This is a genomic window from Pantoea rwandensis (assembly GCF_002095475.1).
Classification (GTDB): Bacteria; Pseudomonadota; Gammaproteobacteria; order Enterobacterales; family Enterobacteriaceae; genus Pantoea; species Pantoea rwandensis.
Genome location: NZ_MLFR01000014.1, coordinates 56,718 through 113,436 on the forward strand (window position 1 = coordinate 56,718; position 56,719 = coordinate 113,436).

The window sequence follows — 56,719 nt, forward strand, 5'->3', positions numbered from 1 at the left end:
GATTCTGCAATCCATGCAGAGCGCAGGTTGTCTGCGCGCCAAACTGGAAATCATCTGATGACGGATACGCAATCGCTGATGAACGCGGCATACGACAGCCGCTCGCTTAACGACCTGAAACGTGAAGCCGCCGCCGACCCGAAAGGGAAGGCGCTGCAGGTCGCGAAGCAGGTTGAGGGTATGTTCGTGCAGATGATGCTGAAGAGTATGCGTGACACGCTGCCGAAAGATGGCATTTTCAGCAGCGATTCAACACGTATGTATACCTCGATGTACGATCAGCAGATTGCGCAGGAAATTGGCAAGCATGGATTAGGCATGGCAGATCTGATCGTGAAGCAGATGCAGCCGGCACAAGAGCCTGATGAAACTGCGGGCACGGTCCCGATGAAGCTGGATAACAGCTTTATCTATAGCAATCTGCCGTCCAGCCAGCTGGAGCAGATGGTGCGTAAAGCGGTACCGCGCCTGCCGGTTTCACCTTCGAGCTTCCCGGCTGACAGCAATGATTTTATTGCGCAGCTGGCACAGCCCGCCCAGGTCGCCAGCCAACAGAGTGGTATTCCTCATCACCTGATCCTGGCGCAGGCTGCTCTGGAATCAGGGTGGGGCCAGCGACAGATACTGACGCGCGATGGCAAACCGAGCTACAACGTGTTTGGCATTAAGGCGGGGGGAGACTGGAAGGGCGAGACCACCGACATCATGACCACGGAATATGAGGGCGGTGTAGCCAAGAAAGTCCACGCGACCTTCCGTGTGTATGGCTCCTATATGGAAGCGCTCAGCGACTACGTCAAACTGCTTTCCAATAACCCACGCTATGCCGCGGTGGCCAATGCCGAAACGCCGGAGCAGGGCGCACGAGCCCTGCAGGCAGCGGGCTACGCCACCGATCCGAAATATGCGCAGAAATTGGTGGGAATGATTCAGCAATTCAAAAACATGGGTGAAAAAGTGGTGAAGGCTTACAGCCAGGATATCACTGATTTGTTCTGATTTTTTGCCTCAAGTTTCACTTAAGCACGCCGATAACCATCATAAGCTGCGGGCATTCTCGCCCGCACAATCGCACTGATGACTGCCAGCCCGGTTAACGGGAAATAAAGGAACCGAGATGTCCAGCATAATTAACTCAGCGATGAGTGGGCTGAGCGCCGCACAGGCCGCATTAAGCACCACCAGTAATAACATCAGTAATTACACGGTCGCGGGATATTCGCGTCAAACCATTCTGCTGAACGAAGCCAACAGTACCCTATCTGGCAGCAGCTATTACGGTAATGGTGTGAATGTCACGGGCGTGCAGCGTGAATATGATGAGTTCATCACGGCGCAGTTGCGCGGTTCCAGTGCTAATTACAGTGCGGTGAACTCACAGTACTCGCAGATTTCGAACATCGATGATTTGCTTTCCACCTCGACCACCAGTTTGTCGACGTCGATTCAAAGCTTCTTTACTAACGTGTCCAACGTGGTGAGTAACGCGAGCGATCCTTCTGCACGTCAGTCGATGCTGAGTTATGCGCAGGGCCTGGTGAATCAGTTTCAGACCACCTCGCAATATCTCACCAGCATGCAGAACAGCGTGAATACAGATGTGTCGTCCAGCGTGGATCAGATCAATACCTACACCAGCCAGATTGCCAACCTCAATACGCAAATCTCGAAGCTCACCTCTTCAGATGGATCAGCGCCGAATGATCTGCTGGATCAACGTGATCAGCTGGTTAACAGCCTGAATAACGTCGTTGGCGTCACCGTTTCCAAGCAGGATGGCAACTACATCGTTTCCATGGGTAGTACCACGCTGGTCAACGGTAAAAATACCACGCAGTTGGTCGCGATGCCTTCCAGCAGCGATCCTTCACGTACCACCGTGGGTTATGTTGACAAGCTGGCTGGCAACGTTGAAATCCCAGAAAAAACGCTGACGACCGGTTCACTGGGTGGTCTGCTCGCCTTCCGTACGCAGGACCTGGATACCGCGCAGAACCAGTTAGGCCAGTTGGCGGCCGCATTCACCACCAGCTTCAATGCCGTGCAGACGGCGGGTTACGACAGTAATGGCGATCAGGGTACTGATTTCTTTACCATCGGCAGCCCCACGGTGTTAAGCAATACCAAGAATACCGGTACCGCAGAAGTCACTGCAGCCTGGTCGGATAGCAGTGCCTTGAAAGCCTCTAATTACACGGTGAGCTATGACGGCAGCAACTGGTCAGTCACACGTATGTCAGACAACGTGAAGGTGACGGCTACCCCGGGCACTGACAGCGATGGCAATACCACTTTGAGTTTTGATGGTCTGGACCTGACGGTAACGGGTGATGCCAAAGCCAAAGACAGCTTCTTGGTGAAACCGGTGCAAAACGTGATCAGTGGTATGACGGTTGCCATTACTGATGAGTCACAAATTGCGGCTGCTTCAAGCGCCACTAGTGGTGAAAGCGATAATACCAACGCACAAAAGATGTTGGATCTGCAGAACTCGAAGCTGGTTAACGGTAATTCGACACTGGCACAAGCCTACGCGACGATCGTCAGCACTGTGGGTAATAAAACCAGCTCACTGGAGACGGCAAGTACCACTCAAGAAAGCGTGGTGACTCAGTTAACGGATCGTCAACAATCCGTTTCCGGCGTCAACCTTGATGAAGAGTACTCCAACCTGACCAAGTATCAGCAGTTTTACATGGCTAATGCGCAGGTACTTCAGACGGCAAGTACGATTTTTAATGCGCTGATGGATATCCGCGGCTAAGTAAAAAGAGGATAAAAAACATGCGTTTAAGTACTAATATGATTTTTGACCAACAGGTTCGCGGAATCACTGATTCGCAATCTTCTTGGTTAAAAGTCGGGCAGCAGCTTTCAAGCGGTTTACGTGTGAATAATCCATCGGATGATCCGATTGCTGCGGCAAGTTCGGTTGTCCTGGCACAGTCGCAGGCAAAAAGTAGCCAGTATGCAACCGCGCGTACTTTTGCTAACCAAAGCTTGTCTTTTGAGGAAAATACCCTGCAGGGTGTGACGACTGCCATTCAGTCTGCGCAAACCACCATCGTCGCCGCCTCAACGGGGACGTTGAGCGATGATGACCGTGCTTCATACGCCACCCAGTTACAGGGATTGCGCGATCAGCTACTCGGGTTGGCCAATACGAAAGACTCTAATGGCCGTTATATCTTTGCGGGCTATAAAACCGAAAGTGCACCATTTAGCGATACAGGAAGCGGCGTCACTTATGTCGGCGGTACTGATGCTATCAGCCAACAAGTCAGTGACAGTCGCACGATGACGGTAGGCAATACTGGCGATTCGGTGTTTATGTCGCTCAGCAGTAATGCCAAAGCCGAACCAGACGGCAGTCCCAGCGAAACGAATGTCTTTGAGATGCTGGATAGCGCCATTGCGGCACTGAAAGTCCCGCAGGCCGATGCTGATGAAGCGACACAGCAAACCTTCCAGGACGCGATGGATAAAACCAACCGTGGTCTGAGTAACTCCCTTAACAATGTGCTCACTGTACGTTCAGATACCGGCATTAAAATGGATGAAGTTGACACCCTTGATGCGCAAGGTGACACCAATGACACCATTATGGCCACGCAGATGAGTAATCTGGTTGAGGTGGATTACACCCAAGCGATTTCCAGCTACACCATGCAACAAACGGCACTTCAAGCGTCATATAAAACCTTCACTGATATGTCGAAGATGTCGCTGTTCCAGCTGAACTCTTAATTTATCTGACCTGAAAATTTGAGCGTGCTTAAACCGGGCGCGCTTAGTTTCTCCCACTGTCTTTCGAGGCCGTGGGATTTTTTTGCCTGTAGCAAAACCTCTAACCGTTAAGGGAGTGAAGCGCTGGAGAGAGATGTGATCTGGCTGTGCAATATGATGCACATCTGTCACTGGCATCCTTGCTGGGAGGCTGCGCGATGAATAACCGCGTTACCGTTCGGTAGAAACAGGCGATAAAAAACCCCGAACAAGTCGGGGTTTGGATAAGGCTGTTTTACTGCTGAGACTTAAATGCTTTCTGGACGCGTTGCCGGTGCGGTTGCCTGATGGGTAGCGCTGTGGCCGCCTGCAGAACCACGACCGTCAAAGTCGAACACCGGACGTACCCAGTCACTGTGGCGAACCGTTTCAGGCTCCCAAGCAGGGGCTGGTGCTTTCGTCATCGGCGCAGTTGCGTGATGTTTCCAGCGAGTTTCAACATTGCTGATTGCGGTATCACGTGCGGCAACAGGTGCATGCGGTTCAGCCACTGGAGTGACGGGCGCTTCAGCGGCGACAGGTGCACTCAGCACTTCTTCCACCTCAGCTTCAACCGCTGGCGCAACATCTGCCGGTGCCTGCTCGGCTGTCTCTACTGCTTCGCTAACATGCGCGGTGACAGGTTCGGCTACGGCTTCTTCAACCTTAGCAGCAACCGCTTCAACTGGAGCAGTTTCAACCTCAGCAACAGGAACAGCTGCAACTTCAACTTCAACTGCCGATACGGCTTCTGCAGCTGTTACTTGTGCCGTCTGCTCTTGAGCTGCAGAAATAACAGCAGGCTCTTCGTTAACAGGGGCAACAACAGGTGAAAGATCATCGGTATTCACCACTGGCACTTCAGTGTGTGGCTGCGGTTCAACCTGATGAACGATCGCTTGCGCTTCTGGCTGTGCTGCAACGGCTGATGCGGCTTCAACGGCCACCGGCAGTTCTTCTACTGCTGGTGCATCATAGCCGTATTCTGGCATTTCGTTCAGCGCTTCCTGAGAGGTGAAATGCTCGTGAGTCTGGGCAACCGGGTAGGTAATCCAAACTTTGCCTGACGCCATCTCTGGAGAGGCAGCAGCTGATTCCAGCGGCATCGCAGACTGCGTTGGGTAACGTTCGTCACGATAACGACGACGACGTTGACCGCTAACACGCAGGTGACGTGGAGAACGACGTGAACGGCGCGGCATATTAGCGCTGTCACGGCTATCACCTTCGTCCTGATCTTCCTGCGCGACTTCAGCTTGCTCATTGAATTGCACACGCTGTGCCGTTTCAACGGCTGCTTCAGTTGCGACAGGTGTTGGAATCGCGGCCGCGACTTCACCCGTATCACCAACACGCACGCGTTGGGTCAACTGACGTTGTTTGCGACGTGGCATCACCTGCACACGCTCTTCTTCCTGCGCAACGCTTTCATCAACGGTGTCAGTTTGAGTTACGGTCTCAGCGGCTTTTTGATCCTCCTGCTGATTACGTTTCTCTTCCTGGCGACGGCGCTGGCGCTCAGCACGTTGTTCGCGACGCTGTTGCTGCTGCTCATCACGCTGCTGCAGCTGCTCTTCGGTCAGGGCCGGACGCTCACCACGTGGCTCGTTTTGACGCTTGTTGCGGCGATTGTCTTGGTTGTCACGTGGCTCACGGGCTTCGCGCGGTTCACGAGACTCACGTGGTTCGCGTGCTTCACGTGGCTCGCGGCCTTCACGACCCTGAACATTTTCGCCATTACGCGGCGTACGCTCACGACGATTATTGTTGCGACGGTTGTTACGACGGTCACCACGTTGTGAGTTATTCTCACCCTCAGCCGCAGGTTGCTCTTCCGTTTTCACTTCGGCCGGTGCAGCTGCAGGCGCATCGCCAGCAAACAGTTTTTTCAAGCCACCTAACAGACGTGCAATAAAGCCCGGGTTAGCAGCGGCAGCAGGTGCGGCGACTGCTTTAGTCGGTTTAGCTTCTGCTGTTGCAGTCGGCTTAATCTCTTGTTCAATCTCAACTGGCGCAGGTGGTGCATCTGGCATCACGAAAGCGGCCAGTGCTGGCTGCTCAGGACGACGACGCTCGGCACTCTCTTCTTCCGAAGGCAGGGCCATTTCTGCTTCATGCAGTTTCGGCAGGTGATAAGAGAGCGTTTGTGTCTCTTCACCCTTGCGCACGCGCAGGACTGAGTAGTGTGGTGTTTCCATCTGATCGTTTGGCACGATGATGGCACGCACGCCGCCCTGACGTTTCTCAATCGCACTAACTGCATCACGTTTTTCGTTCAGCAGGTAGGAAGCGACAGGGACTGGAACAATCGCATGCACTTCTTTAGTGTTGTCTTTCAGCGCTTCTTCTTCGATTAAGCGGAGAATAGACAGCGACAGCGACTCGTTATCACGGATGGTGCCCGTACCGCTACAGCGTGGGCAGACGTGATGACTGGATTCACCCAGCGATGGGCTGAGACGCTGGCGCGACATTTCCAACAGGCCGAAGCGAGAAATATGGCTGATCTGAATACGCGCGCGATCCTGACGCACCGCTTCGCGCAGACGGTTTTCCACCGCGCGCTGGTGACGAACAGGGGTCATGTCGATGAAGTCGATGACGATCAGGCCACCGAGGTCACGCAGACGCAGTTGGCGCGCGATTTCATCGGCCGCTTCCAGATTGGTATTGAACGCCGTTTCTTCGATATCACCACCGCGTGTTGCACGCGCGGAGTTGATGTCGATAGCGGTTAACGCTTCGGTGCTGTCGATAACAATCGAGCCACCGGAAGGTAAACGCACTTCACGCTGGAAAGCGGATTCAATCTGCGATTCGATTTGGTAGTGGCTGAACAGCGGAATTTCACCGGTGTACAGTTTGATTTTGCTGCTGAAGTCTGGACGGCCGAGGGCAGCAATGTGCTGACGAGCCAGCTCCAGGACTTTTGGGTTATCAATGAGGATTTCACCGATATCCTGGCGCAGGTAGTCGCGGAAGGCGCGCACAATTACGTTACTTTCCTGATGGATCAGGAAAGGTGCAGGGCGGCTATCGGCGGCTTTTTTAATGGCTTCCCAGTGCTTAAGGCGGAAACTGAGGTCCCACTGCAGTGACTCGGCAGATTTGCCGACGCCTGCGGTGCGAACAATCAGACCCATTCCTTCTGGCAATTCCAGCGCGGAGAGGGCTTCTTTCAGCTCGGTACGGTCATCCCCTTCGATACGGCGAGAAATGCCACCGGCGCGAGGGTTGTTAGGCATCAGAACCAGATAGCTACCGGCCAGTGAAATAAAGGTTGTCAGTGCTGCACCTTTATTTCCGCGTTCTTCTTTATCAATTTGGACGATAACTTCCTGACCTTCACGCAACACCTCTTTGATGTTTGGACGGCCATGCGCGTTGTAATTAGCAGGGAAGTATTCGCGAGAAATTTCTTTAAGAGGGAGGAAACCGTGACGTTCAGCACCATAATCGACAAATGCCGCTTCGAGGCTGGGTTCAACACGGGTGATCTTACCTTTGTAGATATTGGCTTTTTTCTGCTCGTGTCCGGGACTTTCGATATCCAGATCGTACAGACGTTGGCCGTCAACAAGGGCAACGCGCAACTCTTCCTGCTGAGATGCGTTAATTAACATTCTTTTCATCGTGACTTACTCGTTATTCTCACATGAGTGATAAAGCTGCGGGCATCGTTACCCATGGACGAGAATCAACCGATGGCCTCGTGTCTTAATGCACTGACGTCAACCTCACGGTTGTCGGCGGCTAAAGAGGCGCAAATCTTGTCGGTGGCCTGTTTTTCATAAGGAAAACCAGCGCCTGAAGGTGGAAATGCTACAGAGTATTCAAAATCCACACATCCCAGTCTGTCGTCCAGGCCGCAACCCGCAGCCCGCTAAGTGCCTGATTAAACATCACGTCTTACGCCATTGCTGCGTGTCCGTTTTATCCGGCAAAATACCTTAATTTCGCTCTTTTTCCTGCCTGACTCTTTCCAGGACAGAAACCCCTGCATTATTCCATTGCTCACTCACATATAGCAAGGCGACTTTTGCCAAGCTGTGAAGTTTGTGCATCCTTAACCTGTTCATTTGCAGGGCTTAACATCGTATCGATGAAAAAGTCATCATTATGACCTTTTACCAATGCGATAAAGAGAGAGTTAAGCACAGAAAAAGGGGTGGCGCTATCCGGGGACACTATTTAGAATCGCCGCCATGAAAACAGAGAATCCCGGCGTACTTTATGTCGCCATTACGGCTGAAAATGCCGAACAACGAATTGATAACTTTTTGCGCACCCAACTCAAGGGTGTGCCGAAAAGTATGATTTATCGCATTTTGCGTAAAGGCGAAGTGCGAGTGAATAAAGGGCGCGTGAAACCCGAATACAAGCTGCAAGCAGGGGATGAAGTGCGTATTCCGCCGGTGCGAGTGGCAGAGCGTGAAGACCAGGCCGTATCACCGAAACTCGACAAGGTTGCCGCGCTGGCGAATGCCATCCTGTATGAAGATGATCATCTGTTAGTCCTCAATAAGCCGTCAGGTACAGCGGTGCATGGTGGCAGCGGGCTGAGTTTTGGTGTGATTGAAGGTCTGCGAGCATTACGCCCGGAAGCGCGGTTCTTGGAATTAGTCCATCGCCTGGATCGTGACACTTCCGGCATTTTACTGGTGGCCAAGAAACGATCTGCATTGCGTTCGCTGCATGAGCAGTTACGCGAAAAAGGGATGCAGAAAGATTATCTGGCACTGGTTCGTGGTGACTGGCCTTCGCATCTGAAAGTGGTGCAGGCACCGCTGCTGAAAAACATTCTCCAAAGCGGTGAACGTGTGGTGCGTGTCAGTGCAGAGGGTAAACCTTCAGAAACGCGTTTCAAAGTGGAAGAGCGTTTTGGTTTTGCGACCTTAGTGAAGGCAAGTCCGGTGACCGGTCGCACGCATCAGATTCGTGTCCACACGCTGCATGGCGGTCATCCTATCGCTTTCGACGATCGTTATGGCGACCGTGAGTTTGATCGCCAACTCGCATCAACAGGTTTGGCTCGGCTGTTCTTGCACGCGGCGGCACTGACTTTTACCCATCCGAACACCGGAGAAGTGTTGCGAATGGAAGCGCCGCTTGATGGCGCGCTTAAGCGCTGCCTGGAAAAGCTACGTAGCAAAAAAGCCTAATGCTCCGGGCATCAACTTAATGCGTTGATGCCCACTTTTAGCAACATTTCATTCAAAGCGATCAGCGGTAAGCCAATCAGCGTATTGGGATCGCGTCCTTCTAACTGTTCAAACAGACAAATCCCCATCCCTTCACTTTTAAAGCTACCCGCGCAGTTTAACGGCTGCTCCTTTTCAACATACTGGCGGATCTCAGCAGCGGTTAATGAGCGAAAGTGCACGTTAAAAGGTTCACAGATGACGCACTGTTGCCCGCTTTGCGGTTGAATCAGTGCCAACCCGGTATAAAAGGTAATGACTTTACCGCTCGCTGCAGCGAGTTGCTGGCAGGCATTTTCGACAGTATGAGGTTTACCCGTGATGGTGCCATTCAGCACACAGACCTGGTCGGAACCGATTATCCAGTGGTCGGGATAGTCGGCGGCTAACGCCTGCGCTTTGCCTAATGCCAGGCGCTGAACCAGATTCTGCGCAGACTCGCCAGCCTGTGGTGTTTCGTCACACTGCGGTGCAACAGAGATAAAAGGCAGGCCAAGTTTACTCAAGATCGCCTGACGGAAAGGGGAGGTGGAAGCCAGAATTAAGGGTGTCATCATTTTTTTTCAGAATAGATAGCGTAAACATGACAGGCATTTTAAACTATGCGCCGCACTGGATGCGACTAACGGGTGAAAGATGCTGTAAACCGGCCTTTTTCTTTGACTCTATGACGTTACAAAGTTAATATGCGCGCCCTATGCAAAAGGTAAAATTACCCCTGACGATCGATGTGGCCCGCGCCGCGCAAAAACGCCTTGATTACCAAGGTGTGTATGCACCTGAATTGGTGGCGCGCTTGGGTGACACGGTCGTGAGTGTGGACAGTGATGTGGAATGCACCATGTCGTTTGCGATTGACAACCAGCGCTTAGCGGTTCTGCAAGGAACAGCTGAAACGCAGGTGACTTTGTCATGTCAACGCTGCAACCAGTCATTTCCGCACCATGTTCACGTAAGCTATTGCTTCAGTCCTGTCTCTTCTGATGAACAGGCCGAGGCACTGCCGGAAGCTTACGAGCCAGTTGATATCAATGATTTCGGCGAAATCGACTTGCTGGCAGTTATCGAAGATGAACTCATCCTCGCGCTGCCTGTAGTTCCGGTGCATGATTCTGAACACTGTGAAGTGTCCGACGCGGACATGGTATTTGGTAAGTTGCCTGAAGAGGCAGAAAAACCAAATCCATTTGCCGTATTAGCCAGTTTAAAGCGTAAGTAATAGGAGTAAGGTCCATGGCCGTACAACAGAATAAACCAACCCGTTCTAAGCGTGGTATGCGTCGTTCACACGATGCGCTGACCACCGCAGCTCTGTCAGTAGATAAAGTTTCTGGTGAAACTCATCTGCGTCACCATATCACTGCGGATGGTTACTACCGCGGTCGCAAGGTTATCACCAAGTAATTCTTTGCAGTTACGCAAGGCGATACCTTGACACGTTTGACCCTGGCAGTTGATGCCATGGGCGGGGACTTCGGTCCCTGCGTGACAGTGCCTGCATCCTTGCAGGCACTGGCCTCTCATACGCATCTGGTTTTACTTCTGGTCGGGGACCCCGACATCATCTCGTCATTTCTTGCCAAAGCGGATTCCTCGTTACTGGGGCGTGTGCAGGTGATCCCTGCCGAATCGGTTATTGCAAGTGATGCCAAACCTTCACAAGCTATTCGAAACAGCCGTGGCAGCTCAATGCGTGTGGCGTTAGAACAGGTGAAAGAGGGGAATGCGCAAGCCTGTGTTAGTGCCGGGAATACCGGTGCTCTCATGGGTTTAGCCAAAATGTTATTGAAACCGCTGGATGGCATTGATCGTCCGGCGTTGATGACCGTATTGCCGCATCAGCAACAGGGCAAAACGGTGGTGCTGGATCTCGGTGCGAACGTGGATTCTGACAGCGAAATGCTGGTGCAGTTTGCGGTCATGGGTGCAGTAATGGCCGAAGAGGTGCTGGAAATCACCAAGCCACGTGTCGCACTGCTCAACATTGGGCAGGAAGAGACCAAAGGGTTGGAAACGATTCGCGCAGCATCTGCGGTTCTACGAGACACACCGCAAATCAACTATATTGGTTACCTTGAGGGGAACGATCTCCTCACCGGCAAGACGGATGTGCTGGTTTGTGATGGCTTCGTGGGAAACGTCACGCTTAAAACCATGGAAGGCGTGGTAAGAATGTTTCTTTCTCTGCTCAAGTCGTCAGAGGATGGGAAAAAACGGGCGTGGTGGTTGAAATGGGTTGGGCGCTGGTTGCAAAAGCGTCTGGCTAAACGTTTCGGTCATCTCAACCCCGACCAGTACAATGGCGCTTGTCTGTTAGGATTGCGCGGGACAGTGATCAAAAGCCACGGTGCGGCGAATCAACGTGCGTTTGCCGTGGCGATAGAGCAGGCAGAGCAGGCGGTGCGAAGGCAAGTCCCAGAGAGGATTGCTGCGCGCCTTGACGCTGTATTAGCCAGGAGTGACAAAGCGTAGATGTTTACCAAAATTATCGGTACGGGCAGCTATTTGCCTGAGCAGGTTCGCTCCAATGCGGATCTGGAAAAAATGGTGGAGACTTCGGACGAGTGGATTGTCACGCGTACCGGTATCCGTGAGCGCCGCATTGCCGCGCCAGATGAAACGGTTGCCACTATGGGCTTTGCAGCTGCACAGCGCGCGCTAGAGATGGCGGGTGTTGCGGCCAGCGATGTAGGCCTGATTATTGTGGCGACCACATCTTCCAGCCATGCTTTCCCAAGTTCAGCGTGCATGATCCAGCAAATGCTGGAGATTAATGACTGTGCTTCTTTCGATCTGGCCGCCGCGTGCGCGGGCTTCACTTATGCGCTTAGCGTAGCCGATCAGTACATCAAAAATGGTGTGGTTAAGCATGCATTGGTGATCGGTGCAGACGTCTTAGCCCGTACTCTCGATCCTAACGATCGTGGCACCATCATCCTGTTTGGTGACGGCGCGGGTGCTGTGGTGCTGGGTCAAAGTGAAGAACCTGGTATCCTGTCAACGCATCTGCATGCTGACGGACGTTATGGCAAGCTACTGACGCTGCCGTATCAAGATCGTGAACATCAGGATGAGCCAGCTTATCTCACCATGGCCGGTAACGAAGTCTTTAAAGTCGCGGTGACCGAACTTGCCCACATTGTGGACGAGACGCTGCAAGCCAATAACCTTGACCGTGAAATGCTCGATTGGCTGGTGCCGCATCAGGCCAACCTGCGCATTATCAGCGCCACCGCCAGAAAGCTCGGCATGGGTATGGAAAAAGTGGTGGTGACACTGGATCGCCACGGCAACACTTCTGCTGCGTCAGTGCCTACTGCACTGGACGAAGCGGTGCGCGATGGTCGTATCAAGCCAGGACATTTGATTCTGCTTGAAGCCTTTGGTGGCGGTTTCACCTGGGGTTCGGCGCTGGTTCGCTTTTGATTGACAGGAACGAATGATGACGCAATTTGCTTTTGTTTTCCCAGGACAGGGTTCGCAGACCGTTGGCATGTTGGCCGAATTGGCTGTCGAAAATCCGCAGGTTGAAGCCACCTTCCGTGAAGCTTCTGATGCACTGGGTTACGACTTATGGCAGCTGGTGCAACAAGGCCCGGCTGAAGAGCTGAATAAAACCTGGCAGACCCAACCTGCATTGCTGGCGGCTTCTGTCGCCATCTATCGCGTCTGGCAGAGCAAAAACGGCCCACAACCTTTGCTGATGGCTGGCCACAGCTTGGGTGAATACTCTGCGCTGGTTTGTGCTGGCGTGCTGAACTTTGCCGATGCCATTAAGCTGGTTGAACTGCGCGGCAAGCTGATGCAGGAAGCTGTACCTGAGGGTACGGGTGCCATGCAAGCCATTATCGGCCTCGATGATGAATCGATCCGTAAAGCCTGTGAAGAGAGTGCGCAAGGCCAAGTGGTGTCTCCTGTTAACTTTAACTCGCCAGGCCAAGTGGTCATTGCGGGTAACAAAGAAGCTGTTGAACGTGCTGGTGCAGCTTGCAAGGCTGCAGGTGCCAAACGTGCTCTGCCGTTGCCTGTGAGCGTGCCATCACACTGTGCGTTGATGAAGCCCGCAGCGGATAAACTTGCTGTGGCGCTCGAAAGCATCACTTTCAACGCACCGACTGTGCCTGTTGTTAACAACGTTGACGTGAAGTGTGAAACTGATGCCGCTGCGATCCGCAGTGCACTGGTTCGCCAGCTATACAGCCCAGTGCGTTGGACCGAAGCGGTTGAATTTGTTGCCACCCAAGGCGTTGGCCAGTTGCTGGAGATCGGCCCAGGCAAAGTCCTGACCGGTCTGACCAAACGCATTGTGGACAGCCTGACCGCAGCTGCAGTGAACGATTCTGCGTCACTGAATGCTGCGCTTACACAGGAATAAGAGGAAAAACATGAGCTTTGAAGGTAAAGTAGCGCTGGTGACTGGCGCAAGCCGCGGCATTGGCCGTGCGATCGCGGAAACGCTGGTTGCGCGCGGTGCGAAAGTGGTGGGAACCGCCACCAGTGAAAGCGGTGCGGAAGCAATCAGTGCTTACCTCGGCGATAACGGTAAAGGTCTGCTGTTGAACGTCACCGATGCCGCCTCCATTGAGAGCGTGCTCGAGAAAGTTCGCGCCGAATTTGGCGAAGTGGACATTTTAGTCAATAATGCAGGCATTACGCGTGACAATCTGTTGATGCGCATGAAGGACGATGAGTGGGCGGATATCCTTGATACCAACCTGACATCTGTCTTCCGTCTTTCCAAGGCGGTATTGCGTGCCATGATGAAAAAACGCGTGGGCCGTATCATTACCATCGGTTCTGTTGTTGGAACCATGGGTAACGCGGGTCAAGCAAACTATGCGGCAGCAAAAGCAGGTTTGATTGGCTTTAGCAAATCACTGGCGCGAGAAATTGCGTCACGTGGCATTACAGTAAACGTCGTGGCTCCGGGCTTTATTGAGACGGACATGACGCGTGCACTGAACGAAGATCAGCGCTCGGGCATTTTGGCAGAAGTGCCGGCAGGTCGTTTAGGCGACCCGCAGGAGATTGCCAATGCTGTTGCATTCTTAGCCTCTGACGAAGCCTCTTACATCACGGGTGAGACGCTCCACGTCAATGGCGGCATGTACATGGTCTGATAATCACGAAAACATTTGCATTATCTGCGGTAAACACCGCAGAATAGCGCAAAATCGTGGTTCGACCAGCCGGGATTTTGTTGCATCTTTTTCAACATTTTATACACTACGAAAACCATCGCGAAAGCGAGTTTTGATAGGAAATTAAATAGTATGAGCGATATCGAACAACGCGTTAAGAAAATCGTAGCTGAGCAGCTGGGTGTTAAAGAAGACGAAGTGATTAACACTGCTTCTTTCGTTGAAGACCTGGGTGCAGATTCTCTTGACACCGTTGAGCTGGTAATGGCTCTGGAAGAAGAGTTTGATACTGAAATTCCAGACGAAGAAGCTGAGAAAATCACTACCGTTCAGGCAGCGATCGATTACATCAATAGCCACCAAGGCTAATGAATATCTTCAGGCGGTCTCCTCGACCGCCTGAGTTTTATGTTTGCCCCACATAGCGTTATTTTTTCCCTCCCTGGAGGACGTACGTGTCTAAGCGTCGTGTAGTTGTGACTGGTCTTGGCATGTTGTCTCCTGTCGGCAATACCGTAGAGTCTACCTGGAGTGCTCTCCTTGCCGGTCAGAGCGGCATCAGCCTGATCGACCATTTTGATACTAGTGCCTACGCAACACGCTTTGCGGGCTTAGTAAGAGATTTTAATTGCGATGAATTCATCTCGCGCAAAGATCAGCGCAAGATGGATGACTTCATCCAATACGGCATTGTTGCTGGTATTCAGGCTATGGCGGACTCCGGTCTGGTCGTAACTGATGAGAATGCCGGTCGCATCGGCGCAGCTATCGGTTCCGGCATTGGCGGACTGGGTTTGATTGAAGACAACCACAGTTCACTGGTCAACGGCGGCCCGCGCAAAATCAGCCCGTTCTTCGTTCCTTCTACCATTGTTAACATGGTGGCCGGTCACCTGACCATCATGTATGGCCTGAAAGGTCCAAGCATCTCCATTGCGACTGCTTGTACTTCTGGCGTGCATAACATTGGCCATGCAGCACGTATCATTGCTTATAACGATGCAGACGTGATGCTGGCAGGTGGTGCAGAGAAAGCCAGTACCCCGCTGGGTGTCGGTGGCTTCGGTGCAGCACGTGCGCTTTCTACCAATAATGACAATCCGCAGGCGGCAAGCCGTCCGTGGGATAAAGATCGTGATGGTTTTGTGTTGGGCGACGGTGCGGGCATTGTAGTGCTGGAAGAGTACGAGCATGCGAAAAAGCGCGGTGCGAAAATTTATGCGGAAATCATTGGTTTCGGCATGAGTAGCGATGCTTACCACATGACGTCTCCACCAGAGGACGGTTCGGGTGCAGCAGCAGCAATGATAAATGCATTGCGTGATGCGCAACTGAATGCCGAACAGATTGGCTACGTCAACGCGCATGGCACCTCAACGCCAGCGGGTGATAAAGCCGAAGCTCAAGCGGTTAAGTCTGTATTTGGTGCATCGGCTCACAGCGTAATGGTGAGTTCTACCAAATCCATGACTGGCCACTTGCTGGGTGCAGCAGGCGCGGTAGAAGCGATTTATTCGATTCTGGCGCTGCGTGATCAAGCGGTTCCACCAACCATCAATCTGGATAATCCAGATGAAGGTTGTGATCTTGACTTCGTGCCGCATACGGCGCGTCAAGTGAGTGGATTGGAGTACACGTTGTGTAACTCCTTCGGATTTGGCGGCACCAACGGCTCGCTGATTTTCCGCAAGGTATAATCCCTACCTAGCCCAAACAGAGGCCCGCAATGCGGGCCTTTTTTTATATTTTGTCACGCAACAGCGTGGATTCTTACCTCCGTCAGTGGTATTCAGACAGCACAGCAGTTAGGGGCAATGGCTATGTGGATTAACGGCATTGAACAGACCGACATTACTGCGCGGGATCGCGCGGTCCAGTTTGGTGACGGCTGTTTCACAACGGCGGCTATACTGGACGGCAAAATCCAGCTGTTGGAAGCCCATTTACAGCGATTGCAAAAAACCTGTGAGCGCTTGCTTATGCCATTACCCAATCTGGCCCAGTTGGCAACGGAGATGCAGCAAGTTGCCGCCCAGCAAAATCAAGCCGTATTGAAAGTGATTTTGACGCCAGGCGCAGGCGGCCGAGGCTATAGCCGCAAGGGTTGCATGGCGCCAACACGCATTCTGTCTCTTTCACCCTGGCCGCAGCATTACGCAACCTTGCAGCAGCAGGGGGCAACCCTCGTGACCAGCCCGATCGCGCTGGCGCGAAATCCATTGCTGGCGGGACTTAAGCATCTTAACCGATTGGAGCAAGTTCTGATTCGCCACCATCTCGATCAAACTGAAGCTGACGAAGCGCTGGTGCTTGACACTGCAGGGACGGTGGTGGAATGCTGTGCGGCCAATTTATTCTGGCGCAAAGGCAATAACATTTTTACGCCGCGCCTTGATCAAGCGGGCGTTGACGGCATTATGCGCCGTTATCTGATGGCACAAATGGCGCGATCAGGCCAAGCTTGTCAGTTGATCGACGGAAGCAGGGATGATGTACTGAACGCCGATGAAGTGGTGATCTGCAATGCCCTGATGCCGGTTTTACCTGTGCGGAAAATTGACGATGTCTCATTTACCGCACGCACGCTGTATCAGCAACTGCAGGCCAGTTGCCAGACGATGGAAGCATCATGACCCGAATGAAAAAATTCTCGCCAGCGCGGTGGCGATTGCAGGCCTCGCGGCTGCATTTAGTTATTGGCAGATCGAACGTTTAGCCGATACACCTTTGACCATCAACCAGGAAACCATTTATACGTTGCCGGCAGGAAGCGGACGCGTGGTGTTGGAAGCGCAGTTGGAGAGCCAGCACATCATTCCTGACAGCATCTGGTTCGGCCCTTTGTTGAAACTTGAGCCAGAGTTGGCCAAATTCAAAGCGGGTACGTATCGGTTGGAAAGCAATATGACGGTGCGCCAACTGCTGGAGTTGCTGGCCAGTGGCAAAGAGGCTCAATTCCCGGTACGTTTTGTTGAAGGCTCGCGTCTTCAAGAGTGGCTGGTTGAACTGCGCAAGGCGCCTTACATCAAACACACGCTGACGGACGATGAGTTTGCCACGGTGGCGGCAGCCCTGAAACTGGATGCCAGCCAGCTCGAGGGGGCTTTCTATCCTGATACCTATCTCTACACCGCCAATACCAGCGATGTGGCGCTGTTAGAGCGTGCTCACGCCCGTATGAATAAGCTGGTCGATGAGATCTGGCAGGGGCGCATGGATAATCTGCCTTATAAAAAAGAGCAGGACTTGGTGACGATGGCGTCGATCATTGAGAAAGAGACCGGTGTGAGTGAAGAGCGCGCGCGCGTAGCGTCAGTGTTTATCAACCGACTGCGTACCGGCATGAAGCTGCAAACTGATCCCACCGTGATTTATGGTATGGGGGATAGCTATACCGGCACCTTGACGCGCAAAGATCTGGAAACGCCTACCGATTACAATACCTATAGCATCAGTGGCTTACCGCCTGGTCCGATCGCCATGCCGGGTCGTGCCTCACTGGAAGCTGCGGCGCATCCAGAGAAAACGAATTACCTCTATTTTGTTGCTGATGGTAAAGGCGGTCATACCTTTACCACCAATCTCGCCAGTCACAATAAAGCTGTGCAGGTTTACCGACTGGCTATGAAGGAAAAAAATGAAAAGTAAGTTTATCGTCATTGAGGGCCTGGAGGGCGCAGGCAAGACCACGGCGCGTGACGCAGTGGTCGCGGTTCTGCATGAGCAAGGTATTCATGATGTCGTTTTCACCCGTGAACCTGGCGGCACGCCGCTGGCTGAACAGCTAAGGGTGCTGGTGAAGCAGGGGATTGATGGCGAGCAGGTAACTGACAAAGCCGAGCTGCTGATGCTGTACGCCGCAAGAGTACAGCTGGTTGAAAACGTGATTAGACCTGCGCTGGCGCGTGGTGCGTGGGTGATTGGCGATCGTCATGATTTATCCTCACAAGCCTATCAGGGAGGCGGTCGTGGTTTAGATACGCAGTTGATGACCACGCTGCGCGATGCCGTGCTCGGAGATTTTCGTCCCGACCTCACGCTTTATCTGGACGTGACGCCAGAAATTGGTTTGCAACGTGCGCGTGCACGCGGAGAGCTGGATCGTATCGAACAGGAATCGCTGCGCTTTTTTGAGCGCACGCGTGAACGTTATCTGGCATTGGCGGAGTCCGACCCCTCGATTATCACCATCGATGCGACACAAAATATCACTGGCGTGACATCATCGCTTCAGCTGGCATTGCGAAACTGGCTAGCAGGCCAGATGGCATGAACTGGTATCCGTGGCTGAACCAGCCTTATCGGCAGATTATCACTCGTCATCAGGCTGGTCAGGCGCATCACGCCTTACTGATTCAAGCTATTGACGGTATGGGAGATGATGCGCTGGTGTGGGGTGTCAGCCGATGGTTGATGTGCCAACAGCCCGAGGGGTTAAAGAGCTGCGGCCATTGCCATGGCTGTCAGTTGATGCAGGCGCATACGCACCCTGACTGGTATCGACTGGAAGCTGAAAAGGGCAAATCTTCATTGGGCATCGACGCGGTCAGAGATGTCACTGAAAAGCTCTATCATTTTGCCCAGCAGGGAGGCGCCAAGATTGTCTGGCTACCGGATGCTGCCCAGCTGACTGAAGCCGCGGCCAACGCCCTGTTGAAAACGCTGGAAGAGCCGCCCGCGAATTGCTGGTTCTTTCTCAGCGTGAGTGAACCCTCGCGGTTACTGGCCACGTTACGCAGTCGCTGTATGACGTGGCATCTGTCTCCGCCGGAAGAGATTCAGAGTTTACCTTGGCTGCAAAAGCAGCAACCGCAATCGGAACCAGTATTGCGTGCCGCCTTACGGTTGAGCAATGGGGCACCTGCCGCAGCCTTAGCACTGCTGCAGCCTGAACGCTGGCAGGCACGTGAAAAGTTGTGTGCAATCTTACTCACTGCATTGCACGGTGATGTGCTGCAACTTTTGCCTGCGTTAAACAGTGACGATGTGGCAGAGCGTTTGAGTTGGCTGATTTCGCTGCTGGTTGATGCAATGAAAGTGCAGCAAGGTGCCAGCAATTGGCTCAGCAATGGCGATCGTCCTGATGTGGTCATACAGCTGGCTCAGCAACTCAACAGCAGCGCCTTGAATGCCAGTGCGCAGCAGTGGATGCAGTGCCGTGAGCAACTGTTACATGTCGCTGCACTGAATCGTGAACTGATTTTGACCGACCGACTGTTAGCTTGGGGACAGTTGATTACGCCCGCGACCGTTGGTTAAGTGAACTAAGAGAAAAGTATGTTTATTGTTGATTCGCATTGCCATCTTGATGGCCTTGATTATGAAAAGCAGCACCGCGACCTCGATGATGTGATCGCGAAAGCCGCAGCGCGTGACGTAAAATTTATGCTGGCGATTGCCACTACGCTGCCGGATTACTACAAAATCAAACAGCTGGTGGCTGGGCGTGAGAACATCGCACTGGCGTGCGGCGTGCATCCGCTCAACCAGGAAGCGCCTTACGATGTGGAAGAATTTCGTCGTTTGGCTGCAGAAGAGCAGGTTATCGCGCTGGGTGAAACGGGTCTGGATTATTTTTATCAGCAGGAAACCAAAGCGCAGCAGCAAGCCTCATTTCGCGAACACATTCGCACCGGCATTGCATTGAATAAGCCTATCATCGTGCATACGCGTGATGCGCGCGAAGATACGCTCGCCATTCTGCGTGAGGAGCAAGTTGAAAAGTGTGGAGGTGTGCTGCACTGCTTTACTGAAGACCAAGCCACCGCAGCAAAATTGTTGGATATGGGGTTCTATATTTCGTTCTCTGGCATTCTGACCTTCCGTAATGCCGAGCAAATTCGTGATGCGGCGCGTTACGTGCCGCTGGATCGCATGCTGGTGGAAACCGATTCGCCATACCTCGCCCCTGTGCCGCACCGTGGCAAGGAGAATCAGCCCGCCTTTACCCGTGATGTAGCTGATTATATGGCCGTACTCAAAGGGGTGGATATCGAAACGCTGGCGGCGGCAACCACTGAAAACTTCTCTCGCCTATTCCATGTTCCGATGAGTCGTCTCGGCGGCTGATTCGTTTTATTTCATACTCTGAATTAATTTGATAGCACGAACCTGAGCTGCCGATAAGGCGGCTCGGGCAGTGTTTTATTGCTGTTTATTAAGGCAAGTCAGTAAGAAATCACTGAAAGCAAGTGATGATCATGAGCGAAACGTGATAGCCGTCAAAGTACCAAATCTCTATTTATTTTACCCTTCGTAATAAATCAAAAGACGCTCAGCGTCACCCCCGGTGAAGGATCCTCCCCCTTTGCCATGCGCACTGCGCAAAAAAATGCACTCATACTCAGGAGCTTCTATGTTCAAGAACGCATTTGCGAACCTGCAAAAAGTAGGTAAATCGCTGATGTTGCCGGTATCGGTTCTGCCGATTGCCGGTATTTTGCTAGGTGTTGGTTCAGCAAACTTCAGCTGGTTACCTGCTGTTGTTTCCCATGTAATGGCAGAGGCGGGGGGTTCCGTATTTGCTAATATGCCGTTGATCTTCGCGATTGGTGTCGCCTTAGGTTTCACGAATAATGACGGTGTTTCGGCACTGGCTGCAGTGGTGGCATACGGCATCATGGTGAAAACCATGGCGGTGGTTGCACCTTTGGTGTTGCATTTACCCGCTGCGGAAATTGATGCAAAGCATCTGGCTGATACAGGGGTATTGGGCGGTATTATTGCCGGCTCCATTGCCGCGTATATGTTCAACCGCTTCTATCGCATTAAACTGCCTGAGTACCTCGGCTTTTTTGCCGGCAAACGCTTCGTACCGATCATTTCGGGTCTGACCGCGATTTTCACCGGCATTGTGCTGTCCTTTATCTGGCCACCGATTGGTAGCGCGATTCAGGACTTCTCACAGTGGGCGGCTTATCAAAACCCGGTTGTTGCATTCGGGATTTATGGTGTGGTTGAGCGTTCACTGGTGCCGTTTGGTCTGCATCATATCTGGAACGTTCCTTTCCAGATGCAGATTGGCGAGTTCACCAACGCTGCAGGTCAGGTGTTCCACGGTGATATCCCTCGTTACATGGCGGGTGATCCGACTGCGGGTAAACTCTCTGGTGGCTTCCTGTTCAAAATGTATGGCCTGCCAGCCGCTGCCATTGCTATCTGGCACTCAGCTAAACCGGAAAACCGCGCCAAAGTAGGCGGTATCATGATCTCCGCCGCGCTGACCTCATTCCTGACCGGTATCACCGAGCCGATTGAATTTTCATTCATGTTCGTGGCACCGATTCTGTACGTGATCCATGCGATTTTGGCTGGTCTGGCATTCCCTATCTGTATTCTGTTGGGTATGCGCGATGGCACCAGTTTCTCACACGGTTTGATCGATTTCGTGGTGCTGAGCGGTAACAGCAGCAAGATTTGGCTGTTCCCGATTGTTGGTATCATTTACGGCCTGATCTATTACACCGTCTTCCGTGTGCTGATCGTGAAGCTGAATCTGAAAACACCTGGACGTGAGGACACGGCAATGGAACAGAGCAGTGCAACTGGCAGTGAAATGGCGGGTAAACTGATTACCGCATTTGGTGGCAAAGAGAACATCACTAACCTCGATGCATGTATTACCCGTCTGCGTGTCAGCGTGGCGGATGTCGCTAAGGTTAATCAAGCTGAGCTGAAAAACCTTGGCGCACGTGGTGTCGTGGTGGCAGGTTCCGGTGTGCAGGCGATTTTCGGCACCAAGTCCGATAACCTGAAAACCGAAATGGATGATTACATTCGTAATATGTAAAGGCTGGGGCTTGGATTGAGGCTGAGTTTAAGGTCAAGGTCAAGGTCAAGGTCGAAGTCAGGGCAGAGGTCGAGCCTGTGCGATGAAGCGGCGGCAGATCGTAAAGACGCCATAAACCATCCCTGGGGCTCGGCCCGCGACATCCTTGTCGCGGGACGCTTTACTCTTCTGCCGCCGCTCCCTCGCACCTCAACTGGGGTGCGGCTTTTTGTAAACCTTTAAAAACTTTGTCAGGCATAGTCGCCTCACTGACGGGGATAGGGCATTGAAGTCAAAGTTATAAGGCGATAATGACCCATATTGTTGCCCACCTTTCCCGGCATGGGTTGCGTTAAACGAATTCCTCCCGTTTCTCTACGGTTATAAATACACCCGCAAGTATTCCGTCAAACACAGCAGCGCCATTGCCTGGCCATAAGGCATCGACGTCAGCGGTACTTGACGGTAATAGTCCAGATCGCTTCCCATCGCGGTGCCAAATGACACCTGTTTCAACTCTCCGTCCTCGTCAATATTGGCGATCACCCCGCGCAATGCCTTCTCCGCCATCGGGCGATATTCCTCGGACAAATAGCGCTTACGCACCGCTTTGAGAATGCCATAGGCGAATCCCGCAGTGGCTGAGGCTTCCGGATAACTTTGCGGATCGTCGAGCAGGGTATGCCATAAGCCGCTGCTGTGCTGGCAGGCTGCCAAAGCTTTAACCTGGCTTGCCAGCACCTGCTGCAGAAAACGGCGTGTCGCGTGCTGTTCCGGCCAGTTCATCATTTCGAGGAAATCCGGAATGACGATGGTCAGCCAACTGTTACCGCGTGCCCAGCGAGCATTGGCGAAATTGTGGCGACCGTCGAACGTCCAGCCGTGGAACCACAAGCCGGTCTGGCGATCCATCAGATATTGGGTATGAATCAGGAACTGATAGCTGGCTTCTTCGACAAATTCTGGCCGATCCAACAACTGACCAATCTTCGCCAGTGCCATGACACTCATCATCAGCGTGTCATCCCACAGCTGCTGCGTATTTTCGTTGTTATAAACGATATGCTGCATACCCCCTTGCTCGGTGCGCGGCATCTCATACATCACCCACTCTGCCCAGCGCTCCAACACCGGGCGCCATGCCGCATTGCCTGTCTCCTCGTAACGGTAGGCCAGCGTCAAAAAAGGGCATACGGTGTTCACATTTTTCGTCGGTGTGCCCTCTGCCAGTCGGGCACTGAACCAGTCATCGATGATTTTCAGCGTTTCCTGATCGCCGGTCTGCTGTGTGTAATGCAACATGCCGTACAGACCGATGCCGTGCGTCCACTCCCAACCGGCCCAGCCTTTGGTATCAATCACTCGGCCATCATCCAGTCGTAGCAAAAATTCGCCGCTGTGGTCGGTGATGTTCACCAGATTGTTGGTCAGTTTATGGATTAGCTGCACTAACTCACTGCGCGGCAAAAGATACTCAGGCTGGCGCAACAGTGCGCTGTGCTTTACAGGAAATACAGTCATGGTTCATTCCTATCATTAATCAGGGTAGGGAGAGGGTGCAGTGTGCCGCGCTGTGTAGGCAGTGGAGCTGCAGCAGGCTTATGGCGGTTGAGGTAACCGACGTTGTTATTGCCCCAGAGATTCTCATAGGGCATCCCCGCCAGGGATTCAACGATGGCGCGCGCTTGCGGCGTAATGCGTTCGGGCACCACGCACCCGGCCTCGCGCATTTTCAGTGTCTCTTCACGTAACACGGTATGAGTATGCAGATTCAGTTTGAAGCGCAGTGAAACGATAAAGCCACAAATTAAGACGCAGACGGTGCCCACGCTGAGGATCAGCAGAATAGTGTGGCCAACCGCAGGGACCTGTTCCGCTTTGCCGGAGGTAAAACCGGCTAACTGCAGCACAATGCCGACAATCATCACGGCTCCGGCTTGAGAGGCTTTACGGGTGAGCGTCATGATCCCAGCAAAAATGCCTTCGCGGCGCTGTCCGGTGATCACTTCATCCACATCGGCAATATAGGTATAGGTATTCCAGGGCACATAGTTAATGCCGCCACGGCCCAAACCGGCTAATGCGGAGATCAGTACGAGTAGAGCGAAGTTATCGTTCATGCCGGTGTACCAGAGCGCGGCGTAGGAGAGGGCGCTCAGACCAAACAGCACCACGACCAAGCGATAAGCCGGTGCAGGCCCAATGCGGATACAGAGTGGGATCATGGCCATCACCGCAATAAATTGCAGTACTGCCATCGTCCCCATCAGGTTCGAGGCAATCTGTGCACTTTGCATCAGGACAAACACCACGTACCAGGTGAAGACCGCATTAAAGACATCTTGCGCGATATAGCCACCCAGATACATGCCGAGATGCTGGCGGAAGATACGCACACGCAGCGTTGAGGCCAGTTCGACATACAGGCGCTTGAGACTTTGCAACAGCGATAGTTGTGCTTTATCTGCTTCCGCGCGTCGCGATTCAGCGGAAAAATCGTCGGGCTCACGTTCCCAGGTGAAGCGCCATACCAGCGTCAGCACCAGCGCGCAGATTACGGCGAACACCAGGCTGGCATAGAAGAAGGAGACGGGGTTTTCTTTACCAAACCAGCCAATCAGAATGCCCGGCAGGAAGGCGGCCAAAATGGATGACAACTGGGCCAGTGCGATACGCGCACCGGAAAATCGGGTTTTCTGTTTGAAGTCGTCGGTCATCTCCGGAACCAGCGTTTCGTAAGGCACCAGAATCATGGTGTAGACCATATCGAACAGCAGATAGGTCAGCAGATACCACCAGAAACTCATGTCACTCAGCCACATCAGGCTATAGCTGAAGACACAGGGGATCCCGAGCAGGATAAAGAATTTGCGACGGCCGAAGCGTTTGCCGAGCCAGGTTGAGCCAAAATTATCCGTCAGGAAGCCCATTAACGGGCTTACGACGGCATCCAGCACGCGAGCGGCAGCAAAAATAAACGTGGCTTCAATGGGCGAAAGCCCGCAGAAGGTGGTGTAAAAATAGAGCAGCCAAGCGGCGGTGAGCGCCGTGGTGCCTGCACCGAGGAAATCCCCGGAACCGTAAGCCAGATAATGGCCCAGACCAATCTTACGAGACTGCATGGCAGGTTCTCCTTGAAATCGACGGATTGCACATCCCTCTTTACTCCGTACTGCTTGCCCGGATTGGTTAGAAAGTAGAGCGCCGCGCCCCTGCAAACCTTCGCAATTTGGCAAGGGCTGGCTAGCAAGTGGCAAAAACACAAAGATATTGACGCGATATCTCTAATTTATAAAACAGCGTTTCATTTTTGTGTTTATCCAAAGATTGAAAATGCGAGGTGACTCACACCGGCGTTGCCACAGAAAAATGGCGTAAAGGCAGCCAATTAGTGCAAGAAAAGTGGTACTGAGGTTGAAAGAAATAGAATTCCTCACGCATACTGCCTGACTGAACTCCAGGCTTAAGGAAATGCACCATGGCTGAAGAAACGATATTCAGTAAAATCATCCGTCGCGAAATCCCCGCCGACGTGGTTTATCAGGACGAACTGGTCACCGCCTTCCGCGATATCGCGCCCAAAGCACCGACGCATATTCTGATCATCCCGAATGTATTGATTCCCACGGCCAACGATGTGCAAGCGGCACACGAACAGGCGCTGGGTCGTATGATTACTGTGGCGGCGAAAATTGCACGTGATGAAGGGATTGCCGAGGATGGCTATCGCCTGATCATGAATTGCAATCGTCATGGCGGTCAGGAGGTTTACCACATTCACATGCACCTGGTTGGCGGACAGCCGCTGGGCCCGATGCTGGCTATTTAACCTCAGGCGAACTTTGTGATGCGTCTATGTCTGTGTGGCCTGTTGTTGTTGACCCTGGCGGGTTGTAGCAGCAACAAACCGATGATCAACACCTCGCAGTCACTGGTGATGGAATCCTCAGTGCTTTCTGCCGGTATCATTACCGATGAGCCCACGCTGGCGAGTCGTGATGGACAGCAGCGTGCATCCAGCGTGCTCTATAATCAGCGTGAAACACCGGTGACAGTGCACTATCGTTTCTATTGGTATGACGATAAAGGCTTGGAGATTACGCCTGAAGAACCGGCGCAAACTCAAACCGTTCCAGCGCATGGCAGCACAGAAGTTGTCTCGCAAATCGGCAATTTGACCGCCAGCAAGGTGCGTCTCTATCTTTTTCTCTGAGGAGTAAGCTGTGATTCGCAGTGTAAAACGTTCCAGCGCACTTTTATTTGCGCTGATGCTCACCGGTTGTGTGGTGAAGCAACAAACTCCGGCACCGGTCGAACCGACTCAGCCAACCACGCCAACACAACCGGAACAGCCGCCAACGCAGCCGGTGCCACCGCCGCAAACCGTGCCGCAACCGCCTAAGCTGAAAACCATTAACTGGAGTGCCAGCGTACAGCCACTAGTGGCGAACATGGTGCAGTCGGCCGGGGTAAACCCAGGCAGCGTATTGCTGGTGGACCGGATTAAAAACAGTACCAACGGCGCGTTGCAAAGCGATAAAGCCACCGATGCGATTCAAAGCGCTTTGGCGAACAACGGGAAATTTACGCTAGTTACCCCGGATCAGTTAGCGCAAGCGAAGCAAGCGTTAGGGTTATCCGCGGATGACAGCCTGAATTCGCGCAGTAAGGCCATTGGCCTGGCGCGTAACGTCAATGCGCAGTATGTGCTCTACAGTAACGCGCAAGGTGATGTGAAATCTCCCACACTGCAAATGCAGCTGATGCTGGTGCAGACCGGTGAAATCATCTGGTCAGGCAATGGTATTGCACAACCCTGATCCGCTGCTACAACACCTGATTGAGCAACAATGGCCGACAGCGCAAGCTGGCGGTCATTTTTTCGCGCTACCGGGATTAAGCGGCAACAGCATCCACGTGCAAACCGTGCAGGGTGAGCTGCTGGCAAGGCGTGCGCCTTTGCAACCCATCCCGTTTGTCGATCGACAGCGCGAATTTCGTGTGTTGCACAAAATGCGCCATGCACCACTCGGCCCTGCTCCTGTCCGCTGGCATGAACCGTGGCTATTACAGGATTGGCTAGCAGGTACAGTGCTGACACCCGAGCAATTCAATCAACAGCAAGTTGCGGTGCTGGCGTTATTGCAGCGTCTACATCAGCAGCCGCTAACAGGCTATCGTCTTCGGCTTACGCCACTGTTAGAGCGCTATTGGCAGCTGTGTCAGCAACGCCACTGGCGCTGGCAGCACCATTTGCGGCGCTTACTCAAGCAAGGTGAACCTCAGCCCCTGCGTCTCGCACCGGTGCATATGGACATCCACGCGGGTAATGTGATCGCCACGCCAAATGGATTACGCCTGATCGACTGGGAATACGCGGCCGACGGTGATGTGGCGCTGGAACTCGCGGCACTGTGCGCGGTCGATGGGAAACACGAATTGGACTGGATCGCCGGGTATGCGCAACAAAACCAGCTCGATGAAAAAGTGCTAACGCGTCAGATGCGCCGCTGGCAGCCCTGGCTCCAACTGCTGATGGCATGCTGGTATCAGCTGCGCGCCGAGCAGAGCCATGACCCTACATTGCAGCAGCTGGCCCGATCCAGCTGGCAGGATCTTTAACTCAGGATTGTAAACATGACCATGAATACCCCCGGCCCACTGATGTTGGATGTGGAAAGCTATGAACTCGACGCCGAAGAGCGAGAGATTCTGCAGCATCCTCTGGTAGGTGGGTTGATTTTGTTTGCCCGCAACTTTCACGACGTAGAGCAATTAGCAGAGCTGGTACGTCAGATTCGTGCCGCCTCACGTAATCGTCTGGTGGTGGCCGTGGATCAGGAAGGAGGACGCGTGCAGCGCTTCCGCGATGGCTTCACCAAGCTGCCTGCCATGCAATCTTTTGCCGCTCTGCACGATATCAATACCGCTGGCGAGGTTGCACAGCAGGCGGGTTGGCAAATGGCGGCAGAGATGATCGCCATGGATATCGATATCAGCTTTGCGCCCGTGCTGGATATCGGTCACATCAGTGCGGCAATTGGCGACCGTTCATTCCACGAAGATCCGGCGATTGCATTGCAAATGGCGCGTCGCTTCATTAATGGCATGCACGAAGCAGGGATGAAAACCACCGGCAAACACTTCCCTGGCCATGGTGCGGTGAGTGCAGATTCGCACAAAGAGACGCCGCGCGATCCACGCGATGCCGCGACGCTGCGCCAGCACGATATGGCGATCTTCAAGCAGTTGATTGATGAGCAACTGCTGGATGCCGTGATGCCCGCCCATGTTATCTATACTGAGATCGATCCTTTACCCGCCAGCGGTTCGCCCTATTGGTTGCAAACGGTGTTGCGTAAAGAACTCGGTTTTAATGGCGTGATTTTCTCCGACGATCTGTCAATGGAGGGTGCAGCGGTGATGGGCAGCTATGCCGAGCGCGCACAGCAGTCACTGAATGCCGGATGCGACATGATCCTGGTGTGTAATCAGCGCGAAGGCGCGGTTAGTGTGTTGGATAACTTGACGCCGATCCAGGCGGAGCGTGTCACGCAGTTATACCATCAAGGTCGTTTCACGCGTCAGACTCTGCAGTCCAGCGAACGCTGGAAGCAGAATCATCACCAGCTCAGCGCGTTACAAGATCGCTGGCTGGAGCACAAAGCTTCGGGCAGATAAGCACCGCTGCCCGGATTTCATTCCACGCTGAGGATAATCATGATCATCTATCTGCACGGTTTTGATTCCAACAGTCCGGGCAACCATGAAAAAGTGCTGCAACTGCAGTTTATTGACCCGGATGTCAGGCTTGTCAGTTACAGCACGCTTCACCCTAAACATGACATGCAGTTCTTGCTGAAAGAGAGCGACAAGCTATTACAGCAAGGGGGGGACGCGCACCCGCTGATCTGTGGTGTCGGCTTGGGCGGCTACTGGGCCGAGCGTATTGGTTTCCTGTGCGGTATGCGGCAAGTGATCTTCAATCCAAATCTGTTCCCGTTTGAGAACATGGAAGGTAAGATTGATCGCCCGGAAGAGTACCTCGATATCGCCACCAAATGTGTCAGCGATTTCCGCGAGAAGAATCGCGATCGCTGCCTGGCGATTCTGTCGCGCCATGACGAAGCGCTCGACAACCAACGCAGTGCTGCGCAGTTACATCCTTTCTATGAAATTGTGTGGGACGAAGAAGCCAGCCATAAATTCAAAAACATCTCACCGCATCTGCAACGTATTAAAGCGTTTAAGACCCTTGCCTAAGCCGCTTAGCGCCGCGTGATGCGGCGCACAAAATGTGTAACATTCTGATAATGCTGTTGAAAGATTGATGTACATCAATTTTCTTATGATCTGTCGATAACGCCGTGATATTCTGCCCTCAGCTCGCGATTTAAACGTCGCCAACCCTATGTTTATTAAGGTTTTTAGTAACCATTAATTAACTATTGGTTTACAACTTTGAGGGGGTCTTTTTGACTACATCTATGGAAAAAATCGTCATTATTGGCGGTGGTGCTGGCGGCTTAGAGCTGGCAACGCAACTTGGCCATAAGCTTGGCCGCAGCAAGAAAGCCGAGATCATTCTCGTCGATCGCAACCACAGTCACCTGTGGAAGCCGCTGCTGCATGAAGTCGCAACCGGTTCAATGGACGAAGGTATTGATGCGTTGAGTTATCTGGCGCATGCGCGTAACCATGGCTTCCAGTTCCAGCTGGGATCGCTGACGCAAATTAATCGTGAAAACAAAACCCTGCATCTGGCCGAGATTCGTGACAGTAACGGTGAATTGTTGGTACCTGAACGTGAAATGGCCTACGACCGTTTAGTGGTTGCACTGGGCAGTACGTCAAATGATTTCGGTACCCCGGGCGTTAAAGATCACTGTATCTTCCTGGATAACCCGCATCAGGCGCGTCGTTTCCATAATGAAATGCTCAACCTGTTCCTGCGCTTCTCCGCCAGCGAAGGTAGCTTGGAAAAAGTGAATATTGCGATTGTCGGCGGCGGCGCAACCGGCGTTGAACTGTCGGCAGAGCTGTATAACGCGGTCAAGCAACTGCATAGCTATGGCTACAAAGGCCTTGATAGCTCATCACTGAACGTGACGCTGGTGGAAGCCGGTGAACGTATTCTGCCTGCCTTACCTCCGCGCATTTCTGCGGCGGCGCATCAAGAACTGACCAAGCTGGGTGTGCGTGTTTTGACGCAAACCATGGTCACCAGCGCAACAGAAGAGGGGCTGAACACCAAAGGCGGCGAATTTATCAATGCTGATCTGATGGTGTGGGCTGCGGGTATTAAAGCGCCAGACTTTATGAAAGAGATCGGTGGGCTGGAAACTAACCGTATCAATCAGCTGGTGGTCAAAGACACGCTGCAAACCACGCTGGATGATGACATCTACGCGATTGGTGACTGTGCCTCCTGCGCACTGCCGAGTGGCGGTTTTGTGCCACCGCGTGCGCAGTCTGCGCATCAGATGGCCTCACGCGCGCTGGAGAACATTCTGGCGCAGCGTAAAGGCAAGCCGCTCAAAGCTTACGTCTATAAAGATCATGGTTCACTGGTATCACTGTCGCGCTTCACCACTGTCGGTAGCCTGATGGGGAATCTGATGCGTGGATCGATGATGGTCGAAGGGCGCATTGCGCGATTTGTCTACATCTCTCTATATCGTATGCACCAGATTGCGCTCCACGGATATTTCAAAACTGGCCTGATGATGCTAGTGGGTAGCCTGAACCGCGTGCTGCGTCCGCGCCTCAAGCTGCACTGATGATTGACGGGCGGTAACAGGCCGCCCGATGCCCCTTTATCTGCCGTAATCCCCTGAAAAACGACAATTCAGCTTAAGGTTACGGCGGTATTTCAGCTCCTCTCAGAACTCTCTGAAAAACTGGCCCTGACGGCTTTCCGCTGCGTTTCCTCCATTAATCTGATGTTGCAATTACGGACCATCTGTAAAACTTATATCCACAAACACGGCGCGGCGCGCACGCCGGTTATGCCTCGGCTACTCAGGATCTGGTAGCGGCAGGAATGCGCGGTAACAACATTCAGGAGGACATTCCTGTGAATAAATCAATGTTAGCGGGTATCGGTATCGGCGTGGCAGCAGCATTAGGTGTGGCCGCCGTCGCCAGCATGGATGTCTTTGATCGCGGCCCGCAGTATGCACAGGTTCTCTCGGCGACGCCGATTAAAGAGAGCATCAAACAACCGCGACAGGAGTGTCGCAACGTGACGTTAACGCACCGTCGTCCCGTACAGGATGAGAACCGCATCGCCGGTTCAGTGTTGGGTGCAGTGGCGGGCGGCGTGCTCGGTCACCAATTTGGTGGCGGTCGTGGGCGCGATGTCGCAACGGTAGCCGGTGCGCTGGCGGGCGGCTACGGTGGTAATCAGGTGCAGGGTGCATTGCAGGATCGTGATACCTACACCACCAACGAGCAGCGTTGCAAAACCGTCTATGACAAACAGGAAAAAATGCTGGGTTATGATGTGACCTATAAAATAGGCGACCAGCAGGGCAAAATCCGTATGGAGAATGACCCTGGCACCCGCATTCAACTTGACCGTAATGGTCAGCTGATCCTGAATTCGAATCAGGCCTAATTGGGCAAAGACACGTCACAGTAGCAGTAAAGGAAAAAGCGCCGCAAGGCGCTTTTTTTATGGTGTAAACCGGTTCGGGGAGATTTATCTCGCGCCCCGACAGCGACAATGTTGCGTTCAGACGCGCAATGCATTGCTGCGCTACGCTTGATGCGGCAGAGAGGACGCTAAACCCGATTCTTCGCCAGTTCGCTGATAAAACCCTGCACCCACTCCATCCGCGCTTTACGTTCTTCCAGATCGCGGGTGAACCTCAGGCGGGTTGGGCCATCCAACTTCCACTGTTTGGGATCTTTTTGCAGCAGGCCAATCAACCAGCCGGGATCGACATGGTTCTGCGGCGCAAACTCGAAGAATCCGCCTTTCTCACTGGCTTCAATTTTACGCACGCCCAGCTCCCGCGCCACCAGACGTAAACCTGCCACATCCAGAAGATTTCGCGCTGCGTCCGGCAACTTGCCAAATCGGTCGATCATTTCAACTTTCAGTTCCGCCAGTTCTTGCTCGTCACTGGCTGAAGCAACGCGTTTGTAGAGTGACAAACGCGTATTCACATCGGGGATAAAGTCATCCGGCAGCAGCGCAGGCATACGCAGTTCGATTTCGGTCTGATTGCTAGTGAGATCTTCCAGTGAGGGTTCGCGTCCGGCTTTCAGTGCATCGACGGCGTTTTCCAGTAATTCCATATACAGCGTAAAGCCAATGGTCTCCATTTGGCCGCTCTGATCTTCACCTAACAGTTCACCGGCACCACGGATCTCCAGATCGTGAGTTGCCAGCGCAAACCCTGCGCCTAAATCTTCCAGCGAGGCGATGGCTTCCAGACGTTTCTGGGCATCGGTTGTCATGGCTTTGGGATGCGGTGTCAGCAGCCAGGCATAGGCTTGGTGATGCGAACGACCGACACGACCGCGCAATTGGTGCAACTGTGCCAGGCCGAAGTGATCGGCGCGTTCAATGATGATGGTGTTGGCGCTCGGCACATCAATACCGGTTTCGATAATAGTGGTACACACCAGCACGTTAAAGCGTTGGTGGTGGAAATCATTCATCACCCGTTCCAGATCGCGCTCGCGCATTTGGCCGTGACCAATGGCGATACGGGCTTCAGGCACCAGTTCCGCTAAACGTTGTGACGCTTTTTCGATATTCTCGACATCGTTATACAGGTAGTAGACCTGACCACCACGCAAGATTTCACGCAGTATCGCCTCGCGCACCACTAAGCTATCGTACTCACGCACAAAAGTTTTCACCGCCAGGCGTCGGGCTGGCGGCGTGGCAATGATCGACAGATCACGCATGCCGCTCATCGCCATATTCAAGGTGCGTGGAATCGGTGTGGCGGTGAGTGTGAGGATATCGACATCGGCGCGCATCGCTTTGATGCGTTCTTTATGACGCACACCGAAGCGGTGTTCTTCATCAACAATCAGCAGCCCGAGATCGTGCCACTTCAGGTCGTTTGACAGCAACTTATGAGTACCGATCAGGATATCCACTTTGCCTTCTTGCGCCTGTTCCAGCACCTGGCTTTGCTCTTTAGCGCTGCGAAAGCGTGAAAGCATCTCAATGCGCACAGGCCAGTTGGCAAAGCGGTCACGGAAGTTGTCGTAATGCTGCTGAGCCAGCAGGGTAGTGGGCACCAATACCGCAACCTGTTTGGCATTCTCAACGGCGAGGAAAGCGGCGCGCATCGCCACTTCGGTTTTACCAAAGCCCACGTCGCCACATACCAGGCGGTCCATTGCCAGCGGCTGGCACATATCGCTCAGCACAGCGTTAATCGCCTGGCCCTGATCCGGCGTGGTTTCAAACGGGAAGCCTTCGCAGAACAGTTGATATTGATCCCGATCGTGCTTAAAGGCGAAGCCGGTTTTAGCCGCGCGTTGGGCATAGATATCCAACAGTTCAGCGGCGACATCGCGCACTTTCTCTGCTGCTTTTTGCCGCGCGCGCGACCAGGCATCACTGCCTAATTTGTGCAGCGGGGCATTCTCGTCTGCGCCACCCGCGTAGCGACTGATCAGGTGTAGTGATGAGACAGGGACGTAAAGCTTGGCGTCACCGGCATAAGACAACATCAGGTATTCAGCCACAATACCGCCCGCTTCCAGGGTGGTCAGGCCAATGTAGCGACCCACGCCATGCTCCAGATGCACCACCGGCTGGCCAGGGTGTAACTCGGCCAGGTTGCGGATCAACACATCGGGATTGATGGTGCGGCGATTATCCTGGCGACGACGACTAACACGCTCACCCAGCAGGTCGCTTTCACAAATCAACGCACGATGACCTGCGCTATCAATAAAGCCACGCTCGCTGGCACCGATCATCAAACTGTGGGGCTGTTTGGCGGCTTCTTCAAAGCGCTCAATGGGTTGCGGGCGCAGTTTGATGCGCGCCAGCAGCTCCTGCAAGCTTTCACGACGGCCTTCACTTTCCACCGAGAAAATGATCTGCCCTTCGAACTGTTCCATGAACTGGCGCAGCAGATCGAGTGGCGCTTTGGCCTGTGCCTGCACCGTCAGTTCAGGCAGCGGTTGATAGCCGAGATTGGTATTGGCGGCTTTATTGGGCAGGGTTTCGCTGCTCAACTGCATGCGCGGCCAGGCTTTTAACTCACCCAACAACGCATCAGGACGCAACCACAAGGTGGCCGGTTCCAGCAGTGGGCGCATGGGGTCGATGCGGCGGTTCTCATAGCGTGCATTGGCGTCCTGCCAGAAACGATCCGCACTGCTGTGGAGATCGCCGTTGTTCAGTACCAGCGTGTTGGCGGGCAGATAGCTGAACAGCGTCGGTAGCTCTTGTTCAAAGAACAGTGGCTGCCAATATTCGATACCTGCGGGTAACGTGCCTTTGCTCACCTGCTGATAGACGTGTTCCGGCTCGCGGCGCACATCAAAAATTTCGCGCCAGCGAGTACGAAAAAGCTCTATCGCGGCTTTATCGGTGGGGAACTCGTGTGCAGGCAGGAGATTGATGGCTTCAACGGCTTCCAGTGTGCGCTGGCTGTCGACATCAAACAGACGCAGGCTATCAATTTCGTCATCGAAGAAGTCGATGCGATAAGGCTGATCGCTGCCCATCGGGAAGAGGTCAAGCAACGCACCGCGCGTGGCATATTCACCGTGTTCCATCACTTGATCAACGTGGCGATAACCGGCTTGCTCCAACTGGTCACGCAGCGCATCACGCGAAAGTTTTTGTCCCTGTTTCATCACCAGCGCATGGCCGTGCAGGAAACTGTGTGGGCAAACGCGTTGCATCAGCGTGTTGACCGGCATAATCAGCATGCCACGCGTTAGGTTGGGCAGTTGATACAACGTAGAGAGACGTGCGGAAATGATGTCCTGATGCGGTGAGAAACTGTCGTAGGGCAGTGTCTCCCAGTCGGCGAGATTAGTGACTGGCAGATCGGTAAACTGACGAATCTCCTCCTGCAGACGCAGGGCAGATTGCATATCCGGTGTAATCATCAACACTGGGCCAGGGTGGCGTTCAGTAATACTCGCGCACTCAACCGCCTGCGCGGCGCCAATCAGTTCGCCAAGCTGACGATGATCGCCTGCTTTAGCAGGCAGGGTATAACGACTCTGTTCCGACATAAGGACTCGACATTCTCTCCTTGGATTCCAGGGCGTCATCATTCCATAATCTGCCTTGAGGATCATCTGTCACGGTGCTATTTCTCATCGCCCTTCATACTTCGCACTGTGGCCGCGTTGGCTGCGCCTGCGAACCCCAGTCACTGACTTCAGTAAGCTCCAGGGGATTCACAGGCTTGGCGCCTTGCCACAGCACGAATTATTTTGGGCTTACTTCAGTAAGTGACTGGAGTTTCATTTCCTTGCCGCGTGATTTAATTTGCGGCTTTAACCTGTGGAACAGCGCCTTGAATTATTGGGGAACAGTCACTTACTGGATTGCTGTGTATAGTGCATACGCGGACGATCGACGTTAGCCCATGACAGCTCTTTCTCCAGATGGTAGCTGTGATTGCCGTCGTCCCACTTCACGTAATAGCCGGTTGGCGCATCTCCCTGTTCAAAGACGTTCACGATCTCGCCTCTGATTTCTCCCGATTTGTGTTTTACAATACTGCCCTTCGGAAATCTGAACATGGATGTACTCCTTTTCGCCCTTCATACTTCGCGCTGTGGCGGCGTTGGCTGCGCCTGCGAATCCCAGTCACTTACTTCAGTAAGCTCCTGGGGATTCACAGGCTTGCCGCCTTGCCACAGCGTGAATTATTTTGGGCTGACTGCGGTGCCTATTAAAAAGGCTTAATGCGTTGCCGGGTTAAAATATGTGCTGCATAAGAAAGTCTACCGCAGGGCATGCTTAATAAACGCACAATTAGTATCATTATTTTGTCGCAATTTTATGCATTGCCGCAGATTGCGACGTATTTGGATGCAACTTTGCCGCAGACTCAGAGGGTTAGAGGTTTCATAAAGCACACGGCTCCTTTATCATCCCACTACTTATTTTCAGGCAACTGCCAAGACGGATCTCATGTATCAACCAGTCGCGTTATTCATCGGTTTGCGCTACATGCGTGGACGTGCCTCAGACCGCTTTGGTCGCTTCGTCTCCTGGCTTTCAACCATTGGTATCACGCTCGGCGTGCTGGCATTGGTGACCGTGCTGTCAGTGATGAACGGCTTTGAGCGCGAGTTGGAAGGCAATATCCTCGGCCTGATGCCGCAAGCGCTGGTCACAAGTGACAAAGGCAGCATCAATCCGCAACAAATGCCCGCGCAGGACCTCAAATTGCAAGGCGTGACGCGCATGGCACCCCTGACTACCGCCGATGTGGTGCTGCAAAGTGCGCGCAACGTTTCGGTCGGCGTGATGCTGGGCATTAATCCTGACGAGCAAGATCCGCTGACACCGTATCTGGTGAACACTCAGCAGAGCGTGCTGCAACCGGGTCAATACAATGTGATCCTCGGTGAGCAACTGGCCTCGCAGTTGGGTGTTAAACGCGGCGATCAGCTGCGCCTGATGGTGCCTACAGTGAGCCAGTTTACGCCGGTGGGCCGTTTGCCAAGCCAGCGTATCTTTACCGTGGCGGGCACTTACGCTGCCAACAGTGAAGTCGATGGTTACCAGATTCTGGTGAATCAGCAGGACGCATCACGCGTGATGCGCTATCCGCTGGGTAACATCACTGGCTGGCGCCTCTGGCTTGAAAAGCCGCTCAATGTGGATGCCTTCAGCGAACAGAAACTGCCTGATGGCTTGACGCTAAAAGACTGGCGCGAACGCAAGGGCGATCTGTTCCAGGCGGTGCGCATGGAGAAAAACATGATGGGGCTGCTGCTCAGTCTGATCATCGCCGTGGCAGCGTTCAACATTATTACGTCTCTTGGCCTGCTGATCATGGAAAAGCAGGGCGAAGTGGCGATTCTGCAAACCCTGGGCTTAACGCGTCGCCAGATTGTCGCGGTGTTTATGGTACAGGGCGCCAGTGCTGGCATTATCGGCACACTACTCGGCACATTGCTCGGTGTGCTGCTGGCGAGCCAGCTTAACAATTTAATGCCGGTGATCGGCCTGTTCCTTGATGGCGCGGCCCTGCCAGTAGACATCAATGCCTGGCAGGTGATCACCATTGCGCTGGTCTCAATGATCGTTGCGCTGTTGTCTACCCTATATCCGTCATGGCGCGCTGCCGCCGTACAACCCGCTGAGGCTCTACGTTATGAGTAATACCCCCTTGTTGCAGTGTCGTGACCTGTGCAAACGCTATCAGGAAGGCAGCGTGCAGACCGATGTGCTGCGCAATGTGGCTTTCACCTTGCAGCCGGGCGAGCTAACGGCCATCGTTGGTAGCTCCGGTTCGGGTAAAAGTACTTTGCTGCATCTGCTGGGTGGCCTCGATGCACCGACCTCGGGAGACGTGGTGTTTGACGGCAAATCACTCAATGCGATGTCGTCCTCGGCAAAAGCCGAGCTGCGTAATCGTGAACTGGGCTTTATTTATCAGTTTCATCACCTGCTGCCGGACTTTAGCGCGCTGGAAAACGTGGCGATGCCACTGCTGATCGGAAAAACCGCGAAAGCCGAAGCGGCCTCACGCGCCCGTGAAATGCTGGCAGCTGTGGGACTGGAAAAACGTGCTGCCCATCGTCCTTCTGAGCTATCCGGTGGAGAACGTCAACGTGTCGCCATCGCCCGTGCATTGGTGAATCGTCCACGCTTAGTGATGGCCGATGAACCCACGGGTAACCTCGATGCGCGCAATGCTGATGCGATTTTTGAACTGCTCGGCGAACTCAACGTTCAGCAGGGCACTGCCTTTCTGGTGGTGACGCACGATCTCAACCTGGCCAAGCGTCTTAGCCGCCAGATGGAGATGCGAGACGGGCAACTGAACGACCAGCTGACGTTGGGAGCGATCTAATGGGCTCATCTTTATCCCTGCTGCTGGGTCTACGGTTTAGCCGTGGTCGGCGGCGTGGTGGTATGGTCTCGCTGATCTCCATCATTTCCACCATTGGTATTGCCCTCGGTGTGGCGGTTCTGATTATTGGCTTGAGTGCGATGAACGGTTTCGAGCGCGAACTGAACAAGCGCATTCTGGCGGTGGTGCCGCACGGTGAAATCGAGCCGGTCAACCAGCCGTTCCGCAACTGGCAGCCGATGATTGCGCCAATCGAAAAAGTGCCGGGCATTGCTGCCGCGGCACCTTACGTCAACTTTACCGGCTTGATCGAGAGTGGCGCCAAAATGCAGGCGCTACAGGTGAAAGGCGTCGATCCGCAGCAAGAGTCACGCCTCAGTGCACTGCCGAGCTTTGTTGATGGTGATGCCTGGCAGCAGTTTGCTGCAGACAAACAGCAGATCATTCTCGGCGGGGGGATCGCGAAGTCGCTCAACGTGAAGCAGGGCGACTGGATCACCATCATGATCCCTAATAATGACGGCGAAAATAAGCTGCTTCAGCCGAAGCGGATTCGTCTGCAGGTCTCAGGCATTCTGCAACTGAGCGGGATGTTGGATCACAGCCTGGCGCTGGTGCCACTGGCAGATGCGCAGAAGTATTTGGATATGGGCGACAGCGTCAGCGGTATTGCGCTGAAGATGAACGATCCGTTCCAGGCGCAAAAGCTGGTGCGTGATGCCGGTGAAGTGACGCACTCTTACGTCTACATCAAAAGCTGGATTGGCACTTACGGTTACATGTACCGCGACATCCAGATGATCCGCGCCATTATGTATCTGGCGATGGTGCTGGTGATTGGTGTGGCCTGTTTCAACATCGTCTCAACCTTGGTGATGGCGGTGAAAGATAAGAGCAGCGATATCGCAGTGCTGCGAACGTTGGGCGCGAAAGACGGTTTGATCCGTGCCATTTTCATCTGGTATGGCTTATTGGCTGGATTGCTCGGCAGCCTCAGTGGTGTCGTCGTCGGGGTGTTGGTGGCATTGAACCTTACCCCGATGATTCGCGGGCTGGAGCACCTGACGGGTCATCAGCTCCTCGCGGGCGATATTTACTTTATCGACTTCCTGCCGTCAGAATTGCACTGGATTGATGTGATTTCGGTACTGGTGACGGCGATTGTACTCAGTCTGATTGCCAGCTGGTATCCGGCACGCCGAGCCAGCCGTATCGATCCCGCTCGCGTACTGAGTGGTCAGTGATGATAAAAACGCAGCTGCCTTCGCGGCTGCGCACATTTTGAGCGACTGTAGCATGCAGCCGTCATGCGTAGCCGCTATTATCGGGAACCATTAACCCGTACAAAACACCCGACGTGCGGCCATAACCGCCGCAGATTAAGGAGCCTTTATGCGCATACCGCGCCGCCGCCTACGACTCGCCCGCGACAAGAAAAACCGCCGCAAAGTGCATCAGCGCTTTCGCCAGCGCATCTTTGAACGCGATCGCAAAGCTGAACTGGCTGCGCATCCGCAACCGCGCGTAGTGGTGCTGACCGGCGCTGGAATCTCCGCCGAGTCAGGTATTCGTACCTTCCGCGCAGCCGATGGATTATGGGAAGAACATCGGGTTGAAGATGTGGCCACGCCCGAAGGTTTCCAGCGGGATCCTGCATTGGTGCAAGCGTTTTACAATGCGCGTCGTCGCCAGCTGCAACAGGCGGACATCCAACCTAACGCGGCGCACAAAGCGCTGGCGGAGATGGAGCAGGTATTAGGCGATAACTTCCTGTTGGTAACACAAAATATCGACAACCTGCACGAGCGTGCAGGCAGTCAACGTGTGCTGCATATGCACGGTGAACTGCTGAAAGTGCGTTGTGAAAGCAGTGGCCAAGTACTGGATTGGACAGAAGATGTCACGGAGAACGATCGCTGCACCTGCTGTCAATTCCCAGCCAGGCTGCGCCCGCATGTGGTGTGGTTCGGTGAAATGCCGCTAGGCATGGAAGAGATTTATCAGGCAATTGAACAGGCTAATCTGTTTATTGCGATTGGCACCTCAGGCCACGTTTATCCGGCTGCTGGCTTTGTTCATGAAGCCAAACTGCATGGTGCACACACCGTTGAGCTGAATCTGGAGCCGAGCCAGGTGGGTAACGAGTTCGCGGAAAGTCAGTACGGCTTAGCCAGCGAAGTGGTGCCGGAGTTTGTCCATACGTTTTTGCAGGGGCTGTATAAGTAAGCTTGTCTCTGGTTAAGCAATTCGCGCTGAGAACGCTAACCTGAAGGATAATGATTTGACGCAACATGGCGCTCGCCAAGCGCCATGATAATAACGCAGGTTCTTAAGAGGGATGACAAATGGATCAATTACTTGAGCGTTTTCTCAGTTATGTGGCAGTAGAAACTCAGTCAAAACCGCAGGCGCGACAGGTGCCAAGCAGTGAAGGGCAGTGGGCGCTGGCGCGTCAGTTACAGGAAGAGCTGATCGCACTGGGGTTTGTGGATGTCTCCCTCAGCGATCATTGCTGCGTGATGGGTACCTTACCTGCCAACGTTGATTGGCCGACCCCGGTGGTTGGCTTTATTTCGCACATGGATACCTCCCCAGACTTCACTGCCAAGAACGTTAACCCGCAAATTATTGAAAATTATCGTGGTGGCGACATTGCGCTGGGCAACGGTGATGAAATCCTCTCGCCGGTGATGTTCCCGATCCTGCACAAGTTGATTGGCCATACGCTGATCACCACCGATGGCAAAACCTTGCTCGGTGCAGATGATAAAGCCGGTATTGCTGAAATCATGACAGCGATGGCGCGACTGGCAAAAGACGATATTCCACACGGTGCGATTCGTGTGGCTTTCACGCCAGATGAAGAGATTGGTCGCGGAGCCTCACATTTCGATGTTGAAGGGTTTGCGGCAGATTGGGCCTATACCGTAGACGGCAGCGATCTTGGCGAATTTGAGTTCGAAAACTTCAATGCAGCGACGGCGATGGTCAAAATCACCGGCAACAATGTCCATCCAGGTAGTGCGAAAAACGTCATGGTCAATGCACTGGATCTGGCGATGCGCTTCCATGCTGAATTGCCGGCGAAAGAAAAACCGCAGTTTACCGACGGCTATGAAGGCTTTTTCCATCTGCACACCATTAAAGGTACGGTCGAACACGCTGAGTTGATGTATCTGATTCGGGATTTTGACGCCGACAGTTACGAGCAGCGTAAAAAAATGCTCGAAGAGATTGGCCAGCGCATCAGCAAAGGGTTGCACAACGACTGTTCAGTGAAAGTGGAAATCAGCGACAGCTACCGCAACATGCGTGAAAAAGTTGAACCGCACCCACAAATTATTGAGCTAGCACTGCAAGCGATTCGCGATTGCGGCATTGAGCCAGTAGTGAAACCGATTCGTGGTGGCACCGATGGTTCTGCACTGTCCTGGAAAGGATTGCCGTGCCCGAACCTGTTTACCGGAGGTTACAACTATCACGGTAAACACGAGTTCGCGTCACTGAATGTGATGTCGCAGGCGGTGGACGTGATTGTGCGCTTATCGGCGCTGGTGGCCGAGAAGAAATAGCATTAAAAAAGGCCTGCTCAGCAGGCCTTTTGATTAGGCTATCTCGTAGATGCGCAATGTATTGCGCAAAGGTCAGCATTTGTTTGCTGCAGACTCGCGCGATAAATCGCGCCGCTACGAGACGTGATTTCTACTCACCAAAGAACCAATAACCGCTGTTCACCAAGGCGGCAAGCTGCGCCAGCAGTGAAGGGTCATCCAGTGCATCGCCAAAATCTTCTAGCGTCAGAACCTGACTGCGCGCCAGTGCTGCCAGCACTTCTGGATGGCTGCATGCGACACGTTCACCATTCACAAACACTGCATCACCAAGTTTCAGCACGCGCAGCCCGCCAAGGCGTGTCAACGCATCACCCTGTTGCAATGCATCGTAAATCTCATCGGGTTGGTATGGCGGTTCCGGCGGTGCGATATCCAGCTCATGGCGAGACTGTGAAATAAACTCACCAAACCATTGATTGAACTGCTCTGGCTGATTGATGACATCCAACATCACCTGGCGAATCCCTTCCACTTCAGAAGGTAGGATCTGCGAGGGACAATCACGAGAAGGGACATCCGGATCGCTGAAGCGATAGCTGCCCAGCTCGTGTGCCAGCATATAGTCAGCAAAGCCGCTGATCAGCTCTCGGCCATTTGGCGCGCGGAAGCCCACCGAATAGTTGATGGCATTCTCCAGCGAGTAACCTTCATGCGGGAATCCAGGCGGAATATAGAGGATATCGCCGGGCTCCATCTCTTCATCAATGATGGCGTCGAAAGGCTCAACCTGCAGCAGATCAGGGTGCGGACAGTGCTGTTTCATCGGCACTTTTTCGCCGACGCGCCAGCGACGACGGCCGGTGCCCTGAATGATAAACACATCATATTGATCGAAATGAGGACCCACGCCACCGCCCGGCACCGCGAAGGAGATCATCAGATCATCCATACGCCAGTCTGGCAGAAAACGGAAAGGGCGCATCAGCGCGGCGGAAGGTTCGTGCCAGTGGTTAACAGCCTGAACCAGCAGCGACCAGTTGCTTTCGCCGAGATGATCGTAGCTTTCGAACGGGCCGTGGCTGACCTGCCATTTACCATTGTTATGACTGACAAGGCGACTATCCACCTCGTTTTCCATTGCCAGACCAGCAAGCTCGTCAGGAGAAATAGGATCAATGAAGTTTTTAAAACCACGCTTGAGCACCACCGGGCGTTTTTGCCAATAGCGCTGAATAAAGTCGGGCCAGTTGATATCGAGCTGATAGTCCATACGAGGTGTTCCGGTTAGGGCCATGAATGCAGGCAAGTATAACAGCCCGCAGCCCTTTCTACTCGCGGTGATGTTCAACTTCCTGACGCTGGAAAATCACTTCCATGCGTGCACCGCCGAGTGGGCTGGTGGTCGCAATCACCTGGCCGGCGTATTGTTCGAGGATGTCACGTACCACGGCTAAACCCAACCCTTGACCCGGACGCAACGTATCGGCGCGCTGGCCGCGCACGAAGATCAGGTCGCGTTTGCTTTCGGGAATGCCTGGGCCATCATCGTCGATAAACAGATGTAGCGCTTTGTCGGTTTGCCGTGCGCTGACCTCAATAAATTCGAGGCAGTATTTGCAGGCGTTATCCAGTACGTTACCCAGTACTTCCATAAAGTCATTTTGATCGCCGATAAAGGTCAGTTCTGGCGAAATATCCAGCGTGATCTCCACCCCTTTACGTTGATACACCTTGTTGAGTGCGGAGCAGAGGCTGTCGAGCAATGCCGAGACGGAATGAAGATCGCGCTGTAATGGATTGTGATCCGCCTGCATGCTGGCGCGGTGCAGGTAGTAGCCAATTTGCTGCGAAATACGGCTGATCTGCTCCAGCATGACCGGTTCAGCTTGCTCAATAGTGAACTCTTTACCGCCACGCAGTGAGCGCAAAGTACTTTGCAGCACCGCCAGTGGCGTTTTCAGACTGTGTGTTAAATCTGATAACGTGGTGCGGTAACGGGTGTAACGCTGGCGCTCATTGGTGAGCAGCAGGTTGAGGTTACGCACTAAGCTGCGTAACTCCTGAGGTGGATTGTCGTCAAGGTTCTCGCGATGACCGGTTTCAAGCTCGCGCACCTGTGAAGTTAGATGGCCGATAGGACGCAAACTCCAGTGTGTGGCTAACCACAGCAGCGGAATAACCAGCAGCAAGTTGGCAGCCAGCACGTAGCTGAACCATGACCACACCACATCGGAGTGTTGCAACTCCTGCGGAATAGAATCGACCACCACAATCGTCAACGCCGGTAAATTGGTGGTGGCATCGTAGCGGTTAACGGCAACGGAGTGAGTAAAAGTGTCATTGTTGTCGCTATCCAGTTTATGCAGCCGCTCTTTGACTTCGGAATTATTACCGATGGCGGCCAGACTGGTGCGGTTGGTGGTGTCGATCTCATAGAAATCAGGCTTCAGCAGCCATTCGCGCCGGATATTCTTGCGGATGTCGGGGACATCACGCTGCTGCCACAACAATTTGCCGTGTTCGTCATAGATAAACACCAGCGTGGGGAAATTCAACGTCATTCGCTCTGGCTGAGCGATGGTGAGCTTGTTGTTTTGCCACTGGGCGAGCGTAAAGAACAGGTTGCTCTCGCCGCGCATCACGCGGTAGGTGTTCTTATCGAAACTCACCACATAACCGACAACCGCCACCATGCCGTAGGAAAGGGATAAAAACAGCACAATGGCGGAGGTCGCCAGCAGAAAGCGGGCGCGTAAAGAGAAAGGGCGTTGACGGCGTAACCAGTTCATTAATTAGAGATCAAAACGATAGCCCTGGCCGCGTACAGTGTTAATCACTTCCGTCGGATGCAGCGCGAGAATTTTTTTACGCAGGCGACCCATCAAGACATCAATGGTGTGGCTTTCGCGCAGTTCAGCATCGGGATAGAGTTGCAGCATCAACGAATCTTTGCTGACGACTTTTCCGGCGTTGCGGATCAGGGTTTCCACGATGGTGTATTCAAAAGCAGTGAGTTTAACCGGCGCGTCATTCACCGTCACCTCACGGCGTGACAGATCAACCTGGAACGGGGGCATGGAAATAATTTGTGAAGCGTGTCCGCTGTTGCGACGCATCAGCGCCTGTAAGCGAGCCGCCACTTCTTCGATATGAAAAGGTTTAGTGACGTAGTCATCGGCACCGGCTTCCAGCGCTTCAACTTTAGCCTGCCAGCCCTCGCGAGCGGTAAGGACCAGAATCGGCTGACGAATGGCGTCACTGCGCCAGCGGCGGATCAATGACATGCCATCTTCATCGGGCAAGCCTAAATCAACCAAGGCAATGTCCGGAATGTGCTCCTGAAGGAAGTAATCGGCTTCTTTCGCATCTTCGGCGGCATCAACCTGATGGCCCATCTCACGCAACTGCACGGCGAGGTGGTGACGCAGCAGGGCATTATCTTCCACAACCAGAACACGCATAGTATTTCCTTACCTTCAAACTCAGTGATGATGGCAAAAGTATATGCGAAGCGAGCTAAACAACATAACAACACAGGCGCGGGGTGCGCGCCTGTGTAAGGGAAATTACTTCAGGTCGTCAACCATTTGAATGGCACGACCGAGGTAATTTGCTGGCGTCATCAGTTTCAGACGCGCTTTTTCCTCTTCTGGCATTTCCAGGCTGTCGATAAACGCCTGCATGCCGGCGGCATCAACACGCTTACCACGCGTCAACTCTTTCAGTTTCTCGTACGGCTTCTCAATACCGTAACGACGCATCACCGTCTGGATCGGCTCTGCCAGCACTTCCCAGTTGTGATCCAGTTCGTCCAGTAGACGATCGCGGTTCACCTCCAGTTTAGAAATACCTTTCAGCGTTGCCTGGTAAGCGATCACGGCATAGCCCACGCCCACACCGAGATTACGCAGCACGGTGGAGTCGGTCAGATCACGCTGCCAGCGTGAAACCGGCAGCTTGCTCGCCAGATGCTGCATCATCGCGTTCGCCAGACCGAGGTTACCTTCGGAGTTCTCGAAGTCGATCGGGTTGACTTTATGCGGCATGGTAGACGAACCAATTTCGCCGGCGATGGTTTTCTGTTTGAAGTGATTCAGGGCAACGTAGCCCCAGATATCGCGGTCAAAGTCGATCAGGATGGTGTTGAAACGCGCGATGCAATCGAACAGCTCAGCGATGTAGTCGTGCGGCTCAATCTGGGTGGTATACGGGTTCCAGGTGATGCCCAGCGAGGTCACGAACTGCTCACTCAATTGGTGCCAATCCACTTCCGGGTAAGCGGCAATGTGCGCGTTATAGTTACCGACCGCGCCATTGATTTTGCCGAGCACTTCAATCTTGCTCAGCTGACGCAGTTGGCGTTCCATGCGGTAAGCGACGTTAGCCATCTCTTTACCCATGGTGGATGGGGTCGCTGGCTGACCATGCGTGCGCGACAACAGGGGAATATCACGGTATTCCTGTGCCAGGCCTTTCACGGCATCGATGATTTTGTTCCAGAACGGCACGATGACATCGCGGCGTGCAGTGTCCAGCATCAGCGCATGTGACAGGTTATTAATATCTTCGGAGGTACAAGCGAAGTGGATAAACTCAGAGACGGCATGCAGTGCGGCAACATCTGCCACTTTTTCTTTCAGGAAATACTCAACCGCCTTTACATCGTGGTTGGTGGTGCGCTCGATAGTTTTGATGCGCGCCGCATCTTCTTCACTGAAATTGGCGACAATGGCATCAAGGAAAGCGTTTGCGTCAGCATCAAATGCAGGAACTTCCTTGATCTCTGCGGTCGCGGCCAATTTCTGTAACCAGCGAACTTCAACTTCAACGCGGAATTTCAGCAAACCGTATTCGCTGAAAATCGCACGCAGCGGGCTGACTTTATCGCCGTAACGGCCATCGACAGGTGAGACGGCGGTCAGAGAGGATAATTCCATCAGTGCAACTCCTGAATCGTTAACAAATTAGGGCAGGGCGGCGTTTAATACGCCGGGCCCAGCCGGGATAAAATGGTTTTGGCTTCACGCAGCAGACGCTGGCGTGAGAACATCAACTGCAGGCGGCCACCGCCAACCTGCTGCCATAACACAGCAGCGCGAATACCGGCCAGTAAGGTGGCGCGTACTTTGCTCTGCACTTGAGTATTCTGTAACACCTGCGGTGAACCGGTCACTTGAATACGCGGGCCAAGTGGGCTGATCACATCCACATAAATACCCGCCATGGCGCTGGTAATGGTTTCTGATTCCAGTTCATAGTGCGCCAATTGACGATCGAGCTGGCTAATGCGCTGCGCCAAAGTATTTAACGCGGCCTTGTTACCGTTCAGCTTGCGTTCCAGCACCATCATGCTCAGGGTGTAGCGTGTCAGTTCCGCGCCCGCGCCCTGGCGGCTTCCGGTATTCAGTACTGCCATCAGCGTCTCTAACCCCAAGTGGAGATTGGCTTCATCGTTGCCAAACACCGCCAGCGTAGAGCCGGGATTCAGGTCCAGTAAGCTGCGAAGTGACACATTCAACGCAGCGCTATTGCAGTTGCCCTGATGCGCTAGCTGCTGTACCAAATGGGCGGCCTGGCAAACGCCCGCGAGCGCGAGCGTAATTTCATAATAGTTCTTAGCCACGCTTAACTCCTGTCATCGCGCCAGCAGTGCCGAATTAAGCTTCTGCCAGCGGCAAGCGCTGTTCAATAATGCCGCCACCGAGGCAAACATCACCCAGATAAAACACGGCCGACTGGCCTGGCGTGACGGCCGCAACCGGCTCGTCAAAACGCACTTCAATACGTTGGTCATCAAGGGGAACGATTTCACACGGAATATCGGTCTGACGATAACGGGTTTTCACCGTGCAACGTAGTGGCGCAGTGATGGGTTGGCGATCGACCCAATCAAGTTGCTGCGCGATCAGTCCAACGGACATCAAGCGCGGATGATCGCCGCCTTGCGCCACAATCAGACGATTACGTGCCACGTCTTTATCCACCACATACCAAGGATCGTCATTGCTCTCTTTACGACCGCCGATGCCCAATCCTTTGCGCTGGCCGAGTGTGTGATACATCAAGCCCTGATGTTCACCCACAATTTCACCGTCAACGGTTTCAATTTCGCCCGGCTGAGCAGGAAGATAACGGCCAAGAAAGTCGCGGAATTTACGCTCGCCGATAAAACAGATACCGGTGGAATCTTTTTTCTTCGCGGTGATGAGATCGAGCTCTTCGGCAATACGGCGAACTTCCGGTTTCTCCAGTTCGCCCACCGGGAACAGACTTTGTGCAATCTGCTCATGGCTCAGGGTGTAGAGGAAATAGCTCTGGTCTTTATTGCCGTCAAGGCCGCGCAGCAAATGGCTGGTGCCATCAACATCCGCACGGCGGACATAGTGTCCCGTGGCGATAAAGTCTGCACCGAGATCTTCTGCCGCGAACTCGAGGAAGGCTTTGAACTTGATCTCTTTGTTGCACAGAATATCGGGATTCGGTGTACGGCCCGCTTTGTACTCCTCCAGGAAGTGTTCAAAGACGTTATCCCAGTACTCCGCCGCGAAGTTGATTTTGTGGAGTTTGATGCCGAGTTTGTCGCATACGGCTTGTGCGTCAGCCAGATCATCTGCAGCGGTGCAATATTCCTCGCCGTCGTCTTCCTCCCAGTTCTTCATGAACAGGCCTTCAACCTGATAGCCCTGCTGTTGCAGTAACCAGGCGGATACGGAAGAATCGACGCCGCCGGACATTCCGACGATCACTTTTTTCTGGCTGTTGTCAGACATGACGCACTCTTGATTACGATAAAAACAGGCGGCGCATTCTATCATGCCGAAGCCGGGCGCGCACCCTCGTGAAAAGGCCATTGGAACGGCGCAACCAGCTCCAGCGGATAACGCGCGCCTTGTTGCCACAAACGCACGCTTTCGGCCACCAGGGGTGAACGCAGCCGATTGGCTGTCAGAATCTGCTCTGGCGGCAACCACCAGCAGCAATCGATGTCGCGATCGTGCGGCGAAGTGTCACATTTTTCGGCCAGGTCAAGGCCAAACAGGAAACGCACAAAAGGTGTATCGTCGGGTGCGATCCACTGCTGAACGCCGAGAAAATACTCTGGTTTGGCGTCGATGCCGGTCTCTTCAAATAACTCGCGTTGAGCCGCTTCTAAAATCGTTTCATCCGCTTCTAAATGTCCCGCAGGCTGATTCCAGGTAATACGGCCATGAACACGCTCCTCTACCACCAGTAATTCACCCTGCGCCTGTACAATGCAGGCCACTGTTACATGAGGTTTAAACATCCTTCCTCCGAAATTGTTAACTAAAAGTTATTAAATATTTTAGACCTCGGTGCTGATATCGCGCCATGTGCCAGGGGCGAGATCGTTCAGCTGATACTCGCCCATCGCAAAGCGAATCAGGCGTAACGTCGGGAATCCAATATGCGCAGTCATGCGTCGTACCTGGCGATTACGCCCCTCATACAAGGTGATTTTCAACCAGGTGGTGGGGATGGCTTTACGTTCACGGATCGGCGGCTGGCGCGGCCAAAGCCATACGGGTTCATCCACGCATTCCACCCCGGCGGGCAATGTGGGGCCATCATTGAGGGTCACACCGTTACGTAATGGGGATAAATCTGAATCCTGCGGTGCGCCTTCGACCTGCACATAGTAGATTTTTCCGGTGCGTTTTCCCGGCTGAGTCAGTTGCGCCTGCAGCGCGCCATCGTTGGTCAGTATCATCAAACCTTCGCTGTCGCGGTCGAGTCGGCCAGCCGCGTAAACATCGGCAACGGGCACGAAATCTTTCAGCGTGCGGCGTCCCGCCTCGTCGCTGAATTGCGGCAGTACATCGAAAGGTTTGTTAAAGAGTATGATGCGTTGCGGCCCTTTCGGGCGCGTGTCACGGCGCACGGGCTTGCGTGCTGCGGCGTTTGGACGTTTATTCTGGTGAATTCGTTGAGAAGTTTTTCGCATGGTCTTTGCAGTCGGAAACAATCGGCGCATTATAGCGCGAAACTACGGTGATTGGCGTAGCGTAAATATTCAAGTAGTATTGACCCGCATCTTACAAATCATTAACAAAAAATCGCTCGAAGGAGAGGTTGATGGAAAGCAAAGTAGTTGTTCCGGCGGAAGGTCAAAAAATCACCCTGGTTCAGGGCAAACTCACTGTTCCGAATAACCCAGTCATTCCTTATATCGAAGGTGATGGCATCGGCGTTGACGTTTCCCCTGTTATGCTGAAAGTGGTTGATGCCGCTGTGAAGAAAGCCTACAACGGCGAGCGTAAAATTTCCTGGATGGAAATTTATACTGGTGAAAAATCAGTAGAACTCTACGGCCAGGACGTCTGGCTGCCGCAAGAAACCCTCGATTTAATCAAAGAATACCGCGTTGCCATCAAAGGCCCGCTGACTACCCCAGTCGGTGGCGGTATCCGTTCTCTGAACGTTGCGCTGCGCCAAGAGTTGGATCTGTACGTTTGTTTGCGTCCGGTTCGCTACTACACCGGCACGCCAAGCCCAGTTAAACGTCCAGAAGATACCGATATGGTGATCTTCCGTGAGAACTCAGAAGATATCTATGCGGGTATCGAGTGGAAAGCGGGCTCTGCTGAAGCAGACAAAGTGATCAAGTTCCTGCGTGAAGAGATGGGCGTGAAGAAGATTCGCTTCCCTGAACAGTGTGGTATCGGCGTGAAGCCGTGCTCTGAAGAGGGCACTAAACGTCTGGTCCGCGCCGCGGTTGAGTACACCATCACCAACGATCGTGATTCTCTGACCTTGGTTCACAAAGGCAACATCATGAAGTTCACCGAAGGCTCATTCAAAGACTGGGGCTACCAGTTGGTGAAAGAAGAGTTCGGCGGCGAGCTGATCGATGGCGGCCCATGGATGAAGTTCAAGAACCCGAACACCGGCAAAGAGATCATCGTTAAAGACGTGATCGCTGACGCCTTCCTGCAGCAGATCCTGTTGCGTCCAGCTGAATACGACGTTATCGCTTGTATGAACCTGAACGGTGACTACATCTCTGATGCCCTGGCGGCACAGGTTGGTGGTATCGGTATCGCACCAGGCGCAAACATCGGTGACGAGTGCGCACTGTTCGAAGCAACCCACGGTACGGCGCCTAAGTATGCTGGCCAGGATAAAGTGAACCCAGGTTCCGTAATTCTGTCCGCTGAAATGATGCTGCGTCACCTGGAGTGGTTCGAAGCCGCAGACCTGATTGTTAAAGGCGTGGAAGGCGCAATTGCTGCCAAGACCGTGACCTATGACTTCGAACGTCTGATGGATGGCGCTAAGCTGCTGAAATGCTCAGAGTTTGGTGACGCGATTATCGCGAACATGTAATTTGCCCTAAGGCAGAAAGCATAACGGGAGCCGATGGCTCCCGTTTTTTTTATTGGTAAAACACTACATCACTGAAAAGTAATTCTGTGATGATAAATATAGAAGGTCATATCCGCGTAAGTCTGGACTTCGTCCGGGTCACCAAGTTGCTGACGTATGGCGGCTAACCGCTGATTGGCTTCACTGTTTTTATCCGCTGTTGCAATCGCAGGAATCGAGACGAACTGGCGTTCAGGGGATTGCGCAATAAACGCATCACTCAACCAGGAGCGCAGTGTCTGGCCACGTGAACTGTCGGACATAATTTGATAATTGTCTTTCCAGAGCACTGGCGTAATATGAATATGCCCCTCAGCCATCCAATTGACGTTATTGGAGAGCTTCCAGAAATCCCCGTAACCAAACTTCAAGTCGTTTTTATCCAGGAAATCGATATAAGCCTGGGTTTGCTTTTCATTATCAGCAAAGGGGGAGGTGTGTTGATAGTAAGAATAGCCTGACGAGGATAAAAACAGGACTAATACGCAGCCGATAAACATATCCCTTTTAAAAGAGAGTCGCAGAACAACCACCATCATCACAAAACAATAGGCATTAACAAAGAAGCGTGCGCTCCCTTCATAAGGCATGTCGTAGCCAATAATAAACGAAGTAATAATTGCTGCGATGCTTAAAAAGGCAAACAGGGCGATAAAACGCGCTTTCTCGCTTTGCTGCCAACAGATGACTACGGCATGCAGGAACAGTGCCACCCAGATGATCAATGAAGCAACATAGGTAATGCTGTTGTCCACAAAGAACAAGTTCAGGCCACGGCCTAAAATATGAACTGTCCATTCTGCATTGATCAGCCACTGCTCTACGGGATCGAGCGTGAATCGTTGAACAGGAATGTGCAACCATCGCGGCACTGCATGAATCATGGTGAAAATAAACGCAATCAGAAAAATAACTGTCGCTTTTTTACTGATAGTTTTATTCCATGAGAAATAAAAATGCACCAGCAGAAGTGGCAAGAAGAAGGTAGCGGCAAACCAGGGGTCTGATACCGCCGACAATATCGAGATGAAACTATACAATACGACTCGGACTATCGATTGTTTATGCAAATTAAAGAAGCTGATGGCAAGCACCAGTACCCCAAAGAACTGAGTGGAGTAATGCGAGAACGGGTGCGCGATAAACCCGCTGATGTAGCAGTAAGCGGGTAGGCACACAATTAATAACGGCGCTAAGATAAATGTATTACTTCTATTTGCATTATTATTGATGGCAGCAATGATCAGCGGTGTGAGAAAGACAAAGAATACAGTGGATAACGTGAGTGCAAAGCGCCCATCACTCGACAGCAGCGTGAAAAAAATAAAATTGATGGGGTAAACGGTAAAGTACCAATTGTCAGGTGTTGGCAACCAGTCGCGGAACACGCTAAAACCTTCACTGAGAAAAGCACGCCACACAATCGGGCTATTTGCCACATCGGGCTCAAAAGGAAAATAGCGGAACGTGAGAAAACAGGAGGCCGCAAGCGTAAAGAGGATTATACCTATCCACGTGAGTTTTTGCGATTGTGGCGAGCTTAGCATTGCTTATTCCCTTTGGTCTTTTTAATTAAATAACGAGGTCTTTTCTTACTCTCAATGTAAGTTCTGTCATTGCTTTAAGTTCTCAACCTTTTCACGGCAAAGTAGCCTGAAATCACTCACGTTCTCTTCAATTTTTAATCCTGAATACGATGAAATGGCAGACGTAAATCATGACGTTAATTGGCGTAAATCTTAACAGAAGAGTGAGAGGGAAAAAACTGCAGCCGCTTATCTGATTGGTAGGGGAAACAGGAGCGAGCGCTCCTGTCTTTCATGATTAACTGTTGTTGCTTTCGTTAGGGGTTGCCGCCTGTTGCCGTTGCTGCGACAGCCGCCAAAAATCATTGCCGGTGGGGTGCTGGTAAGTACGCAGCGAGAACTGGGCGAGAATCGCGTAGATATATTCAAAAATTGCCGACTGTGAGTCCTCATAATCAACCCATAACACCGAAGAGGTGAAGCAGTACACTTCTACCGGTAAGCCTTCTGGAGAGGGTTTCATTGCGCGTACCACGATGTACATGTCTTTCTTAATATCATCCCGTTGTGACAGCCATGCCGTTAGGTATTTACGGAATACGGTCAGATTGGTAATGCCGTTCTCGGCAAACCAGCGATCGCCTACTACGCTGCTATCACGCCCGTCCATCAGTGCTGAAAGCTGTTCATTGACCCCTCGCACCTGGCTCATCTGCTGCACCAGATCCTGATCGATGAAACGGATCGACGTCTGGTCGAGATGGAAACTGCGCATAATGCGGCGCGCGCCGGAGGTGAACATCGCCTGCCAGTTGGTGTAGGTTTCTGTCAGGAAGTTCTTGGTGGGAATGCGTGACAGCGTGTTATCCCAGTTGCGAATGGTGATGGTGTGCAGCGCAATATCAATGACCTCGCCGCTCAGGCCGTTATCCGGCATTTCAATCCAGTCACCCAGTTGCAAAACGTCATTTGAGGAGACCTGAATATTCGCCACTAAGGATAATAACGTGTGCTGAAACACCAACATCAATACGGCAGCCACCGCACCCAAACTGGAGATAATAATCACTGGCGACTTATTCGACATAATGGCCAGGATCATAATGGCTGAGATAATGTGCACCAGGATTTTGCCGACCTGAATATAACCTTTGATCGAGTGGTTTTTACGTTTTGATTTGCGCGAGTAGGAGTTATTAACGATCTCCAGCACTTCGGTAAAAAACAAAGACAGATAGACAAAAAACAAGATGCCGCAGATGGTTTTGATCGCAATCAGCAGGTGCTCCGGTAAGTCCGGCATAAACTGCAGCAGGAAATAAACCGCGATCACTGGGATAAAGTTGGAGAGCTTCTCAGAAAGTCGCACATCCTTATCCAATGGCACCTGATTTTTATGCGTGCTGAAAAACACCTTACGCACCACTTTCACGACAAAAAACTTGCAGATCAGGTGAGTCACCATACCGGCAATCACCAACAGCAGCAGGCTAAAAGTCGTGGATAACAGTGGACTGCCTTCAATAAACTTTTGGATATTACTTAGATAATTCATCTCAACCACATACCTGACAACGTTGGCGGGGATTCAAGCACAATCTTGCTTCATGCTATATGCGACAAGTGCGCAATTTTGTTTGCGTGATGGGCTTCGCACAACACATTTCGCAAAACTTTGAAACAGATAACATCCCGCTGCTATCCGCCGTGTCTTTTCGGCAGGAAACCGTTATCTTCAGTGCTTCTGATATGGGAGGTGGTATGCAGGGTGTATTGAAATTCGTGAAAGGCTGGCTGCTGTTTTCGCTGCTGTGGGGCGTTTTTCATGTGGTTTATGTCATGGCAGTCGCAGGGCGAAGCGCTCAGTATGGTGGTGGTGAAAAGCCTGTATGCCGGCTTGATTTATCAGGCATTGATGACCATGGTCGCTCGTTACAAAGCACGCCGTGCTCAAGCCTGATTGCTCACATCTGCCCACACAGCTTTGCTTCACGCTGACGCTAATTTGCATTACCTCAGGCAATCTGAGCCCACTCGAATTAGCGTGTGGATGGAAGCAATGGGAAAGAAGTCGATAGCGGCGTGGTTTTTCCTGCTGGTCTCTTTAGGGAGTTGTGCGCAGTTACCTAATCAGCCACTCAATTTGTCGATGCATCAGGGGCGTCATCTTGACGTTAACAACAGTACGGCAGATGTGGCGGAAACGCCGGATGAGCATATTCAGGAACGATTGGATGATGCTGGACATCAGCAATAGGCATTGAGGGCCGCGAAGGCCCCCTGTGAGGCTTATTTTCTACCCAGTAAAAAACCAACAATGATGCCAATACTGGCAGCAACCGCTAAACCCGTGGCTGGGTTATCACGTACTGATTTCACCACACAGTCTGCCGCATCTTGCACGGCATAACTGGCCTGCGCCGGATAACGACGCGCCGCACCTTTAGCCTGATGTTTGCGAGAGCCAGTCCATTCGCCGATTTTTTCCTCTACTGCACCTGCTGCTTCATTCAATTTTGCTTCCGCTTTATCAGTCATGATGACTCCCTGCTTGTTGTGAATATTACGTTTGAGCGTAGTCAGAGATTGGCATGCCAGCAACCCATGAGGCTCGCAGAATGTAACAACGGTTTGCAGGATTCGGGAAACCTGTCCAGGCTTATGAGTGGTTAGCTGCATTTCGCATCGCTGTTGTGCAGGCCGAACAACATCGGGAGGATCAATGAAACGTGATGTGCTAAGTGAAGATGATTACGATGAAGTGTGCCGGGTCATTGGCGATGCCGTGATTGTACTTTCTGAATGCGGCCATGAGACCAAACGGGAAGAGATCACCACGCTATTACAACGAACTCGTCATCATCGCGCTCATGACGAACGTGATGAGCAGCGAATGCTGGAGCATGCCATTCGTTTAGTCAGGCCGTAAATCCCACTGGGCGTCGTGCTGACGCCCCTATTGATTACCGCGATAGGCAGGATACCAGGTCACTAAAAAGTGGCGCAGATGATCAAAACACCACTCGGCATCCTCAGCCTGTTGGCAATAATAGCGAACCGTCACTTTCTCATAGCGCATGTGACGTTGATGTAACGGCGACCAACCCCAGTCCAGCACGGCACGCGCGTAGTTAATCAGCGTACCGCTCTGCATGTCATGCTGCTTCTCCTGACGACCTAAGTAGAGTTCAAATGCCTGATCCAGACTCTGCGTCTCCTCGCTACTGCCGCTGGACAGCGTTGGACGCAAGGCGATATCAATAAAACCGCATACACCGTCTTCGCGCTGCTGCCAGTCGCAAGCCAGCGTCATGAACACGCCCTCCTGCAAATTCACCTCTTCCAGCAAACGTCGCAAATTTTCGGAATGCTGACCCGCAGTGATCTCATCAATACGTTCCGTCTCTAACGTGAGATCGAACCCGCAAGGATTGACCGAGCCATCGGGGTTGGTGCTGGCAGGGAAGGGGAACTCGATATAGCCGTTATTATCCAGACTCTTTTCCATGTTGCAGATCCAAAGCGTGAGGAAGTCTGACAATAAACCATCTTGCATCGCGAAGCACCTTTAAGGGCACGTCCAGGTAATCATGGTGTTCTGATAAGGATTAATCAGACGGAATTGCTTGTCTGACAGACGCTGTGCCGTAAAGCCCTCTGGAGTTACGGCAGAGGGCACATATTGAAAGCGATCATTGGAGTGCAAGGTGCCGCTTTTAACCGCCACACCCTCACGCGTTACGGTGAAAGCATTCACTAAATCAAAAATGCGCGCCTGTGTTTGACCCATCGGTTGTCCATAAATGGTCGACACTTCGCCGGGGCAATCGACGCCTTTCGGCGTTGAGCTACAGCCAGCCAGTAACAATAAGAGGGTGAATAGCGCTGTGATTCGCAACATGATCCTGTCCTGGTTCGTTCCCTTGTTTGCAGTGGTCCGCAACTGCGCACGGATATGCTGATCATAGCAGGTCTGGCGCCGCTTCCCATTTGCCATTTGCTTAATCGTTAAGCGGTGAGAATGTAAAGGGGTGACTTTGGTAGCAGATAAACGTTATTCTTGCCAGCGTTGCGCATCAGGTAAGCAAAACAAGGGCAAATCTATGAGAGAAGAAGAAGCCAGTTTAATGATTCTTCAACACGCGATTGATAAATTAGAAGCCGACAAGAAAAAGCAGGTAATGAACTGCGTAGCGGCCTTGCAAGACGTTATGCAACGTTTCGATCCGGAAGATGCGGGTCTGGCGTTGATGCTGGTGGCCGCGCAGGTCGCAGCAGAGTAGTTCGTTCCAATCCCCTTTAACCACCCGTTTGCGGTGAAAAATCCATGCAATCCCGCTGCTGCT

Annotated in this window: 55 protein-coding genes and 1 pseudogene (1 of these 56 running past the window's edge); 37 read left to right on the plus strand and 19 right to left on the minus strand. The window is 52.8% G+C overall.

Annotated features, from left to right (window positions below; translation table 11 throughout):
• From HA51_RS14450 to flgL, 4 genes are all read left to right on the plus strand, one after another.
• Positions 1-58: the 3' portion of a flagellar basal body P-ring protein FlgI gene (locus HA51_RS14450; RefSeq protein WP_084935297.1), read on the plus strand. Its footprint begins 1,049 nt before the window's first position; 58 of the gene's 1,107 nt are visible here — the last part of the coding sequence; its start codon lies beyond the left edge, outside the window; it ends in the stop codon at positions 56-58.
• Positions 58-999 (plus strand): flagellar assembly peptidoglycan hydrolase FlgJ, encoded by a 942-nt coding sequence (flgJ, locus tag HA51_RS14455; RefSeq protein ID WP_084935298.1) that lies wholly within the window; start codon positions 58-60, stop codon positions 997-999. The genes HA51_RS14450 and flgJ overlap by 1 nt, the downstream gene beginning before the upstream one ends.
• 118 nt (positions 1,000-1,117) lie before the next feature.
• Positions 1,118-2,764, plus strand: coding sequence for a flagellar hook-associated protein FlgK (gene flgK, locus HA51_RS14460; protein WP_084935299.1), 1,647 nt, complete (start codon positions 1,118-1,120; stop codon positions 2,762-2,764).
• A 20-nt stretch (positions 2,765-2,784) separates the two neighbouring features.
• Complete coding sequence (gene flgL / locus HA51_RS14465) at positions 2,785-3,747, plus strand: flagellar hook-associated protein FlgL (RefSeq protein WP_084935300.1); 963 nt, start codon at positions 2,785-2,787, stop codon at positions 3,745-3,747.
• Positions 3,748-4,034: 287 nt separating this feature from the next.
• Here flgL and rne read toward each other — a convergent pair whose 3' ends face one another.
• The gene (gene rne, locus HA51_RS14470; RefSeq protein WP_084935301.1) at positions 4,035-7,397 is read right to left on the minus strand and encodes a ribonuclease E; all 3,363 of its coding nucleotides are present in this window, start codon (positions 7,395-7,397) and stop codon (positions 4,035-4,037) included.
• A gap of 573 nt (positions 7,398-7,970) precedes the next feature.
• Here rne and rluC point away from each other — a divergent pair.
• Entirely contained in the window at positions 7,971-8,927 is a 957-nt protein-coding gene (gene rluC / locus HA51_RS14475; protein ID WP_084935302.1) for a 23S rRNA pseudouridine(955/2504/2580) synthase RluC, read from the plus strand.
• A gap of 11 nt (positions 8,928-8,938) precedes the next feature.
• Here the strand turns inward: rluC and HA51_RS14480 are convergent, their stop codons facing one another.
• Positions 8,939-9,520 (minus strand): Maf family protein, encoded by a 582-nt coding sequence (locus HA51_RS14480; RefSeq protein ID WP_211282949.1) that lies wholly within the window; start codon positions 9,518-9,520, stop codon positions 8,939-8,941.
• A gap of 143 nt (positions 9,521-9,663) precedes the next feature.
• Between HA51_RS14480 and yceD the strand changes: the two genes are divergently transcribed.
• The 14 genes from yceD (at position 9,664) to ptsG (ending at position 21,896) form a co-directional block, all read left to right on the plus strand.
• Positions 9,664-10,185 (plus strand): 23S rRNA accumulation protein YceD, encoded by a 522-nt coding sequence (gene yceD, locus HA51_RS14485; RefSeq protein WP_084935304.1) that lies wholly within the window; start codon positions 9,664-9,666, stop codon positions 10,183-10,185.
• A 14-nt stretch (positions 10,186-10,199) separates the two neighbouring features.
• Positions 10,200-10,370 (plus strand): 50S ribosomal protein L32, encoded by a 171-nt coding sequence (gene rpmF, locus HA51_RS14490; RefSeq protein WP_007885783.1) that lies wholly within the window; start codon positions 10,200-10,202, stop codon positions 10,368-10,370.
• Positions 10,371-10,397: 27 nt separating this feature from the next.
• The gene (plsX, locus tag HA51_RS14495) at positions 10,398-11,438 is read left to right on the plus strand and encodes a phosphate acyltransferase PlsX (protein ID WP_084935305.1); all 1,041 of its coding nucleotides are present in this window, start codon (positions 10,398-10,400) and stop codon (positions 11,436-11,438) included.
• Entirely contained in the window at positions 11,439-12,392 is a 954-nt protein-coding gene (locus tag HA51_RS14500) for a beta-ketoacyl-ACP synthase III (RefSeq protein ID WP_084935306.1), read from the plus strand.
• 16 nt (positions 12,393-12,408) lie between these two features.
• The gene (gene fabD / locus HA51_RS14505) at positions 12,409-13,341 is read left to right on the plus strand and encodes an ACP S-malonyltransferase (protein WP_084935307.1); all 933 of its coding nucleotides are present in this window, start codon (positions 12,409-12,411) and stop codon (positions 13,339-13,341) included.
• Positions 13,342-13,351: 10 nt separating this feature from the next.
• Positions 13,352-14,086, plus strand: coding sequence for a 3-oxoacyl-ACP reductase FabG (fabG, locus tag HA51_RS14510; RefSeq protein ID WP_084935308.1), 735 nt, complete (start codon positions 13,352-13,354; stop codon positions 14,084-14,086).
• 153 nt (positions 14,087-14,239) lie between these two features.
• Positions 14,240-14,476: an acyl carrier protein gene (gene acpP, locus HA51_RS14515; RefSeq protein ID WP_007885774.1), complete on the plus strand. Its 237-nt coding sequence runs from the start codon at positions 14,240-14,242 to the stop codon at positions 14,474-14,476.
• Positions 14,477-14,562: 86 nt separating this feature from the next.
• Positions 14,563-15,804: a beta-ketoacyl-ACP synthase II gene (fabF, locus tag HA51_RS14520; RefSeq protein ID WP_084935309.1), complete on the plus strand. Its 1,242-nt coding sequence runs from the start codon at positions 14,563-14,565 to the stop codon at positions 15,802-15,804.
• 123 nt (positions 15,805-15,927) lie between these two features.
• Complete coding sequence (pabC, locus tag HA51_RS14525) at positions 15,928-16,740, plus strand: aminodeoxychorismate lyase (protein ID WP_084935392.1); 813 nt, start codon at positions 15,928-15,930, stop codon at positions 16,738-16,740.
• Positions 16,670-17,755, plus strand: coding sequence for an endolytic transglycosylase MltG (mltG, locus tag HA51_RS14530; protein WP_245840221.1), 1,086 nt, complete (start codon positions 16,670-16,672; stop codon positions 17,753-17,755). Before pabC ends, mltG begins: the two co-directional genes overlap by 71 nt.
• Positions 17,745-18,380, plus strand: coding sequence for a dTMP kinase (gene tmk / locus HA51_RS14535; protein WP_084935310.1), 636 nt, complete (start codon positions 17,745-17,747; stop codon positions 18,378-18,380). Before mltG ends, tmk begins: the two co-directional genes overlap by 11 nt.
• Positions 18,377-19,366, plus strand: coding sequence for a DNA polymerase III subunit delta' (holB, locus tag HA51_RS14540; RefSeq protein ID WP_084935311.1), 990 nt, complete (start codon positions 18,377-18,379; stop codon positions 19,364-19,366). The genes tmk and holB overlap by 4 nt, the downstream gene beginning before the upstream one ends.
• A gap of 18 nt (positions 19,367-19,384) precedes the next feature.
• The gene (locus HA51_RS14545) at positions 19,385-20,176 is read left to right on the plus strand and encodes a metal-dependent hydrolase (protein WP_084935312.1); all 792 of its coding nucleotides are present in this window, start codon (positions 19,385-19,387) and stop codon (positions 20,174-20,176) included.
• A 286-nt stretch (positions 20,177-20,462) separates the two neighbouring features.
• Entirely contained in the window at positions 20,463-21,896 is a 1,434-nt protein-coding gene (gene ptsG / locus HA51_RS14550; RefSeq protein WP_084935313.1) for a PTS glucose transporter subunit IIBC, read from the plus strand.
• Between the two features lie 360 nt (positions 21,897-22,256).
• Here ptsG and bglB read toward each other — a convergent pair whose 3' ends face one another.
• Positions 22,257-23,396 (minus strand): beta-galactosidase BglB, encoded by a 1,140-nt coding sequence (bglB, locus tag HA51_RS14555; RefSeq protein WP_084935314.1) that lies wholly within the window; start codon positions 23,394-23,396, stop codon positions 22,257-22,259.
• Positions 23,393-24,997: an MFS transporter gene (locus HA51_RS14560; protein ID WP_084935315.1), complete on the minus strand. Its 1,605-nt coding sequence runs from the start codon at positions 24,995-24,997 to the stop codon at positions 23,393-23,395. Before HA51_RS14560 ends, bglB begins: the two co-directional genes overlap by 4 nt.
• Positions 24,998-25,353: 356 nt before the next feature.
• Here HA51_RS14560 and hinT point away from each other — a divergent pair, with 356 nt between their 5' ends.
• The 8 genes from hinT to HA51_RS14600 all read left to right on the plus strand — a co-directional run bounded on the left by hinT (position 25,354) and on the right by HA51_RS14600 (position 31,494).
• Entirely contained in the window at positions 25,354-25,704 is a 351-nt protein-coding gene (hinT, locus tag HA51_RS14565; protein WP_084935316.1) for a purine nucleoside phosphoramidase, read from the plus strand.
• Positions 25,705-25,722: 18 nt separating this feature from the next.
• Entirely contained in the window at positions 25,723-26,088 is a 366-nt protein-coding gene (locus HA51_RS14570; protein WP_084935317.1) for a YcfL family putative periplasmic lipoprotein, read from the plus strand.
• 10 nt (positions 26,089-26,098) lie between these two features.
• Positions 26,099-26,695 carry a penicillin-binding protein activator LpoB gene (lpoB, locus tag HA51_RS14575; protein ID WP_084935318.1) on the plus strand — a complete coding sequence of 199 codons (597 nt, stop codon included), beginning with the start codon at positions 26,099-26,101 and terminating at the stop codon, positions 26,693-26,695.
• The gene (gene thiK / locus HA51_RS14580; RefSeq protein ID WP_084935319.1) at positions 26,682-27,497 is read left to right on the plus strand and encodes a thiamine kinase; all 816 of its coding nucleotides are present in this window, start codon (positions 26,682-26,684) and stop codon (positions 27,495-27,497) included. The genes lpoB and thiK overlap by 14 nt, the downstream gene beginning before the upstream one ends.
• 15 nt (positions 27,498-27,512) lie before the next feature.
• Complete coding sequence (gene nagZ, locus HA51_RS14585; RefSeq protein ID WP_084935320.1) at positions 27,513-28,556, plus strand: beta-N-acetylhexosaminidase; 1,044 nt, start codon at positions 27,513-27,515, stop codon at positions 28,554-28,556.
• Between the two features lie 39 nt (positions 28,557-28,595).
• Positions 28,596-29,138 (plus strand): alpha/beta hydrolase YcfP, encoded by a 543-nt coding sequence (ycfP, locus tag HA51_RS14590; protein WP_084935321.1) that lies wholly within the window; start codon positions 28,596-28,598, stop codon positions 29,136-29,138.
• Between the two features lie 212 nt (positions 29,139-29,350).
• Entirely contained in the window at positions 29,351-30,655 is a 1,305-nt protein-coding gene (locus HA51_RS14595; RefSeq protein ID WP_139810692.1) for an NAD(P)/FAD-dependent oxidoreductase, read from the plus strand.
• Positions 30,656-30,951: 296 nt separating this feature from the next.
• Complete coding sequence (locus HA51_RS14600; RefSeq protein ID WP_084935394.1) at positions 30,952-31,494, plus strand: glycine zipper 2TM domain-containing protein; 543 nt, start codon at positions 30,952-30,954, stop codon at positions 31,492-31,494.
• A 167-nt stretch (positions 31,495-31,661) separates the two neighbouring features.
• On the opposite strand, the gene mfd is transcribed toward HA51_RS14600, so the two are convergent.
• Together mfd and HA51_RS14610 are read right to left on the minus strand one after the other, a co-directional pair.
• Entirely contained in the window at positions 31,662-35,105 is a 3,444-nt protein-coding gene (mfd, locus tag HA51_RS14605) for a transcription-repair coupling factor (RefSeq protein WP_084935323.1), read from the minus strand.
• A 306-nt stretch (positions 35,106-35,411) separates the two neighbouring features.
• Positions 35,412-35,621, minus strand: coding sequence for a hypothetical protein (locus HA51_RS14610; protein WP_084935324.1), 210 nt, complete (start codon positions 35,619-35,621; stop codon positions 35,412-35,414).
• 394 nt (positions 35,622-36,015) lie between these two features.
• On the opposite strand from HA51_RS14610, the gene lolC reads away from it, so the two are divergent.
• The 5 genes from lolC (at position 36,016) to pepT (ending at position 41,481) form a co-directional block, all read left to right on the plus strand.
• Positions 36,016-37,215, plus strand: coding sequence for a lipoprotein-releasing ABC transporter permease subunit LolC (gene lolC, locus HA51_RS14620; RefSeq protein ID WP_084935326.1), 1,200 nt, complete (start codon positions 36,016-36,018; stop codon positions 37,213-37,215).
• Entirely contained in the window at positions 37,208-37,909 is a 702-nt protein-coding gene (gene lolD / locus HA51_RS14625) for a lipoprotein-releasing ABC transporter ATP-binding protein LolD (RefSeq protein ID WP_084935327.1), read from the plus strand. The genes lolC and lolD overlap by 8 nt, the downstream gene beginning before the upstream one ends.
• Positions 37,909-39,153: a lipoprotein-releasing ABC transporter permease subunit LolE gene (gene lolE, locus HA51_RS14630; protein ID WP_084935328.1), complete on the plus strand. Its 1,245-nt coding sequence runs from the start codon at positions 37,909-37,911 to the stop codon at positions 39,151-39,153. Before lolD ends, lolE begins: the two co-directional genes overlap by 1 nt.
• A 148-nt stretch (positions 39,154-39,301) precedes the next feature.
• Entirely contained in the window at positions 39,302-40,135 is an 834-nt protein-coding gene (gene cobB / locus HA51_RS14635) for a Sir2 family NAD+-dependent deacetylase (protein ID WP_084935329.1), read from the plus strand.
• A 119-nt stretch (positions 40,136-40,254) separates the two neighbouring features.
• Positions 40,255-41,481 (plus strand): peptidase T, encoded by a 1,227-nt coding sequence (gene pepT, locus HA51_RS14640; RefSeq protein ID WP_084935330.1) that lies wholly within the window; start codon positions 40,255-40,257, stop codon positions 41,479-41,481.
• A 130-nt stretch (positions 41,482-41,611) separates the two neighbouring features.
• Here pepT and HA51_RS14645 read toward each other — a convergent pair whose 3' ends face one another.
• From HA51_RS14645 to rluE, 8 genes are all read right to left on the minus strand, one after another.
• Positions 41,612-42,733, minus strand: a complete 1,122-nt coding sequence (locus HA51_RS14645; protein ID WP_084935331.1) for a ribosomal protein uL16 3-hydroxylase — start codon at positions 42,731-42,733, stop codon at positions 41,612-41,614.
• Between the two features lie 58 nt (positions 42,734-42,791).
• The gene (phoQ, locus tag HA51_RS14650) at positions 42,792-44,252 is read right to left on the minus strand and encodes a two-component system sensor histidine kinase PhoQ (protein WP_084935333.1); all 1,461 of its coding nucleotides are present in this window, start codon (positions 44,250-44,252) and stop codon (positions 42,792-42,794) included.
• Positions 44,253-44,255: 3 nt separating this feature from the next.
• The gene (gene phoP / locus HA51_RS14655) at positions 44,256-44,924 is read right to left on the minus strand and encodes a two-component system response regulator PhoP (RefSeq protein ID WP_084935335.1); all 669 of its coding nucleotides are present in this window, start codon (positions 44,922-44,924) and stop codon (positions 44,256-44,258) included.
• 105 nt (positions 44,925-45,029) lie between these two features.
• Entirely contained in the window at positions 45,030-46,400 is a 1,371-nt protein-coding gene (gene purB / locus HA51_RS14660) for an adenylosuccinate lyase (protein WP_084935337.1), read from the minus strand.
• A gap of 44 nt (positions 46,401-46,444) precedes the next feature.
• Positions 46,445-47,086 carry a high frequency lysogenization protein HflD gene (gene hflD, locus HA51_RS14665; protein ID WP_084935340.1) on the minus strand — a complete coding sequence of 214 codons (642 nt, stop codon included), beginning with the start codon at positions 47,084-47,086 and terminating at the stop codon, positions 46,445-46,447.
• 34 nt (positions 47,087-47,120) lie between these two features.
• Complete coding sequence (gene mnmA, locus HA51_RS14670; RefSeq protein ID WP_084935343.1) at positions 47,121-48,233, minus strand: tRNA 2-thiouridine(34) synthase MnmA; 1,113 nt, start codon at positions 48,231-48,233, stop codon at positions 47,121-47,123.
• Positions 48,234-48,274: 41 nt separating this feature from the next.
• On the minus strand, positions 48,275-48,748 hold the full coding sequence (locus tag HA51_RS14675) for an NUDIX domain-containing protein (protein ID WP_084935345.1): 474 nt from the start codon (positions 48,746-48,748) through the stop codon (positions 48,275-48,277).
• Positions 48,749-48,787: 39 nt separating this feature from the next.
• A complete protein-coding gene (gene rluE, locus HA51_RS14680; RefSeq protein ID WP_245840222.1) occupies positions 48,788-49,426 on the minus strand; it encodes a 23S rRNA pseudouridine(2457) synthase RluE in 639 nt (212 codons plus the stop codon).
• A gap of 131 nt (positions 49,427-49,557) precedes the next feature.
• Between rluE and icd the strand changes: the two genes are divergently transcribed.
• Positions 49,558-50,808: an NADP-dependent isocitrate dehydrogenase gene (gene icd / locus HA51_RS14685; RefSeq protein ID WP_084935350.1), complete on the plus strand. Its 1,251-nt coding sequence runs from the start codon at positions 49,558-49,560 to the stop codon at positions 50,806-50,808.
• A gap of 68 nt (positions 50,809-50,876) precedes the next feature.
• Here icd and HA51_RS14690 read toward each other — a convergent pair whose 3' ends face one another.
• Positions 50,877-52,394 carry a hypothetical protein gene (locus HA51_RS14690; protein ID WP_084935352.1) on the minus strand — a complete coding sequence of 506 codons (1,518 nt, stop codon included), beginning with the start codon at positions 52,392-52,394 and terminating at the stop codon, positions 50,877-50,879.
• A gap of 277 nt (positions 52,395-52,671) precedes the next feature.
• The gene (locus HA51_RS14695) at positions 52,672-53,928 is read right to left on the minus strand and encodes a mechanosensitive ion channel family protein (protein ID WP_084935357.1); all 1,257 of its coding nucleotides are present in this window, start codon (positions 53,926-53,928) and stop codon (positions 52,672-52,674) included.
• Between the two features lie 206 nt (positions 53,929-54,134).
• Here HA51_RS14695 and HA51_RS14700 point away from each other — a divergent pair.
• Both HA51_RS14700 and HA51_RS14705 read left to right on the plus strand, forming a co-directional pair.
• Positions 54,135-54,333: pseudogene (locus HA51_RS14700) on the plus strand (DUF6404 family protein).
• Positions 54,334-54,432: 99 nt separating this feature from the next.
• Positions 54,433-54,630: a hypothetical protein gene (locus tag HA51_RS14705; protein ID WP_084935359.1), complete on the plus strand. Its 198-nt coding sequence runs from the start codon at positions 54,433-54,435 to the stop codon at positions 54,628-54,630.
• A gap of 32 nt (positions 54,631-54,662) precedes the next feature.
• On the opposite strand, the gene HA51_RS14710 is transcribed toward HA51_RS14705, so the two are convergent.
• The gene (locus HA51_RS14710) at positions 54,663-54,911 is read right to left on the minus strand and encodes a DUF883 family protein (protein WP_034822005.1); all 249 of its coding nucleotides are present in this window, start codon (positions 54,909-54,911) and stop codon (positions 54,663-54,665) included.
• Between the two features lie 184 nt (positions 54,912-55,095).
• On the opposite strand from HA51_RS14710, the gene HA51_RS14715 reads away from it, so the two are divergent.
• Positions 55,096-55,302 carry a DUF2767 family protein gene (locus HA51_RS14715; protein WP_084935361.1) on the plus strand — a complete coding sequence of 69 codons (207 nt, stop codon included), beginning with the start codon at positions 55,096-55,098 and terminating at the stop codon, positions 55,300-55,302.
• 27 nt (positions 55,303-55,329) lie between these two features.
• Here HA51_RS14715 and HA51_RS14720 read toward each other — a convergent pair whose 3' ends face one another.
• Positions 55,330-55,881 (minus strand): hypothetical protein, encoded by a 552-nt coding sequence (locus tag HA51_RS14720; protein ID WP_084935395.1) that lies wholly within the window; start codon positions 55,879-55,881, stop codon positions 55,330-55,332.
• Between the two features lie 60 nt (positions 55,882-55,941).
• The gene (locus HA51_RS14725) at positions 55,942-56,274 is read right to left on the minus strand and encodes a hypothetical protein (protein WP_084935364.1); all 333 of its coding nucleotides are present in this window, start codon (positions 56,272-56,274) and stop codon (positions 55,942-55,944) included.
• A 202-nt stretch (positions 56,275-56,476) separates the two neighbouring features.
• Between HA51_RS14725 and HA51_RS14730 the strand changes: the two genes are divergently transcribed.
• Positions 56,477-56,656 (plus strand): hypothetical protein, encoded by a 180-nt coding sequence (locus HA51_RS14730; protein WP_084935367.1) that lies wholly within the window; start codon positions 56,477-56,479, stop codon positions 56,654-56,656.
• The last annotated feature ends 63 nt before the right edge of the window (positions 56,657-56,719 follow it).

What these genes read in the sequence shown, in the direction of transcription:
- flgJ (WP_084935298.1), top strand. Translation starts at nt 58, where the DNA reads ATGACGGATACGCAATCGCTGATGAACGCGGCATACGACAGCCGCTCG.
- flgK (WP_084935299.1), top strand. Translation starts at nt 1,118, where the DNA reads ATGTCCAGCATAATTAACTCAGCGATGAGTGGGCTGAGCGCCGCACAG.
- flgL (WP_084935300.1), top strand. Translation starts at nt 2,785, where the DNA reads ATGCGTTTAAGTACTAATATGATTTTTGACCAACAGGTTCGCGGAATC.
- rne (WP_084935301.1), bottom strand. Translation starts at nt 7,397, where the DNA reads ATGAAAAGAATGTTAATTAACGCATCTCAGCAGGAAGAGTTGCGCGTT.
- rluC (WP_084935302.1), top strand. Translation starts at nt 7,971, where the DNA reads ATGAAAACAGAGAATCCCGGCGTACTTTATGTCGCCATTACGGCTGAA.
- HA51_RS14480 (WP_211282949.1), bottom strand. Translation starts at nt 9,520, where the DNA reads ATGACACCCTTAATTCTGGCTTCCACCTCCCCTTTCCGTCAGGCGATC.
- yceD (WP_084935304.1), top strand. Translation starts at nt 9,664, where the DNA reads ATGCAAAAGGTAAAATTACCCCTGACGATCGATGTGGCCCGCGCCGCG.
- rpmF (WP_007885783.1), top strand. Translation starts at nt 10,200, where the DNA reads ATGGCCGTACAACAGAATAAACCAACCCGTTCTAAGCGTGGTATGCGT.
- HA51_RS14500 (WP_084935306.1), top strand. Translation starts at nt 11,439, where the DNA reads ATGTTTACCAAAATTATCGGTACGGGCAGCTATTTGCCTGAGCAGGTT.
- fabD (WP_084935307.1), top strand. Translation starts at nt 12,409, where the DNA reads ATGACGCAATTTGCTTTTGTTTTCCCAGGACAGGGTTCGCAGACCGTT.
- fabG (WP_084935308.1), top strand. Translation starts at nt 13,352, where the DNA reads ATGAGCTTTGAAGGTAAAGTAGCGCTGGTGACTGGCGCAAGCCGCGGC.
- acpP (WP_007885774.1), top strand. Translation starts at nt 14,240, where the DNA reads ATGAGCGATATCGAACAACGCGTTAAGAAAATCGTAGCTGAGCAGCTG.
- pabC (WP_084935392.1), top strand. Translation starts at nt 15,928, where the DNA reads ATGTGGATTAACGGCATTGAACAGACCGACATTACTGCGCGGGATCGC.
- mltG (WP_245840221.1), top strand. Translation starts at nt 16,670, where the DNA reads ATGTCTCATTTACCGCACGCACGCTGTATCAGCAACTGCAGGCCAGTT.
- tmk (WP_084935310.1), top strand. Translation starts at nt 17,745, where the DNA reads ATGAAAAGTAAGTTTATCGTCATTGAGGGCCTGGAGGGCGCAGGCAAG.
- holB (WP_084935311.1), top strand. Translation starts at nt 18,377, where the DNA reads ATGAACTGGTATCCGTGGCTGAACCAGCCTTATCGGCAGATTATCACT.
- HA51_RS14545 (WP_084935312.1), top strand. Translation starts at nt 19,385, where the DNA reads ATGTTTATTGTTGATTCGCATTGCCATCTTGATGGCCTTGATTATGAA.
- ptsG (WP_084935313.1), top strand. Translation starts at nt 20,463, where the DNA reads ATGTTCAAGAACGCATTTGCGAACCTGCAAAAAGTAGGTAAATCGCTG.
- bglB (WP_084935314.1), bottom strand. Translation starts at nt 23,396, where the DNA reads ATGACTGTATTTCCTGTAAAGCACAGCGCACTGTTGCGCCAGCCTGAG.
- HA51_RS14560 (WP_084935315.1), bottom strand. Translation starts at nt 24,997, where the DNA reads ATGCAGTCTCGTAAGATTGGTCTGGGCCATTATCTGGCTTACGGTTCC.
- hinT (WP_084935316.1), top strand. Translation starts at nt 25,354, where the DNA reads ATGGCTGAAGAAACGATATTCAGTAAAATCATCCGTCGCGAAATCCCC.
- HA51_RS14570 (WP_084935317.1), top strand. Translation starts at nt 25,723, where the DNA reads ATGCGTCTATGTCTGTGTGGCCTGTTGTTGTTGACCCTGGCGGGTTGT.
- nagZ (WP_084935320.1), top strand. Translation starts at nt 27,513, where the DNA reads ATGACCATGAATACCCCCGGCCCACTGATGTTGGATGTGGAAAGCTAT.
- ycfP (WP_084935321.1), top strand. Translation starts at nt 28,596, where the DNA reads ATGATCATCTATCTGCACGGTTTTGATTCCAACAGTCCGGGCAACCAT.
- mfd (WP_084935323.1), bottom strand. Translation starts at nt 35,105, where the DNA reads ATGTCGGAACAGAGTCGTTATACCCTGCCTGCTAAAGCAGGCGATCAT.
- HA51_RS14610 (WP_084935324.1), bottom strand. Translation starts at nt 35,621, where the DNA reads ATGTTCAGATTTCCGAAGGGCAGTATTGTAAAACACAAATCGGGAGAA.
- lolC (WP_084935326.1), top strand. Translation starts at nt 36,016, where the DNA reads ATGTATCAACCAGTCGCGTTATTCATCGGTTTGCGCTACATGCGTGGA.
- lolD (WP_084935327.1), top strand. Translation starts at nt 37,208, where the DNA reads ATGAGTAATACCCCCTTGTTGCAGTGTCGTGACCTGTGCAAACGCTAT.
- lolE (WP_084935328.1), top strand. Translation starts at nt 37,909, where the DNA reads ATGGGCTCATCTTTATCCCTGCTGCTGGGTCTACGGTTTAGCCGTGGT.
- cobB (WP_084935329.1), top strand. Translation starts at nt 39,302, where the DNA reads ATGCGCATACCGCGCCGCCGCCTACGACTCGCCCGCGACAAGAAAAAC.
- pepT (WP_084935330.1), top strand. Translation starts at nt 40,255, where the DNA reads ATGGATCAATTACTTGAGCGTTTTCTCAGTTATGTGGCAGTAGAAACT.
- HA51_RS14645 (WP_084935331.1), bottom strand. Translation starts at nt 42,733, where the DNA reads ATGGACTATCAGCTCGATATCAACTGGCCCGACTTTATTCAGCGCTAT.
- phoQ (WP_084935333.1), bottom strand. Translation starts at nt 44,252, where the DNA reads ATGAACTGGTTACGCCGTCAACGCCCTTTCTCTTTACGCGCCCGCTTT.
- phoP (WP_084935335.1), bottom strand. Translation starts at nt 44,924, where the DNA reads ATGCGTGTTCTGGTTGTGGAAGATAATGCCCTGCTGCGTCACCACCTC.
- purB (WP_084935337.1), bottom strand. Translation starts at nt 46,400, where the DNA reads ATGGAATTATCCTCTCTGACCGCCGTCTCACCTGTCGATGGCCGTTAC.
- mnmA (WP_084935343.1), bottom strand. Translation starts at nt 48,233, where the DNA reads ATGTCTGACAACAGCCAGAAAAAAGTGATCGTCGGAATGTCCGGCGGC.
- HA51_RS14675 (WP_084935345.1), bottom strand. Translation starts at nt 48,748, where the DNA reads ATGTTTAAACCTCATGTAACAGTGGCCTGCATTGTACAGGCGCAGGGT.
- rluE (WP_245840222.1), bottom strand. Translation starts at nt 49,426, where the DNA reads ATGCGAAAAACTTCTCAACGAATTCACCAGAATAAACGTCCAAACGCC.
- icd (WP_084935350.1), top strand. Translation starts at nt 49,558, where the DNA reads ATGGAAAGCAAAGTAGTTGTTCCGGCGGAAGGTCAAAAAATCACCCTG.
- HA51_RS14690 (WP_084935352.1), bottom strand. Translation starts at nt 52,394, where the DNA reads ATGCTAAGCTCGCCACAATCGCAAAAACTCACGTGGATAGGTATAATC.
- HA51_RS14695 (WP_084935357.1), bottom strand. Translation starts at nt 53,928, where the DNA reads ATGAATTATCTAAGTAATATCCAAAAGTTTATTGAAGGCAGTCCACTG.
- HA51_RS14705 (WP_084935359.1), top strand. Translation starts at nt 54,433, where the DNA reads ATGGGAAAGAAGTCGATAGCGGCGTGGTTTTTCCTGCTGGTCTCTTTA.
- HA51_RS14710 (WP_034822005.1), bottom strand. Translation starts at nt 54,911, where the DNA reads ATGACTGATAAAGCGGAAGCAAAATTGAATGAAGCAGCAGGTGCAGTA.
- HA51_RS14715 (WP_084935361.1), top strand. Translation starts at nt 55,096, where the DNA reads ATGAAACGTGATGTGCTAAGTGAAGATGATTACGATGAAGTGTGCCGG.
- HA51_RS14720 (WP_084935395.1), bottom strand. Translation starts at nt 55,881, where the DNA reads ATGGAAAAGAGTCTGGATAATAACGGCTATATCGAGTTCCCCTTCCCT.
- HA51_RS14725 (WP_084935364.1), bottom strand. Translation starts at nt 56,274, where the DNA reads ATGTTGCGAATCACAGCGCTATTCACCCTCTTATTGTTACTGGCTGGC.
- HA51_RS14730 (WP_084935367.1), top strand. Translation starts at nt 56,477, where the DNA reads ATGAGAGAAGAAGAAGCCAGTTTAATGATTCTTCAACACGCGATTGAT.